The organism is Marinococcus salis (assembly GCF_054971365.1).
The window spans coordinates 112385-169089 of the sequence record NZ_JBQOJB010000006.1 but is presented as its reverse complement, the minus strand read 5'-3'; the positions used below and the strand labels follow the sequence as shown (position 1 = coordinate 169089).

At 46.5% G+C, this 56705-nt stretch carries 58 protein-coding genes, 1 pseudogene and 1 riboswitch (2 of these 60 running past the window's edge); of the genes and pseudogenes, 20 read left to right on the top strand and 39 right to left on the bottom strand.

Annotation, left to right across the window (positions count from 1 at the left end):
* A protein-coding gene (locus ACTTK6_RS08050) for a Gfo/Idh/MocA family protein (RefSeq protein WP_462833125.1) crosses the window boundary here: on the top strand, nt 1-264 show its final stretch. Its footprint begins 690 nt before the window's first position; only the last 264 of its 954 coding nucleotides appear in the window; its start codon lies off the left edge, out of view; its stop codon occupies nt 262-264.
* 45 nt (nt 265-309) lie between these two features.
* Here ACTTK6_RS08050 and alr read toward each other — a convergent pair whose 3' ends face one another.
* Nucleotides 310-1398, bottom strand: coding sequence for an alanine racemase (gene alr / locus ACTTK6_RS08045; RefSeq protein WP_462833124.1), 1089 nt, complete (start codon nt 1396-1398; stop codon nt 310-312).
* Between the two features lie 235 nt (nt 1399-1633).
* On the opposite strand from alr, the gene ACTTK6_RS08040 reads away from it, so the two are divergent.
* The 4 genes and pseudogenes from ACTTK6_RS08040 to ACTTK6_RS08025 all read left to right on the top strand — a co-directional run bounded on the left by ACTTK6_RS08040 (nt 1634) and on the right by ACTTK6_RS08025 (nt 7211).
* On the top strand, nt 1634-2512 hold the full coding sequence (locus ACTTK6_RS08040; RefSeq protein ID WP_462833123.1) for an aldo/keto reductase: 879 nt from the start codon (nt 1634-1636) through the stop codon (nt 2510-2512).
* Between the two features lie 115 nt (nt 2513-2627).
* Nucleotides 2628-3362, top strand: coding sequence for a YqcI/YcgG family protein (locus ACTTK6_RS08035; protein WP_462833122.1), 735 nt, complete (start codon nt 2628-2630; stop codon nt 3360-3362).
* 200 nt (nt 3363-3562) lie between these two features.
* Nucleotides 3563-5038 (top strand): protein adenylyltransferase SelO, encoded by a 1476-nt coding sequence (locus ACTTK6_RS08030; protein ID WP_462833121.1) that lies wholly within the window; start codon nt 3563-3565, stop codon nt 5036-5038.
* A gap of 518 nt (nt 5039-5556) precedes the next feature.
* Nucleotides 5557-7211 (top strand): annotated as a pseudogene (locus ACTTK6_RS08025) (L-lactate permease).
* Nucleotides 7212-7268: 57 nt separating this feature from the next.
* Here ACTTK6_RS08025 and ACTTK6_RS08020 read toward each other — a convergent pair.
* The 3 genes from ACTTK6_RS08020 to ACTTK6_RS08010 form a co-directional block, all read right to left on the bottom strand.
* A complete protein-coding gene (locus ACTTK6_RS08020) occupies nt 7269-7964 on the bottom strand; it encodes a C40 family peptidase (protein WP_462833120.1) in 696 nt (231 codons plus the stop codon).
* 467 nt (nt 7965-8431) lie between these two features.
* Entirely contained in the window at nt 8432-9619 is a 1188-nt protein-coding gene (locus ACTTK6_RS08015; protein ID WP_462833119.1) for an MFS transporter, read from the bottom strand.
* Between the two features lie 120 nt (nt 9620-9739).
* The gene (locus tag ACTTK6_RS08010; protein WP_462833118.1) at nt 9740-10378 is read right to left on the bottom strand and encodes an HD domain-containing protein; all 639 of its coding nucleotides are present in this window, start codon (nt 10376-10378) and stop codon (nt 9740-9742) included.
* Nucleotides 10379-10587: 209 nt separating this feature from the next.
* Between ACTTK6_RS08010 and ACTTK6_RS08005 the strand changes: the two genes are divergently transcribed.
* Nucleotides 10588-11241 carry a TVP38/TMEM64 family protein gene (locus ACTTK6_RS08005; protein WP_462833117.1) on the top strand — a complete coding sequence of 218 codons (654 nt, stop codon included), beginning with the start codon at nt 10588-10590 and terminating at the stop codon, nt 11239-11241.
* A gap of 52 nt (nt 11242-11293) precedes the next feature.
* Here ACTTK6_RS08005 and ACTTK6_RS08000 read toward each other — a convergent pair whose 3' ends face one another.
* Both ACTTK6_RS08000 and mbcS read right to left on the bottom strand, forming a co-directional pair.
* Nucleotides 11294-12916 carry a solute:sodium symporter family transporter gene (locus ACTTK6_RS08000; protein WP_462833130.1) on the bottom strand — a complete coding sequence of 541 codons (1623 nt, stop codon included), beginning with the start codon at nt 12914-12916 and terminating at the stop codon, nt 11294-11296.
* A 213-nt stretch (nt 12917-13129) separates the two neighbouring features.
* Nucleotides 13130-14719: an acyl-CoA synthetase MbcS gene (mbcS, locus tag ACTTK6_RS07995; protein ID WP_462833116.1), complete on the bottom strand. Its 1590-nt coding sequence runs from the start codon at nt 14717-14719 to the stop codon at nt 13130-13132.
* Between the two features lie 214 nt (nt 14720-14933).
* On the opposite strand from mbcS, the gene ACTTK6_RS07990 reads away from it, so the two are divergent.
* The gene (locus tag ACTTK6_RS07990; RefSeq protein WP_143745426.1) at nt 14934-15269 is read left to right on the top strand and encodes a hypothetical protein; all 336 of its coding nucleotides are present in this window, start codon (nt 14934-14936) and stop codon (nt 15267-15269) included.
* 36 nt (nt 15270-15305) lie between these two features.
* On the opposite strand, the gene ACTTK6_RS07985 is transcribed toward ACTTK6_RS07990, so the two are convergent.
* From ACTTK6_RS07985 to ACTTK6_RS07960, 6 genes are all read right to left on the bottom strand, one after another.
* The gene (locus ACTTK6_RS07985; protein WP_079475940.1) at nt 15306-15671 is read right to left on the bottom strand and encodes a Rieske (2Fe-2S) protein; all 366 of its coding nucleotides are present in this window, start codon (nt 15669-15671) and stop codon (nt 15306-15308) included.
* Nucleotides 15671-16774 carry an amidohydrolase family protein gene (locus ACTTK6_RS07980; RefSeq protein ID WP_244897363.1) on the bottom strand — a complete coding sequence of 368 codons (1104 nt, stop codon included), beginning with the start codon at nt 16772-16774 and terminating at the stop codon, nt 15671-15673. Before ACTTK6_RS07980 ends, ACTTK6_RS07985 begins: the two co-directional genes overlap by 1 nt.
* Before the next feature lie 234 nt (nt 16775-17008).
* Complete coding sequence (locus ACTTK6_RS07975) at nt 17009-17284, bottom strand: cupin domain-containing protein (protein ID WP_462833115.1); 276 nt, start codon at nt 17282-17284, stop codon at nt 17009-17011.
* A gap of 143 nt (nt 17285-17427) precedes the next feature.
* On the bottom strand, nt 17428-18642 hold the full coding sequence (gene hmpA / locus ACTTK6_RS07970; RefSeq protein WP_079475938.1) for an NO-inducible flavohemoprotein: 1215 nt from the start codon (nt 18640-18642) through the stop codon (nt 17428-17430).
* 293 nt (nt 18643-18935) lie between these two features.
* On the bottom strand, nt 18936-19310 hold the full coding sequence (locus ACTTK6_RS07965) for a DUF488 domain-containing protein (RefSeq protein WP_022794027.1): 375 nt from the start codon (nt 19308-19310) through the stop codon (nt 18936-18938).
* 11 nt (nt 19311-19321) lie between these two features.
* Nucleotides 19322-20029: an aspartate/glutamate racemase family protein gene (locus ACTTK6_RS07960; protein ID WP_022794028.1), complete on the bottom strand. Its 708-nt coding sequence runs from the start codon at nt 20027-20029 to the stop codon at nt 19322-19324.
* A 165-nt stretch (nt 20030-20194) separates the two neighbouring features.
* Here ACTTK6_RS07960 and ACTTK6_RS07955 point away from each other — a divergent pair, with 165 nt between their 5' ends.
* Nucleotides 20195-20647: a flavodoxin domain-containing protein gene (locus tag ACTTK6_RS07955; protein WP_022794029.1), complete on the top strand. Its 453-nt coding sequence runs from the start codon at nt 20195-20197 to the stop codon at nt 20645-20647.
* 67 nt (nt 20648-20714) lie between these two features.
* On the opposite strand, the gene ACTTK6_RS07950 is transcribed toward ACTTK6_RS07955, so the two are convergent.
* The 4 genes from ACTTK6_RS07950 to tenA are packed head-to-tail and all read right to left on the bottom strand — an operon-like array spanning nt 20715 to nt 24406.
* The gene (locus tag ACTTK6_RS07950; protein ID WP_079475937.1) at nt 20715-21473 is read right to left on the bottom strand and encodes an energy-coupling factor transporter transmembrane component T family protein; all 759 of its coding nucleotides are present in this window, start codon (nt 21471-21473) and stop codon (nt 20715-20717) included.
* Entirely contained in the window at nt 21466-23121 is a 1656-nt protein-coding gene (locus ACTTK6_RS07945; RefSeq protein ID WP_079475936.1) for an ABC transporter ATP-binding protein, read from the bottom strand. Before ACTTK6_RS07945 ends, ACTTK6_RS07950 begins: the two co-directional genes overlap by 8 nt.
* Complete coding sequence (locus ACTTK6_RS07940; protein WP_079475935.1) at nt 23118-23711, bottom strand: ECF transporter S component; 594 nt, start codon at nt 23709-23711, stop codon at nt 23118-23120. The genes ACTTK6_RS07945 and ACTTK6_RS07940 overlap by 4 nt, the downstream gene beginning before the upstream one ends.
* A complete protein-coding gene (gene tenA, locus ACTTK6_RS07935; protein ID WP_079475934.1) occupies nt 23711-24406 on the bottom strand; it encodes a thiaminase II in 696 nt (231 codons plus the stop codon). The genes ACTTK6_RS07940 and tenA overlap by 1 nt, the downstream gene beginning before the upstream one ends.
* A gap of 137 nt (nt 24407-24543) precedes the next feature.
* A riboswitch (TPP riboswitch) is annotated at nt 24544-24647 on the bottom strand.
* A gap of 118 nt (nt 24648-24765) precedes the next feature.
* On the opposite strand from tenA, the gene ACTTK6_RS07930 reads away from it, so the two are divergent.
* Together ACTTK6_RS07930 and ACTTK6_RS07925 are read left to right on the top strand one after the other, a co-directional pair.
* Nucleotides 24766-25194 (top strand): MerR family transcriptional regulator, encoded by a 429-nt coding sequence (locus ACTTK6_RS07930; RefSeq protein ID WP_079475933.1) that lies wholly within the window; start codon nt 24766-24768, stop codon nt 25192-25194.
* A 7-nt stretch (nt 25195-25201) separates the two neighbouring features.
* Entirely contained in the window at nt 25202-26365 is a 1164-nt protein-coding gene (locus ACTTK6_RS07925) for an MFS transporter (protein ID WP_079475932.1), read from the top strand.
* A 34-nt stretch (nt 26366-26399) separates the two neighbouring features.
* Here the strand turns inward: ACTTK6_RS07925 and ACTTK6_RS07920 are convergent, their stop codons facing one another.
* Nucleotides 26400-26960, bottom strand: a complete 561-nt coding sequence (locus ACTTK6_RS07920) for an NADPH-dependent FMN reductase (RefSeq protein ID WP_079475931.1) — start codon at nt 26958-26960, stop codon at nt 26400-26402.
* A 64-nt stretch (nt 26961-27024) separates the two neighbouring features.
* The gene (locus tag ACTTK6_RS07915; RefSeq protein ID WP_022794035.1) at nt 27025-28329 is read right to left on the bottom strand and encodes a DUF2254 domain-containing protein; all 1305 of its coding nucleotides are present in this window, start codon (nt 28327-28329) and stop codon (nt 27025-27027) included.
* Nucleotides 28330-28446: 117 nt separating this feature from the next.
* Between ACTTK6_RS07915 and map the strand changes: the two genes are divergently transcribed.
* Complete coding sequence (gene map, locus ACTTK6_RS07910; RefSeq protein WP_079475930.1) at nt 28447-29202, top strand: type I methionyl aminopeptidase; 756 nt, start codon at nt 28447-28449, stop codon at nt 29200-29202.
* Between the two features lie 43 nt (nt 29203-29245).
* Here map and ACTTK6_RS07905 read toward each other — a convergent pair whose 3' ends face one another.
* Nucleotides 29246-29407, bottom strand: coding sequence for a hypothetical protein (locus tag ACTTK6_RS07905; protein ID WP_158219179.1), 162 nt, complete (start codon nt 29405-29407; stop codon nt 29246-29248).
* A 147-nt stretch (nt 29408-29554) separates the two neighbouring features.
* Entirely contained in the window at nt 29555-29890 is a 336-nt protein-coding gene (locus tag ACTTK6_RS07900) for a metal-sulfur cluster assembly factor (RefSeq protein WP_079475929.1), read from the bottom strand.
* A gap of 217 nt (nt 29891-30107) precedes the next feature.
* Here ACTTK6_RS07900 and ACTTK6_RS07895 point away from each other — a divergent pair, with 217 nt between their 5' ends.
* Nucleotides 30108-30494: a sulfurtransferase gene (locus ACTTK6_RS07895; RefSeq protein ID WP_462833114.1), complete on the top strand. Its 387-nt coding sequence runs from the start codon at nt 30108-30110 to the stop codon at nt 30492-30494.
* Between the two features lie 136 nt (nt 30495-30630).
* Here ACTTK6_RS07895 and ACTTK6_RS07890 read toward each other — a convergent pair whose 3' ends face one another.
* Nucleotides 30631-30933, bottom strand: a complete 303-nt coding sequence (locus ACTTK6_RS07890) for a hypothetical protein (protein WP_079475927.1) — start codon at nt 30931-30933, stop codon at nt 30631-30633.
* Nucleotides 30934-31183: 250 nt separating this feature from the next.
* Between ACTTK6_RS07890 and ACTTK6_RS07885 the strand changes: the two genes are divergently transcribed.
* Nucleotides 31184-32545 (top strand): alanine/glycine:cation symporter family protein, encoded by a 1362-nt coding sequence (locus ACTTK6_RS07885; RefSeq protein WP_462833129.1) that lies wholly within the window; start codon nt 31184-31186, stop codon nt 32543-32545.
* Nucleotides 32546-32598: 53 nt separating this feature from the next.
* Here the strand turns inward: ACTTK6_RS07885 and ACTTK6_RS07880 are convergent, their stop codons facing one another.
* Nucleotides 32599-33567, bottom strand: a complete 969-nt coding sequence (locus ACTTK6_RS07880) for a 2-hydroxyacid dehydrogenase (RefSeq protein WP_462833113.1) — start codon at nt 33565-33567, stop codon at nt 32599-32601.
* Nucleotides 33568-33569: 2 nt separating this feature from the next.
* Nucleotides 33570-34415: a 50S ribosomal protein L11 methyltransferase gene (locus tag ACTTK6_RS07875; protein ID WP_158219180.1), complete on the bottom strand. Its 846-nt coding sequence runs from the start codon at nt 34413-34415 to the stop codon at nt 33570-33572.
* 211 nt (nt 34416-34626) lie between these two features.
* Between ACTTK6_RS07875 and fumC the strand changes: the two genes are divergently transcribed.
* Nucleotides 34627-36015, top strand: coding sequence for a class II fumarate hydratase (gene fumC, locus ACTTK6_RS07870; RefSeq protein ID WP_079475925.1), 1389 nt, complete (start codon nt 34627-34629; stop codon nt 36013-36015).
* Between the two features lie 52 nt (nt 36016-36067).
* Here fumC and ACTTK6_RS07865 read toward each other — a convergent pair whose 3' ends face one another.
* Nucleotides 36068-37300, bottom strand: a complete 1233-nt coding sequence (locus ACTTK6_RS07865; protein WP_462833112.1) for a YeeE/YedE family protein — start codon at nt 37298-37300, stop codon at nt 36068-36070.
* A 133-nt stretch (nt 37301-37433) separates the two neighbouring features.
* Nucleotides 37434-38546 carry an NADH:flavin oxidoreductase gene (locus tag ACTTK6_RS07860; protein WP_079475923.1) on the bottom strand — a complete coding sequence of 371 codons (1113 nt, stop codon included), beginning with the start codon at nt 38544-38546 and terminating at the stop codon, nt 37434-37436.
* Between the two features lie 207 nt (nt 38547-38753).
* Here ACTTK6_RS07860 and ACTTK6_RS07855 point away from each other — a divergent pair, with 207 nt between their 5' ends.
* Complete coding sequence (locus tag ACTTK6_RS07855) at nt 38754-40133, top strand: Glu/Leu/Phe/Val family dehydrogenase (RefSeq protein WP_079475922.1); 1380 nt, start codon at nt 38754-38756, stop codon at nt 40131-40133.
* Nucleotides 40134-40239: 106 nt separating this feature from the next.
* On the opposite strand, the gene ACTTK6_RS07850 is transcribed toward ACTTK6_RS07855, so the two are convergent.
* The 4 genes from ACTTK6_RS07850 to ACTTK6_RS07835 all read right to left on the bottom strand — a co-directional run bounded on the left by ACTTK6_RS07850 (nt 40240) and on the right by ACTTK6_RS07835 (nt 44924).
* Nucleotides 40240-40902: a type 1 glutamine amidotransferase domain-containing protein gene (locus tag ACTTK6_RS07850; protein WP_079475921.1), complete on the bottom strand. Its 663-nt coding sequence runs from the start codon at nt 40900-40902 to the stop codon at nt 40240-40242.
* Nucleotides 40903-41056: 154 nt separating this feature from the next.
* Entirely contained in the window at nt 41057-42499 is a 1443-nt protein-coding gene (locus ACTTK6_RS07845; RefSeq protein WP_218669542.1) for a YfcC family protein, read from the bottom strand.
* A gap of 220 nt (nt 42500-42719) precedes the next feature.
* On the bottom strand, nt 42720-44195 hold the full coding sequence (locus tag ACTTK6_RS07840) for a Na+/H+ antiporter NhaC family protein (RefSeq protein ID WP_079475920.1): 1476 nt from the start codon (nt 44193-44195) through the stop codon (nt 42720-42722).
* Nucleotides 44196-44501: 306 nt separating this feature from the next.
* Nucleotides 44502-44924 (bottom strand): universal stress protein, encoded by a 423-nt coding sequence (locus ACTTK6_RS07835; RefSeq protein WP_079475919.1) that lies wholly within the window; start codon nt 44922-44924, stop codon nt 44502-44504.
* A gap of 240 nt (nt 44925-45164) precedes the next feature.
* Between ACTTK6_RS07835 and ACTTK6_RS07830 the strand changes: the two genes are divergently transcribed.
* Nucleotides 45165-45632 carry an NUDIX hydrolase gene (locus ACTTK6_RS07830; protein ID WP_079475918.1) on the top strand — a complete coding sequence of 156 codons (468 nt, stop codon included), beginning with the start codon at nt 45165-45167 and terminating at the stop codon, nt 45630-45632.
* A gap of 41 nt (nt 45633-45673) precedes the next feature.
* Here the strand turns inward: ACTTK6_RS07830 and hemG are convergent, their stop codons facing one another.
* Nucleotides 45674-47059, bottom strand: coding sequence for a protoporphyrinogen oxidase (gene hemG / locus ACTTK6_RS07825; protein WP_079475917.1), 1386 nt, complete (start codon nt 47057-47059; stop codon nt 45674-45676).
* Nucleotides 47060-47240: 181 nt separating this feature from the next.
* On the opposite strand from hemG, the gene ACTTK6_RS07820 reads away from it, so the two are divergent.
* Nucleotides 47241-48062, top strand: a complete 822-nt coding sequence (locus ACTTK6_RS07820) for an SDR family oxidoreductase (RefSeq protein WP_079475916.1) — start codon at nt 47241-47243, stop codon at nt 48060-48062.
* A gap of 97 nt (nt 48063-48159) precedes the next feature.
* Here the strand turns inward: ACTTK6_RS07820 and ACTTK6_RS07815 are convergent, their stop codons facing one another.
* Together ACTTK6_RS07815 and ACTTK6_RS07810 are read right to left on the bottom strand one after the other, a co-directional pair.
* Nucleotides 48160-48345, bottom strand: a complete 186-nt coding sequence (locus ACTTK6_RS07815) for a hypothetical protein (protein ID WP_022795241.1) — start codon at nt 48343-48345, stop codon at nt 48160-48162.
* A 142-nt stretch (nt 48346-48487) separates the two neighbouring features.
* Nucleotides 48488-49042, bottom strand: coding sequence for a phosphatidylglycerophosphatase A family protein (locus tag ACTTK6_RS07810; RefSeq protein ID WP_079475915.1), 555 nt, complete (start codon nt 49040-49042; stop codon nt 48488-48490).
* A gap of 128 nt (nt 49043-49170) precedes the next feature.
* Between ACTTK6_RS07810 and ACTTK6_RS07805 the strand changes: the two genes are divergently transcribed.
* Nucleotides 49171-49896 (top strand): alpha/beta hydrolase, encoded by a 726-nt coding sequence (locus tag ACTTK6_RS07805; RefSeq protein WP_462833111.1) that lies wholly within the window; start codon nt 49171-49173, stop codon nt 49894-49896.
* Nucleotides 49897-49915: 19 nt separating this feature from the next.
* Nucleotides 49916-50344: a GNAT family N-acetyltransferase gene (locus ACTTK6_RS07800; protein WP_179124148.1), complete on the top strand. Its 429-nt coding sequence runs from the start codon at nt 49916-49918 to the stop codon at nt 50342-50344.
* 10 nt (nt 50345-50354) lie between these two features.
* Here the strand turns inward: ACTTK6_RS07800 and ACTTK6_RS07795 are convergent, their stop codons facing one another.
* The 5 genes from ACTTK6_RS07795 to fabI form a co-directional block, all read right to left on the bottom strand.
* Complete coding sequence (locus tag ACTTK6_RS07795) at nt 50355-50654, bottom strand: HNH endonuclease (RefSeq protein WP_079475912.1); 300 nt, start codon at nt 50652-50654, stop codon at nt 50355-50357.
* A 53-nt stretch (nt 50655-50707) separates the two neighbouring features.
* Entirely contained in the window at nt 50708-50932 is a 225-nt protein-coding gene (locus ACTTK6_RS07790) for a hypothetical protein (RefSeq protein ID WP_079475911.1), read from the bottom strand.
* A 98-nt stretch (nt 50933-51030) separates the two neighbouring features.
* Nucleotides 51031-53067 (bottom strand): glucose-specific PTS transporter subunit IIBC, encoded by a 2037-nt coding sequence (ptsG, locus tag ACTTK6_RS07785; RefSeq protein WP_143745424.1) that lies wholly within the window; start codon nt 53065-53067, stop codon nt 51031-51033.
* A gap of 185 nt (nt 53068-53252) precedes the next feature.
* Nucleotides 53253-54089 (bottom strand): glucose PTS transporter transcription antiterminator GlcT, encoded by an 837-nt coding sequence (gene glcT, locus ACTTK6_RS07780; protein ID WP_079475910.1) that lies wholly within the window; start codon nt 54087-54089, stop codon nt 53253-53255.
* Between the two features lie 30 nt (nt 54090-54119).
* A complete protein-coding gene (gene fabI, locus ACTTK6_RS07775; protein ID WP_079475909.1) occupies nt 54120-54902 on the bottom strand; it encodes an enoyl-ACP reductase FabI in 783 nt (260 codons plus the stop codon).
* A 121-nt stretch (nt 54903-55023) separates the two neighbouring features.
* Here fabI and prpE point away from each other — a divergent pair, with 121 nt between their 5' ends.
* On the top strand, nt 55024-55761 hold the full coding sequence (gene prpE, locus ACTTK6_RS07770; protein WP_079475908.1) for a bis(5'-nucleosyl)-tetraphosphatase PrpE: 738 nt from the start codon (nt 55024-55026) through the stop codon (nt 55759-55761).
* Here prpE and ACTTK6_RS07765 read toward each other — a convergent pair.
* Nucleotides 55737-56633, bottom strand: coding sequence for an RluA family pseudouridine synthase (locus ACTTK6_RS07765; protein WP_079475907.1), 897 nt, complete (start codon nt 56631-56633; stop codon nt 55737-55739). The two genes, prpE and ACTTK6_RS07765, sit on opposite strands and share 25 nt — an antisense overlap.
* A 4-nt stretch (nt 56634-56637) precedes the next feature.
* Nucleotides 56638-56705, bottom strand: partial view of an NAD kinase gene (locus ACTTK6_RS07760; RefSeq protein ID WP_027847484.1) — the 3' portion only. Its footprint extends 727 nt past the window's final position; the window shows 68 of its 795 coding nt (coding positions 728-795); its start codon lies beyond the right edge, outside the window — the gene reads right to left on this strand; the stop codon is at nt 56638-56640.

The window sequence follows — 56705 nt, the reverse complement described above, 5'->3', positions numbered from 1 at the left end:
ATGAATGCAGCCACCCGCAATGAGTATGAAGTAATCGGAACAAAAGGGGTTCTGCGCGCCCACCGGGCATTTGTCCCAACAGAGCAGCCATGCAGGGTTTCCATCGAACTAGAAAGCGGAGAATCCTACAGCGAAACTATTTTAGATAACTATTATGTCACCGGTATGCAGTCGCTTTCACTCGGTCTGCTAGAGGGAAGGGACTGGCCTTCGGACGGTTTTGAAGGAAATGCTTCCGTGCTTGAACAGCTTATAAAATCATGAAAAAGCCCGCAGCCTTCTTTTTTAGAAGCTGCGGGCCCTGTTTTGTTATTCTATATATTTTCGTTCGATGGACTCCTGCACGTTCATGATCGAAACTCGTGCCGTTAAAGCGTCTCCTTCGCTGATGACCTTCCCGGTTACATCAATCAGCGAAAACTGTGAGCTCGGCTTCCCGACAATGGATACCGGCTCTTCTTCCCAGAATATTTTTGCCGGCGGCCGGACGTAGGAACGTACACTCCGAAGAATATTAAAAGCCAGTTTTTTCGGCGTGCTGGACTGGTTCTCCCGGGCAAAGTTAAAGCCGTGCGCTTCTCCAAGTGGAATAAGTCCTACAGTCATCTTTTCGTTCAATGGTTTTGTATCCCCGTATCCCACCGTACTTCCTTTTTTGATTTCCCGGGTTTCCAGAAGCGGTGTTTTCAACTCAAACGTTTCTTCAAATCGCAGGCTGTTTCTGCTAGCTGCCTGGCCGAATATGGCGTTGCCGATACGGATCATATTAAAGCCAAGCTCCGGGTATTTGACAGCTATCGCGCTGTTGGCCATGTGTACATATTCAGGATGAATACCATAAATTTTTGTTATGATTTCTACGCACTGCGTTAAGCGGTCACTCTGAACAGTAATTTTTTCCGCGTGCCTGTTGGCAGCAAAATGAGAATAAACACCCTCCACCTTCACCGAATTCAGCGTTTGGTACGTTTCCAGGAATGGGTTTAAATCTTTTTCATTCAGGCCAAAACGGTTCAACGCAATGTTAATTTTTAAATGAAATGGATACTGGCCTGCGTTTTTCTTTTCCGCAGCCTCATTTAATTTTTTCAGCTTTTCAATTGTGTCCACGGTAGGTGTTAAATTGTAATCGATTACACGTCCCTCATTAAAATACGGCCCTAAAACTAAAATTGGGGTTTTTACTCCGTTTTTCCGCAGTTCAATGCCTTCCTCTTCAACCCCCACCGCTAAGTAATCCACTTCGTTTTCAATATACTTTGCCATCGGAACCAGCCCATGCCCATAGGCATTACTTTTTACAACACCGGCAAAAAACTTATCCGGCATCCGCTGCTTGATCTGGTTAATATTATTGCGTACAGCCTTTACGTTAATTTCGATCCATGAAGAGTTCATCTATTACACGCCCTTTTCTGCTGAATATCATTCTATATTTAAGAACAATTTCATGCGTCTTCTGTTCTATACCTTTCCGAAAGCCGTAAAAAACTACCTTTCCATTTCTTTTTATACAAATAACTCTCCCTTTTAGCCTCTAAGTTCCTAATCAATTGTATCGGATTAAAAAACCAGCAGTGCGGGTATGATTAACAAAGTGTACAAACTTTGTTTTACCGAAGGAGGACCATATATGAATGATGCAAACATTACCGCAGATCAGGCCGGCACGTTCCGGATTGGCGGCGATATAGAAGTGAACCGTTTAGGCTACGGCGCAATGCAGCTGACCGGCGAGGGCGTATGGAAAGAGCCTTCCAATCCTGACGAAGCTGTCCGCGTACTCCGCCGGGCATCAGAACTCGGGGTAAATTTTATTGATACAGCAGACGCCTATGGCCCGTTCACAGCCAACCGCCTTATTAAAGAAGCGCTCCATCCGTATAACGATGACATGACGATCGCGACAAAGGTCGGTCTTACCCGTGCAGGCCCTAATGACTGGCGCCCAGTGGGACGTCCCGAATATCTGCGCCAGCAGGTCGAGCTGAACCTGATGGATTTAGGCCTTGAACGCATTGATCTTATGCAGCTGCACCGGGTTGACCCTGAGGTTCCGGTTGCAGACCAGGTCGGTGAACTGAAAAAAATGCAGGAAGAAGGCAAAATCCGTCATATCGGGCTCAGTGAAGTGAATACCGAACAGTTTAAAGAAGCACAAAAGGTAACTTCTATTGCCTCTGTTCAAAACCGCTATAACTTGGCCAATCGTGAATCAGAAGAAATGCTTGATTATTGTAACGATAACAATATTGCTTTTATTCCATGGTTCCCTCTTGCCACCGGTGAACTCGCCCAAGAAGGCGGCCCGCTGGACCAGCTGGCCGAAGACCATAATGCAAAACCAGCTCAGCTCGCACTGGCATGGCTCCTGAAGCGTTCCGACGTTATTCTTCCAATTCCAGGCACTTCTACAGTAAGCCACCTGGAAGATAATATCGCTGCAGCCGGCATTAAACTGAGCGATGAGGAATTTAATACGCTTACTAATGCTGTGAAAAGCAGCAGTTAAATAATGTTTTATATAAAAGCTTTCAGCCAGCATCCGCTTCTGCACAGGCTGAAGGCTTTTTTCCCAGAGGAGAGAAAGTTCTCCCCTGATTCCCCTGAATGAAAGGAGCAGCAGCATGCTACAAACGTCCAGTCCTTATCTGCTGACGAAAGAAGATATGGAAACGTCCGACCGGCTCCCCTCCTGGCTGCAGGAGGAATACCAGACCTTCAAGCGCGTAGTAACGAACCCCGAGTTCCCCTGCTTTTTCGGCATGAAAGCACAGCGAAAAGGAGAACTGCGCTATTCTTATATCACTCATGACCATTGGGATCACCTTGGTGGTGTGCTCGAAAGCTTTCTCCATTTAATGGCGGAACCGCCTTTTACCAGGCACGGCCTGTTTCTTTTCGTCGAACCCGAAGCACGTGAGCAGTCCGTCGACTATTACCGCTCCTATTTCTGGGAGGTACTGCAGCACCTGCATGAACAGGACAGGTACAGCTGGCCGGGAGACAAGCCAAAAGATCCCGATCATTTTCTTTGGGACTACCATTTTGCCGGCGAACCCGTTTTTGTTTTCGGTAACGCCCCTGCCTATAAGCAGCGGAAAACGAGAGACCTCGGGAACAGTTTGATTCTCGGCTTTCAGCCCCGTGCTATTTTCGAAGGGCTTGAAGGCACAGAAAAAGGAGGCATCATGTCGAGAGAAAAAGTCCGGGCCCGCGTGGAGAAATGGGATAACCTCCCTACTCACCCGGATATCAGCCACTTTGGTGATCCAACACACAACGAGTGGAAGCAGTTTTTCATTGGAGACGACATTAAGCCAATAGAAGGCAAATGCCCATTTCATCATAAAGACGTATAGGTATCTCATCTACAAGGAAATTAATGGCCGCAAGCGCTTTCTGTGTAACGCAGGAAGCGTTTTTAAATGCCTACACTCTGCATCTTTAAATTTGAAGAACTGGGAGGAAGGCTTGTATAATGAAAGATGTATCATAATATAAATAATGATTTTTCAATATACACTGCTTAGCTTCAAAAATATATTTTAAAGGAGTATTTATGGCTGAAAAAAACACAGCAAAAAAAGCGGGCTGGCAGCTTGAACACAGCTATGCCGCCCTCCCGCAAACCTTTTTTTCCAAAATCACTCCAGCTCCTGTCCAGGGACCGGAGCTTGTTATATTGAACGAACAGCTTGCTGCTTCTCTCGGGCTTGATAGTGAAGCACTGCGGGAAGACGAAAACGTACAGGTACTCGCAGGCAGCCAGACGCCGGAGAACGGACTGCCGCTTGCCCAGGCTTACGCCGGGCACCAGTTTGGCCATTTTACGATGCTCGGGGACGGACGCGCCCTCCTTCACGGGGAACAAATAACCCCTGAAGGCCGCAGAGTTGATATTCAGCTGAAAGGGTCCGGCCGGACCCCTTATTCCCGGGGCGGTGACGGGCGTGCTGCGCTTGGGCCAATGCTTCGGGAATATATTATCAGCGAGGCAATGCATGCGCTTGGCATACCAACCACCCGGAGTCTTGCTGTTGTTAAAACCGGTGAACCCGTTTTCCGGGAAAGCGTGCTGACCGGGGCAGTATTGACACGTACTGCCTCCAGCCACCTGCGTGTCGGCACATTCGAATATGCTTTAAACCACGGCTCAATGAACGATCTACGGGCTCTCGCTGACTATACAATTGATCGTCACTATCCAGAAGTCCGGGAAACGGAAAATCCTTACCTGGAGCTGCTCCGCAAAGTCGTTACACGCCAGGCTTCGTTAATTTCCAAGTGGCAGCTTGCCGGCTTTATCCATGGAGTAATGAACAGCGACAATATGGCTCTCAGCGGAGAAACTATTGATTACGGCCCATGCGCTTTTATGAACAGCTATGATCCAAAGACTGTATTTAGTTCGATTGATGCGCGCGGCCGCTACGCTTACGGCAGGCAGCCGATCATGGCAGAATGGAATCTTTCCCGGTTTGCTGAAGCCCTTGTGCCGCTTATTGATGAAAACCAGGAGAAAGCTGTGGAGCTTGCTCAGGCAGAAATCTCTCAGTTCCCTGAGCGATTTAATGAATACTGGCTCCAGGGGATGCGTGCCAAACTCGGACTTTTCACGAAAGAACAGGAAGACGAAGCGCTTATCACCAGCCTGCTCAGCCTTATGCAGACGCATGAAGCCGATTACACGAATACCTTCCGTGCTCTGACCTTTAACCAGTTCGATGACTCCGGGCTCTTTACGGACAGTGACTTTGCTTCCTGGCAGGAACAGTGGCTTGAGCGCCTCGAAAGGCAGGAGGAATCCAAAGACCTCTCCGGACAGCTGATGCGTGACCATAACCCTGCGGTCATTCCACGGAACCATCATGTGGAAGAGGCGATTGAAGCCGCTGAAAAAAACGGGGATTACAGCGTGATGAACCAGCTCCTGAATGTACTTTCAGAGCCTTACGCCCATACTAAAGAGCAGAAAAAATATACAGCACCTCCCGCTCCTTCACTTGTGCCCTACCGTACGTACTGCGGCACGTAAAAAACGATGATTAATTACTGGAAGCCTCCGCTCACTGCTGAACGGAGGCTTCTTATTTTTATCACTGTTGCTTTTTTAATTCTCAGCGCTGCAGCTTTTTCTGCCTCACCCGTACCGCACCCGGGATAAAAAGATAACTATGGAAACGGTAGTGCCGCCAAATATTGTTGAAATAAACACGCTCTGAGCAGCATATTCGGGATAATTATCATATTCGAGCGCCAACAGGGCGCTGTTTCTGGACATGGGGAATGAGCTGGCGATAAATAAAGCCTGCGCCACTGTGCCTTCGAGCTGAAGCAGAGCAATAATTCCTAAAGCAACTCTTCTTTGTCTCCTGTGGCAGAATCTTGTCTGAGTTATGTCAAAAATAAGAAAATCCTCCCTTTCCTTTTACTGCACTGACCTCTCCTATTGCATGCTTTAATGAAAGCGTTTAAGGTGGAAATAAGACATATGATGACTGAACTTTTAAAAATGATTTTGTTTCCTACTCCCCCTGTAAAGGAGATGCCTCTATGCTGATGCTGGTCGCTCTAAGTGCTGTAATTTTTCCTTTTATTTTTCTTGTTCTGCTTCGCATGCCTGCTATTAAAGGAATGACACTAAGTTCTATTATAGTTATCCTGCTTGCTGTTACGGTCTGGGGAATGGGAGGACATATCATTCTTTCTTCTATTCTTCAGGGGGCTCATAAAACATTAACGATTCTGCTTATTTTATTTGGAGCACTTGTGCTGCTGAATACCCTGCGGAAAAATGGTGCTGTAGATCGAATTAATCAGGGGTTCAAAAGCATTTCAGAGGACATGCGGGTACAGCTGATCATCGTAGCTTTTCTGTTTGGCTCCCTGCTTGAAGGAGCTGCCGGCTTCGGGACACCGGCCATGATTACAGCTCCATTGATGCTTGCCTTAGGATTTAAGCCGCTCGCTGCCGTAGCCACCGCCCTTATAGCCGACAGCTCAGCTGTAGCTTTCGGAGCAGTTGGTACACCAGTGATTGTCGGCCTTAGTACATTAGAGCCGACAGCTCAGCTGTAGCTTTCGGAGCAGTTGGTACACCAGTGATTGTCGGCCTTAGTACATTAGAGCCGGCTGGGCCGGCTTTCTTCCAGGAAATTGGTGTTACGGTTACTTTAATTGATTTATTTGGCGGCACCTTTATCCCCTTTATACTGGTTGCCGTACTCACCCTCTTCTTCGGAAAAGGAAAAGGACTGCGGGATGCATGGCCAATGCTCCCGTGGACATTGATGATTGGGGCTGTGTATACGTCATCTGCTCTGTTATACGCATTTCTATTCGGTCCGGAATTCGTCGCTATTTTGGGAGCTCTCACTGGTCTTGCTGTGGCTGCATTTACTGCGAAAAAAGGCCTTCTTCTTCCGAAATCATCCTGGACAGACGCTTTGCAGGATAATTTTAAGATTAACAATGAAAAATCCGATATGAGCCTTCTGACAGCGTGGTCACCGTACCTGATTGTAGTGGTTCTGCTGCTTTTCACAAGAATCGTTCCGTGGCTCCGGGAATTCACTACCAACGTGCTTGATCTTTCATGGACAAATATTCTTGGTATTGAAGGGGTGACTTCCAACTGGGAACTGCTGTATTCTCCAGGCACCATACTCACCGTTACTGCCCTGCTTGCAGTAATCATTCAACGACGTTCGTTTAAAAACTTTACTGCCTCTGCCATGGATGCTCTTTCCACCATTAAAATCACCGGCATTACTTTATTTGCCACCCTTGCGATGGTTCATGTTTTCAGCAATTCGGGTATCAATGCTAACGACATCACCAGTATGCCTGAGTATATCGCAGCCGGCATGGCAGCCGCCTTCGGTCCCATGTGGATCCTTGTCGCCCCCTTTCTTGGAGAACTTGGCTCTTTTATCACCGGAAGTGCCACCGTTTCTACTCTCACGTTTTCCCCAGTGCAGTACAGTATCGCTAATGCTACCAGCGTGGATGCCACAGTCGTACTCGGAGCCCAGCTCGTTGGGGCCGGGGCCGGGAATATGATCTGTATCCATAATGTTGTCGCTGCATGTGCGGTAGTCGGCATGGAGGGAAAAGAAGGAAGCGTAATACGTAAGACGCTCGGCCCGGCTATTCTTTACGGCTTTTTGGCAGGAGCAGGAGGATTCATTATAATGACTCTATTTTAAGATAAAAAAACAGGAGCGGCCTCTTCAATAGAGTCCCTCCTGTTTTTAATATCCGTTTTAAAGCTGGCCGGCTCCCATATAACGTGGACCCCAGTACGAGCTGTCGAGGCTGGAAATGGTAACTCCTGTTGAAGAACCGGAGTGGATAAATTCATTGTTGCCTACGTAAATACCTGCGTGTGAAGCTCCGCCTCTCGTGTTAAAGAATACAACATCTCCCGGGGAAGGATTCGAAACTTTCGAGCTTTCACTGTACATGCCGGAGACAGTCCGAGGTATGTTTTCACCGTGCTTCTCATAAACGTAATTAATAAATCCACTGCAGTCAAAGCCGCCTGGGGATGTGCCGCCCCAAACATAAGGTGACCCGATGTATTGCTTAGCCGTGCTTGTAATGCCAGAGCTGCTGCTTGTAGAAACGCCCGCTACCTGTTCATCCGATCCCATTAAAGAATCCTGTGTTGCTGGACCAGCTACGCCGTAATAATTGCCTGCCGGGGAAGAAATGCCGTGATCGGATTGATATTCTTTAACCGCACTTAACGTCCGTGGACCAAAACGCGAGCCGGTGTAGCCGTGGAAATAGCCTTCATCCTTCAACGTTTCCTGCAGGTCGTTTACCGAGGAATTCGTATCGCCATAGGACAAAGAACCATGATCGTCGATAGACGCGTCTGCTGCCTGCGGGGCACCAAATAGAACTCCTGCTGTAATTGCTGTTCCAAAAAGATATTTTTTCATTATAATGTTCACTAGTCGTAGCATCCATCACCGAAACTTGATTGAATAAGTATTGTTAAGTTTTCTTATATGTTTACTTGCCTTTTATGTCACACGACTGGAGTAACAACGGCTGGACACGACAGAGTGAAACTGCACCTCCATTAAGTAGTTTAAAAATTTTATATGTGCTGAATCAGCGACTCAACATGACCGAGTATATCCGACCCTGCTTTCTTAAACAACGGAATTAGGTCATTTGTAATCTCATTTTAATAAAAGTAATATTTTATACATTAATTAGGTAAATAAAATATAATATCTTTTTAAATACATAAATATTGACGACATACTGGCAAAGCAATGATTAAAGTACTCTATCGCCATGAGATCCCTATTTTAAAGTCTTCTTTATTTTCATGCCCAGACGTATCTTCCTTCTTACAAAAAACTGCTCCTGGTTGATACCGGAAGCAGCCTGTTGTTTCATTTTAAAATGCTTAAGCTGTATTTGAAGCCACAGCGGCATCTTTGTGTTCCATGCTGTGAAGGATGACCGTTAACAAAATACCGATGACAGAGAGCGCCGCTCCGCAGAGTGTGAGCACAAAAAATGTGGCTCCCGCATTCAGTACGATAGTTCCAAGAGTAGCTCCGAGCGCATTGGCCAGGTTAAAAGCAGCTGCCGCTATCGTTCCGGCAAGAGAAGGCGCATGCTGACCGCTGATCAACAGCTTGGCATTCAGCAGCGGCACCGTGCCAAATGCAAACATTCCAAGTAAAAAGCTTGCGACAAATAAAGTGCCGATAACGCTGATCATTGGTATAAAGAAAACTAAAATAAGTGTCAAAAGCAGAAATGCAATTCGCAGCCAGCTCGTTAAATGGTGAAGCGGGATACGGCTGGAAAGGAGATTTCCGGCCACAGCCCCTGTACCGAAGGCAAATAACGCAAACGTTACCCCCACTACGTCCACTCCGCCTATTTCGCGTAAAATTGGTTCCTTGAACACATAGGTTGTAAAAACACCAGAATAACCGAGAATCACGATCATAAGCGTTATAAGAAATGTTTTCTCCTTAAAAACGCCCAGTTCATTTTTCACTTTTGGTATTTCGGAAGGTTTTTCGTTTGGCAGCGTCAGCACAAGTCCAATTAGCGTAATGAGCCCTAGCACAGCAATCATCCAAAATACGATTCTCCATTCAAGCACACCGCCCAGATATGAACCAAACGGCACCCCAAGCATAATAGATATCGTCAAACCTCCCTGCACGGCAGCAATTGCCTGCCCTCTTTTTGAAGGGGCTACAATGTGATGGGCCATGGCCAGGCTGAGACCAAAAAAAGGAGCATGGATCGCTGCTGAAATCAGGCGTGCGATCACAAGTACAGTAAAAGACGTGGCCATTGCTGCTAAAACGTTACTTAACACAAAAACCGCCATACAGGAAATCAGTACCGGCTTGACTGGAAACTTCATCGTCGTTATACGAAATATCGGTCCGAACACTGCCACACTGATTGCATACACACTTAGCAGAAGACCAGTAAGAGAAACAGGTACGTTTAGGTCATTTGATAATTGAGTGACAAGACCAGTAATTACGTATTCCGTCATCCCGATAGAAAAAGTTCCTATCATAAAAGCGATAATAATGGCCCGGTTCGTACGAAAAATACTCATCTCTGCCACCTCTCTTTAATAAACTGTGAAAGACCATAGTAAAGCGTTTAACCTCGCTTGTCCAGCCTCCTAAAAAAATGCTGCCGTCGAAACGGCAGCATTTCTGTTTATTATTAATTTCTATTCCTTCCACGGTGAATGCAGAACGCATTCACAAAAGTCCGGGCTTTTATAATCCGGCATAAACCGCTCACAGACGTCCGCTTTAATATTTCCGAATGTGGTTTCGGGCTTGTGCTTGAACCCTTCATAAAAAGCGGGAAGGATTTTTTCTTTAAAATTATTCCGGGGGTATGCGCTCACCACCTCTTCCCGTAACTTTTCCGGGAACTGGTGATAGCCATCTCCCATGACGTCGAGCCCTACTCCTGAATAAAGAAGCGAAACCTCCGACTCTTTATATTCGGCAACGCCAATCGTGGTATGAAGGGCAATAGCATCCCACACAAGACGGATAGATTCATCCTCCATATTATGCTGCTGAAGGAAACTGCGGGCTGCATTCGCCCCGTCCACCTCAAAACGTTTATCCGGGCTGCTGTATTGACTGGTCAACCCGAGATCATGAAATAATGCACTCACATATAACAGCTCCGAATCATACTTCAATCCAGCTTCCCTTCCCTGAATTTCTCCAAAAAGATACGCCCGGTTCGAGTGATTCCAGAGTAGTTCCGAGCCATACTCCCGCAATAGATCTGCTGCTTCTTTTGCTATTTTACTGTCAGGGATTTTTACCCCTGCTACACTGTTTGTCATTTATAATTCTCCTCCTTTTTCTATATGTTTGCCCATGCTATTAGAAGATTCCCCTCAACGTCTTTATGTATGCGTGTTTTTAACAAGGAGACTCCTGCGGCTTATTATTGTCGTTCGTCAACAGCTTCCGTGTTAAGCTTAAAATAGTTTAAATACAAAGCAATGCTTTTTGTATACTGCCAGATTTCTGCCTTTGAAGGAGGGGAAATATGCGCTCATGCTTGAATGTTCTCAAAGGCTGCCTGTTCGTGGCTGCTTTAATTGGATTGTATTATCTCTTCAACGTCAGACTGAGCATCCATCCAAAAGAAATCCAGGAATTTATCACTTCGTTTGGCTGGATCTCACCGGTCATTTTTTTGTTTGCTTACACACTCGCTCCCTTTATTTATTTCCCTTCCTCCCTGTTGTCTATTACTGCAAGTATTACTTATGGCCTTTGGCCTGGAGTGCTCTATATATGGACGGGTGCTCTTGGCGGCGCAACAAGCGGATATTTTATTGGGCGTTTAATGGGGAGAACCATATTCAGTAAGCGCCAAATTCCGTGGAATGACCGTATGAGGTACCTAATGGAAAACCGCGGGTTCCTGGTTGTACTGGCGCTGCGGCTTATCCCGCTGATGGGGTTCAGCATGCTCAGCTATTTGTCTGGTTTTTCGAAAATTAAGTACTCGCATTTTATCTCAGCGACCATGATTGGTATTATTCCCGGTATGCTGATGTACGGAACGTTTGGGCAAAGCATCGTCTCTGGCAGCCGCCTTCTGCTTTGGGTGGCAATTGCAGTTCTTTTTATTTTAAGCGCTGGCGGCTTTTTTCTTCGAAAGAAAATCAAGAAATGGCTCGGTCTGCAGCTATAAAAAAACTGGAGCGCTTTTTCAGCACTCCAGCTCTTTCGATATTCATTTTTTGTTACCCGGCAAGTCCAATAGGAGAGAACAGCAGGTACGTAGCTACCACCGTAATAATAATGACTGCGCTCACCCATTTTCTATGCTTCCACGGAGTCATATCCACCTTGTTGATATTTTCCTGAAATTCAAACGGTTTGTCGATCGGCTTCAACCGGCTTACCAGCCATAAAACGAGAATGTCGACAAAGAACAACACGCTGAAAGCGTACAGATAATGGTAGTCCATAAACAGCCAGAAAATACCGTAAAGCACAACGTGAGTAATAAACGTTACTTTTGCAGCAAAGGCAGTACCATACTTGAAGTAGAATCCGAGTATAATAATGACAAGCAGCGGCATGCTGTATAATCCATTAAATGATTGAACGACGTTGTAAAGCCCTGAAGGAGCAAAAGAAATCAGCGGAGCAATTAAAATAGCAATTAAAGCTACAATGACCGTAATTAGTTTACCAGCCCGTGCCACCTGTCTGTCACTTGCATCCTTTTTAATGAGCGGCTTATAAAAGTCCAGTGTAAACAGCGTAGCGGTGGCATTCAACGCACCAACAAATGAACTTAAAATAGCCCCAAAAATGACTGCTGCAAAGATGCCTTCCACTGACGGCGGCAGTACTTCTGTAACTAAACGCGGATACGCATTATCTGCAGTTCTAAGCTCCCCGCCAAACAAATTAAATGCGATAATTCCCGGGAATACGAGAAACAAAGCTCCGAATATTTTAAAGAAGCCTACATATAAAGCACCCTTCTGGCTTTCCTTTAAGTTTCTCCCTGCCAGCGCTTTTTGTACGATCATCTGGTTTGTGCACCAGAAAAACAAGTTATTAAAAAACATTCCTAAAAAGAGCGTCGGCCATGGCACATAAGAAGAATCAATAGCGCCAATGGAGTTTAATTTTTCAGGAGTATTGGCCTGAATCGTTTCCATACCTCGGAAGAAGTTTCCATCACCTAAGGCCATCAGACCAAGCACCGGGATAGTAAGTCCGCCAAGCAAAAGAGCAATTCCATAAACAGTGTCACTGAAAGCGCTTAACCTCAAACCGCCCATTAAAAGATAAAGGAGGCCGATAAGTCCTGTTAATCCAGCGATAAAAGCTACGGCTGTTAAGGGCTCTACGCCGAGAAGCTGATCAACTGCAAAAATTTGATTGAATACAAGTGAACCAGAGTACAATACAACAGGTAAAAATGAAGTCATATAAGTAAAAATAAACAGAAAAGAAGCAATTCTTTTCGTTGTTTTATCGTACCTGGTTTCAATAAAATCAGTAACAGTATCTACACCGTATTTTAAGTATTTCGGAAGAAACACAAGTGCCAGTAATACAATTGCTATAGCAGAGGTTACTTCCCACGCCATTACTTCCATCCCGGAAGCATAACTTTGGCCATTCTGTCCCACAATCTGCTCTGTGGACAAGTTCGTCATAATAATTGTTCCGGCAATTGTAATACCTGTTAAACTTCTGCCGGCAAGAAAATATCCTTCAGCGCTGTCCGTTTTAACTGACCGGCTGCGGTTGAAAGCAAAAAGCCAAATAGCTCCCACGATAACAATAAATGTAATAAGAGATATAATAATGAGCCCCCCTTTAGTCGTATGTCTGTTACACATTTTTAAATTGAAACAATTGCTTCCATTTTGTTTCAATTCTGCCCCTCCAGCGAGGTTGTTCTTATTCTAACTGAAATCACCAGTAAGGTAAACGCTTTCCTAAAAATATTTTTAATTTTTGATCATCTTTTCGTTTTTACGAAACCAGTTTCGTGAAGATATAAAACTGCCCTGAAGCATACGCTTCAGGGCAGTACATTCAGGCTTTTTCATCTATTGATTTTTGTTCGCCTTCGCAAGTTCCTGTTCGCGCAGTTCTACGCGGCGTATTTTCGCAGAGCTTGTTTTTGGAAGTGATTCAACAAACTCAATGCGGCGCGGATATTTATACGGAGCAGTCATTTCCTTTACATGCTTCTGCAGTTCTTTTGTCAAATCCTCTTCATTTTCCACCTGGCCGTTAGGTACAACAAAAGCCTTCACCACATTACCCCGGATATCATCCGGGCTCGCCACAGCGGCGCATTCTTTAACAGAAGGATGTTTTGTAAGTGCATCCTCTACTTCAAACGGCCCAATTGTATATCCTGAACTGATAATAATATCATCACTGCGCCCCTGGAACCAGTAGTAATTATCTTCGTCCTTCATCGCCCTGTCACCGGTTAAAAAGTAATCGCCCTGGTAGGAAGCACTCGTACGTTCCGGCTCTTTGTAATAGCCCTGAAACAGCGATGGAAGATTACGATGCACAGCGATATTGCCAATTTCATTGGCCTTCGCCGGATTACCGTCTTCATTCACTATTTCAATAAATTGTTCGATCATTGGTTTGCCCATCGAACCTATTTTTTCAGGCACGCCCTTCAACGTTCCGATAAGGAGCGTGCTTTCTGTCTGCCCGTAACCATCACGCACAGGAAGATTAAACTTCTCCCGGAACACTTGGATAACTTCCTCATTCAGGGGCTCTCCCGCTGATACCGCGCTGTGCATCGCTGAAAGATCATACTTTTCGAGACCTTCAATTTTAGCCATCAACCGGCACTCTGTCGGCGTGCAGCAAAGCACATTTACTTTTTCGTCCTGAAGGAGCTGCAGGTAAGTCTCCGGATCAAAGCGGCCGTTGTAGGCAAATCCGGTGGCGCCCTGGCCGAGTACAGATAAAAACGGGCTCCAGACCCACTTCTGCCAGCCTGGCCCGGCGGTAGCCCAGACCACATCGTTTTCGTGAATATCGAGCCACTCATCTGCCGCTACCCGCAGGTGGGCGTAAGCCCAGCCGTGACTGTGCACGACAGCTTTTGGTTTACCCGTCGTCCCCGAAGTGTATGGAAGAAAAGCAGTGTCATCACGGTGAGTCTGAACAATGTTAAAGCTTCGGGACTCCTCTGCTGCCATTGTTTCAATCTCTTTCCAGCCTTCTTTACTTCCCCCAATCATCAGCTTATGCTCAAGTGTTTCCGGCACAGGCTCCATCTGGTCGATTTCCTCTGCGTACGGAGCATAAGAGATAATCGCGCGGGAACCGGAATGTTCCGCCCGGTACTTAATGTCGTCTGCCCGGAGCATCTCTGAAGAAGGAATAATCACAAGGCCTGCTTTCAGGCAAGCGTAATATGTAACATAGGCTTCTACAAGACGGGGTACCATGACAAGTACTTTGTCACCTTTGGATAGTCCAAGGCCGGTAAGGACGTTGGCATACTGATTGGCCTGCTGGATCAGTTCATGATATGTAACCTCCCGGCGGCTGCCTTTATCATCCTGCCATTTCAACGCCAGACGCTCTGAATCATAGCGCTCCATTTCTTCGATTAAATTATAGGTTTCATTTGGTGTCAGCTGACTTGCATTAATCATAATTACATATCTCCCTTACCACTATTTTATCTTTTTCCATCATATGCGCCGCAGCAGTGTATGTCCACTTATACGCCTAAAGAATCTGATTATTCCCATTATGATTTTATCTTTTTTTCATGTTTGTGGGAAGAAGGAAACGGTTATAGCAGGAGAGGAACGTTTTTGTACGGTAACTACTATTGATTTGGAAGCAGAAAGGATGAATGTCACGATGAATATTATTATCAGTAAACCTAATGAGGAAATTGAAGTCCGCGAAGTAGAGGGACAAAATGATATCTACAGTATCATGGGCAACGATGCCATCATGCTCGAAATGATTCCGGAGCTTGATATTTACGCTCTTGCGAACGAAGATCAGTACGAAGAAGCAGATTATAAAGTAGAATCCAAGCAGTTCGGGGATCTTACGAATAAATACTCCCTGACCGGAACGTCCGTTATATTGACGTTGGATGCTGCCGGCAATTACGCTGAATTAAACGACGAGCAGATTGAAGCCGTCCGCCAGCTGCAGGAAGTCCGCGGCGGTAATTTAAACAGCTAATTATTTCCCAGCTAAATATTAATAAAAAAGAGAGGCTTACGAGCCTCTCTTTAGTTCTACATATACATAGCTGTCTTTTATATAAGCAGAAAACTCTTTTAGTTTACCTCTTACCGGCGCAAGCGGTCTACCGCTTTCCCGGAGATTATATTCCCTGCCATGCCATGGGCACCGGACAATGTCACCTTCGTGTTCAAAGGAATATTCGCCGGGTGCAGTGCTCATAGGCGCCCCGTCAATTTTTCCCTTCGACATGCAGGCACCCTGATGGGGGCACCGGTCGATAAATGCCCTGATTTCCCCTTCCGACGTCCGGCAGACAAAAACCGGGATATTATCCACGCTCCCCGGAATCATCTCCTGCTTTTCCAATTCCTCTTCTCTGCAGATAACGGCTGCCATCAGATGTCACCCCGTGCTGGCAGTTTTGGATAGAATGTTCTGGCGTTTTCACCGTAGATCCGCTCAAGCACATCGTCTTCAAGTCCTTTGGGCACGGCTTCGTCCGGAGAGTCATAATCCCAGTGCGGATAGTCCGTACTAAAACAGATGATTTCATCAGTTCCCATCTGCTCTACTAAGAGATTCCATTCCTTTCTGCTCATTTCTTCAAGCGGCTGGGTCGTAAACGCCATCCGGCTTTTAATAGTATCACTCGGCATCTTAGTTACCCACGGCACTTCATGGCGAAGATCCTTAAACTGCTGATCAAGTTTCTTCATTAGAAATGGTACGTATGTGAATCCGCCCTCAATCATCATCAGCTTGAGCTTTGGATATTTTTCAAATACCCCGTTGAAGATCATGCTTGTAATCTGGGCCATATGGGAGGTGGCGATCAGGGAATGCCATTCAATAAAGTATCTCGGCCATTTCCCGAGCGGAGCCGGCGGTTCATTGTGATGCATGCCGATCATCAGGTCATGGCGTTCAGCAGCTTCAAATATCGGATGATAGTACGGATCTCCCCATGCAATATCATCAATAGGCAAAAGCACCTGAATCATTTTCGGGTGAGAGCCGACACGTTCAATTTCTTTCACCGCGTTCGCTACTTCCTGGGCGGCAATGTGAACGGAGCCGTACAGGCGGCTGTCTTTATCCAGCCATTCGTGAATCTGCCAGTCATTATAGGCGCTGGCAAGAGCTGTGGCCATCTCGTACCATCCGTGCATGGAGGAAGGGGAGGGATCGAGCGCTCCAGTTAGAATACCAAATTCGTGATTGTTAGCGTCAAGCAGCTGCTCCTGCATAAATGGAAGGCTTGTGCCCGCCGGTTTTCCGTCCGGCGTTTTTGCGTCGGCCCGGTCCACACCGGCTACGGCTGGCTGGGTAAACGGCATATGTTTTTCCTGCTGCCAGTTGCAATCTTCAATATACCTTCTCCACGGCTGCTCTAAGTAGGGAAATAAATCTTCATACATTACCCGTTCATGGATATCAGTATCGATCAGTCTGTACATTTTCGTTTGGTTAGTTTTGGCTTCGTTGTTTAAAGTCTGCATAAATCAGCATCCTTCCTTTCATCTACTCCCTAACCGTATCAACTCGGCCCTGGAATAAACAAAGCGCTCTAGAAGGCGTCCAGCTCTATAAGCTGTGCCAGTGTATGCCAGTGAGCATCAGTGAACCTCAGTAGCAGTTTTTCAGTATCCCGCTATTTACTTACTAACCTATTACCTATCACTGACAGGGAGGCTGCTGATATTTATTGCAGACATTATTTTATTTAGCAGATGCTAATTTTCTTCGATATACACCAGTGTCACATACACACTCAAATTAGAGGAACTATTATTTTCAAAGCCTATTTTTTCTGCAGGGCCGCATTGAATAAGGTCTCCTTCTTTGATGGGAAAGTTTTCATCCTCTGTATAGCAGAGTCCTTCGCCGCTTGCGACTAATGCAAACGTTTGAGTGAATGGATGGTCATGCAGAGGGAGGCTCTGGCCGGGCGAGAAATTAAACACCACAGCTTTGCAGTTATTCTTTTTAAACACAATTTCTTTTGCCATTCGATCCCCGCTGAAAGGAGCTAATTGTGTAAGACTCTGGATTTTCATTTTTTTCATCCTTTCATTAATTGAACTTAAAACAGCTGCGGCAGAATCCAAATAGATATGCCGCAGCTGAATCAGTTTTATCTCTGAGGTATTAATTATTCAATCGTGCTTTCCGGACCGAAAACTTCATAATGACGGCGCTCAGCCGGCACTCCTCTGTCCTTTAAAATTTCATTAACTACCTTCATAAAAGGTATTGGGCCGCAGAAATAAAAATCTGCCTGTTCTTCAGGAAGGACAGTTTCCAGCCAATCTGCGTCTATAAATCCTTCTTTATCAAACATTCTATGCGTGCGGTCGTTCTCCGTTGGTGCGGAGTAACAGGTGTAGGCTTCAATATTTGAATACGTATCTGCGAGCTGCTCCACACGTGCTTTCATGGCATGCACCTTGCTGCTGTCAGCAGCGTGAATAAACGTCACGTTTCGTTTCGTATCTTCCTGTACAAGTGTATTCAGCATACTCATCATCGGAGTAATACCAACGCCCCCGCTGATTAACACAATTGGCATTTCCTCTGTTTCTATCACGAATTCTCCTGCCGGCGCTGCGAACAGCAGTACATCTCCCTCGTTTACATCCCGGTGCAGATAATTCGACACAATGCCGGCCGGATTTCCATTCTCAGGATCCTCCCGCTTCACGCTGATCCGGTAATAGTTTTCATTTGGAGCATCCGACAGACTGTAGTGGCGCATATGTGTATAGGGCTCACCCTCAATATCTGCCTGCAGCGTTAAATACTGTCCTGGCTGCTGCGGTATAATAGCCTCCCCGTCCTGCGGCTTTAAGTAAAACGAAGTAATGACATCGCTCTCCGGCACTTTTTCCGCTACATAAAACGGACGGTAGCCCGTCCACCCGCCCCGGGCGGCTTCCACTTCTTCGTACTTTACTGCTTCTTTTTGAATAAAAATATCAGCAAGCGCATGATACGCTTCTCCCCACGCGTCCAGAATTTCCGGGGTGGCTGCGTCTCCAAGCACTTCCTCCACCGCTTCGAGCAGTGTTTCCCCTACTAATCCATAATGTTCCGGCCTGACATCCAGGGCCCGGTGTTTTTCCGCTATGCGTTCAATAGTAGGACGAAGCTCTTTCAGACGGTCAATATTCGCTCCGGCCTGGTAGACAGAATAAGCAAGAGCTTCCGGCTGGACACCTGTTTCCTGGTTCGTCTGGTTAAACATGTTTCGCAGCTCAGGTGCTTTTTCAAAGAGCATTTCATAAAAACGGTTGCCAATAGCTGCGGCGTTAGCCTGAATAGCTGGGGCTGTTGCTTTTACTGTTTCAATCGTTTGTGGTGCAAGCATCGAATTCCTCCAGTGAAAACGTTTTTAACTTCTATAAAAAGTGTATTATAAATACATATTTTAATCTATACTTTTAGAAATACTTCATTAAACGTTCACAATCAGCTTTTATATACAAAATAACTCCGTACCCACCTGGACACGGAGTATTGAACATTTATTCAGCACATTCAAAGCAGTATAGCCGGCCATTCTCATGAACCCCTTCTAAAAACCCGTCCCTGCAGTAAATTTCTTTGCCGCAATCACTGCATTGGCCCAGATACTCCTCCATCGTTTTCACCTCTTCTTCTTTAAGAGTCCTTCGGCTGACGATCAAGTATTTCTTTTAAGACACGGGCATGATTATATGTTTCTTCCTTTGCAGCAAATACGAGCGTCACCTGTTTGTTCTGTTCACGTACGGTCTGCTTTAACTGATCGAGAGCTTCAGCCTGTTCGGTATTTTGCTCGAGCTCCTGCTTATACTTCTCTTTAAATTCGTCAAACTTCTCCGGGTCGTGGGAAAACCATTGCCGCAGCTGCTTGGAAGGAGCAACGTCCCTGGCCCATTCATCCACTTTGGCTTTATCCTTTGCTATTCCCCGCGGCCATACGCCGTCGACTAATACCCGGCGCCCTTCTTTTTCCTCTGTTTCTTCATAAATTCTTTTCAGTTGAATCACCATTACCGCCCTCCCTATGCTTTACTTTCTTCAAACATAAAGTCTACAATCCTGTCTACGTGAACCTGCATCGTATCTAAAAAAGGAATCGAAAAATCTTTTTCAGAAAGAATCATCGGCAGTTCCGTGCAGCCAAGGATCACGGTATCGAGTTTATGTTGTTCAATCATCTCCCTGGTGATCCGTTCAAATTCCTTTTTCGTTTCAGGGTTTACGATGCCATTTTCAAGCTCGCTGACGATTTTTTCGTGTAAATACTGCTGCGTGCTTTCATCTGGCACATAGATGTTTTTCCCTTTTTCTATGAACGGTTTCTTGAAAAAATTCTGCTCCATCGTAAATTTTGTACCAAGCAGCCCAATATTTTCGGCGCCTTGATTTTCTGCTGCTTCCACTGCGGCATCCACAATGCTTAGCATCGGCACCTCGACCTGCTTTTGCACCTCTTCAAATACAAGGTGCGGCGTGTTTGCTGCAATAATGATGCCGTCGACATCCAGCAGTTCAAGCTTCCGGGCTGCATTGCCCAAATACTCAATCAGATCATCCATTCGTTCTTCCGAAATATACTTAAAAATGTTGTACATATTAATACTGTTGATGTACAATTCCGGAAGCACCTGAAGACTGTTCTCCTTTTTCTGATATTTTTTAATAATGGATTGATAATATTCTACCGTTGATTCCGGCCCAAGGCCGCCGATAATACCTATTTGTTTCACTTTTTCTCCCCCTTCACAAAAATACTAATATATATTTTCGATATATATTTTAACATATTTTGCGTACGTTTACCGGGGTGATTGCACAAGCCGGCAGCAGCATATATAATAAGTATACTAAATATGTATTTTAAGCACGAACCTATATAAGAAAGGAATGGACATATGCGAATACTTTTGTTCTATTCCACAATGACTGGAAACACTGAAGATATGGCGATCGACACAGAAGAAGAACTTATCAGCCGCGGGCACGAAGTAGAGCTGATGGACATGATCGCCGATGGGCTTCCAAACGAAGATCCCCTTCCGCATGATCTGCTCATTATGGGCACATATACGTGGGGCGAAGGCGATATTCCTGAAGAAACAGAAGACTTTCTGGAAGACCTTTTCGCCTATGATATTTCCGGCCTTTCGATTTCCATCTTTGGCTCCGGGGATCATGCGTATGAAAACTTCGCCGGAGCTGTGGATGAAATGATCGGGCAATTCCGTGAACGCGGACATAAAGGTGATATTCCCACCATGAAAGTCGATGTGGATGAAATGGATAACATTGCTGAAGATATTAAAAGCTATGTGGACCGCATCGAAGAAAAGTTTTTAGTAAAATAACCGGCAACCCGACTAACCCCGGAGGCCCACGGCCCCTGGGGTTATTTTAATCAATTCCGCTGCCCTGCTACGACAGGGGCAGCAGAAAAACGACAGTAATAAACAGTATAAAGCCGGCAGTAAACCAGACGTCCGTTTTTTTATAATTCATTTGCACATACCTCGTTCTTTTTCTCGAGCCGTCAAACCCTTTGGATTCCATCGCCAGGGCTGTTCTTTCTGCTTTTCGTACAGCCCCTGCCATCAATGGCACCCCTGCCTCTTTCCACTCCCGCATTCTGGGCTTTGAACCCATTCCTCTAATCTGCCGGGCTCTGCGGATTACCACCAGTTCTTTTCGAAGCTGGGGAAGAAAACGGTAGGCTGCCATCATTCCATATCCAATACTCGGAGGCATATGCCATTTTTGTATCAAACTCATCACTAAACTCACTGGAGAGGTGGTGAGGACAAAAAGAAGCGACCAGGAAGCAAACACCATCGCTCTTAAGCCTAGCGAGACACCTGTTTGGATATTTTCAAGAGCCACCGGCATGTGAAATACATAAAAAAGAACCGTAGCACCCCTTTCTTCAGGAAAAACCACCTGAAGCCATACAAAGCTGAAACCAAAAAGTGCAAACGGGAGCAGGAGTATGAGCAGCAGCTTTAACGGCACTTTTCCCAGAAAGAAGATGGCAGCAATAGTTAGCACCAGCACAGCAAGTGGATGCCATATATCATAAATGAAAATCATAAAGAAAAATACAGTGAAAAGGCTGAGCAGCTTCAGCGTTGGATGTACCCGCTGTAAAAAAGCGTCCCGGGTCTGGAGCTCTTCAAGCATGGCTGCCCCCTCCTAGGCGCATAAGCTGTACCGAAGGCAGCCGGACACCGATTTTTCCTAAGTCTATGCTGCCATCAAAAAATGCTTCTACACTCCCGTCGTAGACAAGCGTTCGTTCTGCCAGCGCAAGGACCCGTGCCGCTTTTGTATAAACCAGATCCATATCATGCGTCAGCCAGAGAACCGCTTTTCCGCGTTGCCGGCACTGCTCCAGCACTTCAAACAAAGCATCAGCATTTCGCTTATCAAGCCCAAACGTCGGCTCATCCAAAATTAAAATGGACTGGTTGTTTGTCACCATTACTGCCACTGAGAGACGCCGTTTTTCCCCCTGACTGAGCCGAAACGGATGGTTTTTCCGAATATGGCCGAGCTGAAACTGAATCAACAGTTCATTTGTCTGCTGAACAATATCTTCCTCGCACCATCCTGCTATCTCCATTCCGTAGCGTATTTCTTCTTCTACGGTCGGCGTTAGAAACTGGTGCTCGGGCTGTTGAAAAACAATCCCGAAGGTTTTGGCAATTTCGTACGGCTTCAGACCGGCTATATCTTGTCCGTTAACATACACGGTACCGCTTTTAATAGGCTCCCATCCGGTAAGAACTCGTGCGAGTGTGCTTTTCCCAGCTCCATTTGCCCCTACGACGGCAGTCATTTCTCCAGGGTAAAGGGAAAAAGACACGTTTTCGAAAACCGTCTGCATACTATAGGCAGAGGCCGCCCGTTCCACCTTCAGGACAGGCGGCTTCTGAGAAGGCTCACCCCCCTGTTTCGACTGCGGCAGAGATGCATGAACCTCGGCAACAGGGTAATCCGCTGCAAACACCTCCCATTCCCGCAAAGTGACGGGAAGAGCAGCTTTGGTTGTCTCCGTCTTTCTGAGCAACTTTTTTCCCGCTTCTGCAGGTGCAGGCAGCCACACTCCTTCTGCTTCGAGTACAGCAGCGTGGGAGTAAAATATACGGCCGGGGCTTCCATCCGCTGTCACCTGACCATTGCGGTTCAATACGACCGCCCTGCTCACCCACTCCATCACTTCATTTAGCTGATGCTCAATCAAAATTAATGTTTTATCAGGGGCTTCTGCAATACGGCCAAGAAGTGCGGCCACTGCTTCACGGCTTACCGGATCGAGCTGGGAGAGCGGTTCATCCAAAATCCAGATCTCCGGATTCACAGCAGCTATGCAGGACACAGCTATTTTTTGCTTCATCCCTCCGGAAAGCATGTCAATACGGGCGTCAATACAAGAAAGCATGCCTGTGAACTGCAAGGCTTCAAGCATCCGGCCTTCGATATCCTCCGCAGGTACGCGCAGGTTCTCAAGCGTAAATACAAGCTCTTCCCGCACTGTCGGCATGCAGAATTGGGTATCGGGATCCTGGAACAACAGAGCCGCCTCTCTGGCAGCCTCTGTAATGCATTTCACCGCTGGATTTTCTCCGAATACGTTCAATTCACCAGACACTTCTGCCTCTACTGAGCGCGGAAGAATTCCCTGAAGGGCCAGTGCCAACGTACTTTTACCCGAGCCGCTCGGGCCGAGCAGCAGCACGTTTTCCCCAGTACGTATTTCAGCCGAAAAACCCTCTACCGAAGGCTCAGCGTAAGGATATGCAATGGTTACATTCTCTGCATAAATCATACAGCGTTCCTCTGCTGCCCTTCCCGACGCTGGCGGCCAAGAGCAAAGCGGTCGAGAACGCCTGTTTTTACCAGGGCGTCTGTAAAGCTTTTCCCTGCCCACCCGGCTAAAAGAGCACCGCTTATAAGCATGGTTACCAGCATAAATACAACAACAGAACCTGCGTACTGACTGAATCCATAAAGAATATACTGGGTTAAAAATGCAGCAGACGTCCCTGCCATTCCGGCAAGCATTAATACCGGCAGACGAAAGATTCGGTAGAAAAACATGGCAAAAATAATTTCTGCGGCAATCCCCTGCGTGAAGCCGAGAACGAGCACTGCTCCCGCGCTCACAGACCCGGCCATAACTTCAGTGCCAGCCGCAATAAGCTCTGCCAGCAGCGCCGCTCCTGGTTTTTGAATGATATAGGCGCATATTACCGGAGCGAGGATCCAGAAGCCTGCCATCAGTCCGCCCCCAACTGGCCCGAGGACGCCCGTAACAATTTGTCCGAGCAGTACCCAAAGAAGATAAAGGACACCAAGAACAGCTGAAATAAATGAGATAACGACGATATCCCTGAGGTTTAAGCGTTTGTTTATCATTAAGCTTTTTTTCCGTCTGTTAATGTTCTGGCAAAGGGCCAGTCTTTTGCATGATACGCGTCCTCAAAAAACATATACTCGAGCTGGCACCCTTCCATAAATAACGTCCGCCAACGCTGCTTTTCTTCTTCTGTAGCTGTTTCTGCCAGTTCATCAAGGCGGTCAATATATTTGTACATTTCCCGCTCTTCACGGTCTCCGTAGAAACGAATCCAGTCGTTAAACGGATGGTCCTCGTTCGGATTCACTTCTTTCATCAGCCTTTCACCCACATACAAATACACCCACGGGCAGGCGAGCGTTACCGCAATCACATCGCCAAGTGTGCCCTTTTCAGCATGGTGCAGCATATGAAGCACATAATGCTGGGAAGCCGGGGCAAGCGCGTAGCCCTGCAATTCTTCATAAGCCACTCCCGCCTGCGCACATAAATTATGGTGCGGGTGCGTTTCACTGTTTAACACAAAATCAATGGTATCTTTAAACATGATCATGTCTTCTCTGGACGTGCATTTTGTTATCCCAATTGCTTTTGTCTTGATCATGGCATTTAAGTATTCAAAATCCTGCTTCACGTAATGGATAAGAGCTTCTTTTGGGACATCACCTTTCCCGATGCCCTGCACAAATGGATTTTCCCAGCAGGCTTCAAAAATGTGCTCTGTGTCCTGCCATAAAAGCTCTGAAAATTTCATTGTTACTTCCTCCTTTAAATTAGGAGGGAACCACTACGGGCAGTAAAGACCAATGGAGCAAAAAAAGCCACTCCATTGGTGGAGTGGCTTCGAATAAACGTCCGCTATTATAAAGCTGCTGCTTCTGATATAGACGTATTCTACCGTCTCCACTTTCCTACGCTGGCCTTAACCAGATCAGGTTCAAAGGGATTAAGGATAGTCCTTATCTCAGCCGTTACCGGCACCCCTAGCGGATTCCCTATTAAGTTGTCTACACTGTATCACATTATTTCAGAAAGTCAAAGCCCCATTTTGCCTTTACAAAATATGACGTTAACGTTAAGGTTATATCATGAAACTTAACAGGAGGGTGATGCATGCTGTACAAAATTGAAGAAGCCGCTCAAACCACAGGCTTAACGAAACGTGCAATACGTTATTATGAACAAATTGGTCTTATATCAGCACCAGAGCGTACAGAAAAAGGAACCAGAGTGTACGATGACCAGGATATTGAACGTCTGCAGAATGTAGTAACCGCAAAGGAGGTTCTTGGGTTTTCTCTTCAGGAGCTGCAGCAGTATCTCGATTTGAAAGAGCAGGTAAAAACAGTCTATAGCCACTACCAGTCGGTACAGGAAACGACGATGCAGCACGAGGATTTGAAACAAATTTCTGATAGCCTTCAGGCCCAGATTGATATGCTCGACCAAAAAATCAACCAGATGACAACGTTTAAAACGGAAATGGAAAATCTGAAAAACCAAGCTGACAACGTATTATCTTCATTCAATAAGGAGAAGTGACTGCTTTATGAATATTCAAACCAGGGCACGGTGGATTACGATCTTCGCCACATTTTTAGCTTTTATGGGTATCGGCGTCGTGGACCCCGTCCTTCCTTCCATCGCGGCTTCTATCGGTGCTTCTCACTGGCAGGTGGAGCTGCTTTTTACGTCCTATATTTTAGTGATGGCCTGCATGATGATTCCTGCCGGGATCCTTTCGAGCCGGTTTGGTGATAAACGGCTGATGAGCGCCGGGCTTTTGATCGTTACAGCCTTCGCCCTGCTTTGCAGTGTGGCGGGAGGCATTACTGAACTGGCCCTTTTTCGCGGCGGCTGGGGGCTTGGCAACGCTATGTTTTTCGCCACTGCTATGACCCTGTTAATCGCTCTCTCGAGGAGCGTGGAAACAGCGGTAGGTATGTATGAGGCGGCAATTGGCCTGGGCCTCGCCGGCGGTCCGCTTGTAGGCGGCCTTCTCGGGGATCTATCCTGGCGTGCTCCTTTTTTTGGTACAAGTCTTTTAATGCTTATCGCTTTTATTTTAGTTATCTTTTTCGTCCATCCGCCCGCTCCTAAAAAAGCTAAAGCTACGGCTGGATGGCAGGAGCTTCGTCATCTTTTTACACACGGGCCGTTCATTAAGGGTGCGCTTGCCGGCATGTTTTATTATTATGGTTTTTTTGTCGTGCTTGCTTACTCCCCTTTAATTTTATCTTTAACTTCTATTCAAATCGGTCTCGTCTTTTTTGGATGGGGATTATGCCTGGCCTTCGGCTCGGCTGTTTTATCGAGAAGGCTTGAGAGGCGGTTTACTCCTGTGAAATTACTGCCGTTCACCCTCTCTGCTTTTATTTTAACGCTTTTAGGATTGTTTTTTGCGTCCTCCTCAGTATTAATGATTATGTTCATCGTACTTTCAGGATTATTTTCCGGCCTGAATAATTCTTTATTTACCAGCCATGTAATGGAGCATTCGCCTTACGAGCGCAGTATTTCTTCTGGAGCATATAATTTCCTTCGCTGGCTTGGCGCTGCTTTTGCACCGGTCATGTCGGGATTAATCGGTAATTCATTATCAGCCCATCTTCCATACCTGGTCGCCGGTGTTCTTGGCGCAGCAGCTTTATTGTTTATTGGATGGAGCAGAACAGATCTGCAAACCGAACAGACCGAAGCTCCAAAAGCGTAAAAAAATCCCTGCAGATATTTCTGCAGGGATTTTTTTATGCCCGGTTGGCTACAGTCGTTGTTTCCTGATAAAAGCGTTCAAATTCGGCTACGACATTATCGAGAAAATCAATTGTGCCCTGGTCCGTTAAGTTTCCGTTTTCGTCCATTTTTTCATGCACAGCTCCAATAAGCACTTCATTTCCGGGAAGTACTTTTGCACTCATGCCCGGAGCGCTCAAAATCTGGCGCAGATGCATCTGCGCTTTCACGGTGCCCAGGCCGCCAAGAGAAGCTCCCACCAGCATGGTTGGTTTGCCGGCAAAGTCGTAATCGACCCGGGAATTCCAATCCAGAGCATTTTTAAGCACGCCGGAAATTGAACCATTGTATTCCGGAGTTGCAATAAGTACGGCGTCCGCTTCACGTACAGAACGCTTGTACTCCTGCACATAGTCCGGAGCATTGCTTTCCTCGTCCTGATCATAGTGCGGAAGATCGCGGATATCTAAAATATCAATATCCATGATGTCGCCGTAACGGTCCTGCATGTACTCCACTAATTTTCCGTTAAAGGATTCCTGACGGATACTTCCTACAATAGCTGCTACTTTCATTTGATCTTTCATCCTTTCGTGTTGAACTTCATTTATATATCATACACACACGTTACCGGCTGTTTCAAGTTATCTGCTTACTTTTTGTAAGTGCCTGATGCAGAGCTGTATCCTTTTCCTGTACACGCGTGTGCCAGTATTCTCTGTCCCAGTCGGCAAGCTGTTCATCTTCGACAGCCCGCTCCATATAAAAGGAAAATGATTCCACTTCTTTTAACACAGACGAATCTCCCGTTTTCACGAGCATCGTCAGTGCTTCCATGCAGGCTGCCATCACCGAGATATCTTCCCGGCCGTACAGTCTGATCTGGTAAAAGCTTTTGTATAAATACTCTCTAAAGGGCTTTACAGGCATAAACAACCTCAGTTCATCCTGCTTGTCGACAAAGTACTGATCATTTCTGTGTTCATGACTGAGTTCGGAGAGCAGTGCCCCAATACGGTTTATACAATTGGCTGCTGTATGTGGATCATTAATCGCCGGAGAAATGGCCCGCAGCGCTATCTCTACAATTTTCTGCATGGAGAATTCAATATCCTGAACATTGCTTCTCTCTTCTCCTACTAATACAAAACCTCTTAATATTTTTGGGGATAAACTTTGCTTTGACCAGTAGCGAAATAATGGCTCGCCCTGATGAACATAAGCTCCTACCTGAAACAAGCATTCGACGACGGCTTCCTCCTGCCTGGCCCAGGCAATCAGTTCAGGCATCTTCACCATATTGGTGTATCCCGACCGTTCAGCATGAACGATTGTTTCTTCATCGTTCCGGAAATTGCCGTTCCATTCGCTGAAGCTGTTTACTCCAGAATATGTATATGCATCCTGGATCACCCTCGAGGCATCGGACCGTATGTGGCTGATCAGATGATTGACCTGCAGCCACTGGGTGGAGTGATAAATAAAGATTATAAAAAAGGCCAGACAGCCAAGCGCCACAAAAACTGTCAGCATAGGCATCAAAATTTGGTTATTACCTTCGCTTGAAAAAAGCAGCATGTTTACCAGGGTGAACAATACCCCAAATGTAAACACCCCGAGCGTATGCTGTGTCGTCGGGCTTTTCATAAAATCCTGCAGGGCTCTTGGCGTGAACTGTGTAGCGTACGTTGTCAAAACAACCATAATCGAAGAAAAACTGATAGTGGTCAGCGTCAATAATGCAGTAACCAACGCGCTGTACAGGGAAGTAGCGGTGTTATTTTCTACGAGCAGCATAGAAGGCACATTGTTGTACACAGGCCGCAGCAGCTGCTGGTCCATAATAGAAGTACCTATTACTATAATTAAACTAAGAATGCCGTAGCAGCCTGGAACGAACCAAAACTTGTCCCTGACCTTTACATACCATTTCTGCTGCTTCATGATTTTCCTCCATTTCTATCGTGCAATTCCGCAATTATAAAGGAAATCACCAAACAATGCATTTCTTGTATGAATGTTTTACAATGGTATTTGATACTGAATAAAAGGAGACAGACGATGGTAACGTTGAAGACAGAACGAGAAATTGAGCTTATGCACGAAGCTGGGAAGATTCTTGCCGCCTGCCATAAAGAAATCGCCAAAATGGTCAAACCAGGCGTCACCACAAAACAAATTGACGATTTTGTCGAAAAATTTCTGGCAGAGCGCGGTGCCACTCCTGAACAAAAAGGCTTTCAAGGATACAAATACGCAACCTGTGCCTCCATAAATGATGAAATCTGTCACGGCTTTCCAAGAGCCCGTCCTCTTGAAAATGGTGATCTCGTTACAATTGATATGGTAGTGAATTTAAACGGGGCTCTGGCGGATTCTGCCTGGACCTATGCCGTTGGTGACGTAAGCAGTGAACTCGAACGGCTGATGGAGGTTACAGAATCATCTTTATATAAAGGTATTGAACAGGCCAAAGCGGGCAACCGCATCGGTGACATTGGCCACGCCATTCAAACATACGTGGAAAACGAAGGTTTTTCGGTGGTACGCGACTTCACCGGACACGGCATTGGGCCTACCCTTCACGAGGATCCACAGATTCCTCATTTCGGTGCTCCAGGCAAAGGCGGACGCTTAAAGCCCGGCCACGTTATTACGATCGAGCCGATGGTCAACACCGGAGACTGGCAAAGCAAAATGACATCCAATGGATGGACCGCCACCACCCGGGACGGAGGTCATTCTGCCCAGTACGAGCACACAATTGCGATCACAAAAGAAGGCCCGGTTATTTTAACGAGCCAGGAGAGCCTGTAAGCGTCAAAAAGCGCGGACCCAATGGGGCCGCGCTTTTCACTACTTATAAATTTTCAATCTTATTGTCTTCGTAGTCCTTCTGGCGTGCTGCTTCGACCTGCATGATGTTTTCAATCGTGCGAACCGATTCTTCTACGCTCATGCTGTGGGCTTGCTGCATCCCTTTGTCGATCATTTCATTTGTGTTCAGTTGACTGTTTGTCAAAACAATAATGCCTCCTTTGAGTATGTTTACATAATAATACATTCTTCGATATATTTCAACCGAAAATTTTATTTTTTCTGATAAATGAAAATAATAAATAAACAAGAGAGAGCCGGCTGGACTATTCCAACCGGCTCTCTCTTGTTATCAATCCGGAATACCTAAAGCGATTTTGGCGTAACGGGACATTTTATCTTTACTCCAAGGTGGATTCCAAACAATGTCCACGTCTACTTCGCTGATTTCTCCGTATTCCTTTAAATCATTCAAGGCGAAATTAATATCATTAACAATCGTTCCTGCAAGCGGGCAACCCATTGCGGTTAAAGTCATTTCAATATTCGCCTGTCTGTTATCATCAATTGTTACTGTATACACAAGCCCCAAATTTACGATATCAACACCGAGCTCTGGATCAATAACATTTTCCAGTTCAGCCCAAACTCGTTCTTCCAGTTCTTTTTTTTCTTCTGTCTCTGCCATGGAAGCTTCACCTCCTACTTTCTGTATTCACCTTATCAAAAATTAACGTCCCCCGAAACCAATATGCTTGAATTTCATGAGAAGAATTAATAGCATGAAGTGGTTATACATAATTCCTGAAGGGGTAAGTATAAAAAGCGCAAGCAAAGTTCTTGAATCTGCCTGCCGAAAAATATACAATATGAATCGCTATAAGAAAGGAATGAGGAGGGCGTAGATGCTTTTTTGGCTTAGTATTACCATAGTTGTTATTGTTCTCGTTATGATACCGGCATTTAAACGCTGGATGCCTGTTTTCCGCGTTCCTTGTTCATCCCTTCCTCAAAGTCAGGATACCGGGGCCCATATTTTGGATGTACGCGAATACCAGGAATCAGACCGCAATCCGGTGGACGGGGCGTTCGCTCTTCCGTATCCGCATTTAAAAAGGCATTTGCAGACCGTTCCGAAAAAAGAAGTGTTTCTCATTGCTCCAGATAAAGTTTCACGCAATCTAAGCACCCGGCTGCTGTTAAAAAATGGTTTCACCGTTACCGGCTACGCCGTAGTGCGCAGAGGCGAGCAGGGCTATCCCCCTGTAAAACTTCCATGCAGTGGTTCGTAATATTTACATAAAGCAGGCAGCCGTTCATCCGGCTGCCTGCTTTATTTTTTTGGAGCCTTTTCTCTCCTTGCATTAATAACAACGGCCCGGGCTTAATTGCCCGGGCCGTTGTTATTTCTTTAATTGTTATATTTTCTTAGGAAAAACCGTTTAATGGACCTGTTCCAACAAGCGTTACTACATCTTCATTGGCCACTCCGGCATTATCCAGAGCTTCCACTGATACAAGGCCGTACATACTGCCTTTATCGGTTTCAAACGTTAAATGCTTTTTTTCATTATTTTTTAAAGCATCTGTAAAGAAACGCTGATTATCTACTCCGTACAGCTTCACTTCCCAGTCCTCTCCGTTATCATCACGGACTTCCAACTCACCGTCTGTATAACGGAGCTGTTCCTTATCTTCTGTAAAAACTTCATCTACTTTTATTGTTTTCATTGCCTAGTCCTCCTTCATCCGATTACGTCTACCTATACGAATGCCCGAATCTTTTCTCCATAAAACCTCTTATTTCAAATTTCTTGGGGAAATTATTTTTCCTCTTTTTCTGAAATTTTCACAATTTTTACAAAACATGTACCAAATTTATTATTTTTATAGTAAACTTTTCTCACAAACTGTTCACATCTTTATAACATCTTATGTACAGTTGCACTATGGAAGGGAGTTGTTACATATGTCAGGATTTATGAACAGCGTTGAGGAATTACTTACCACTATCAGTGGCATTGTGTGGGGGCCTCCATTTTTAATTCTTATTTTGGGAACAGGTATCTTTTTAACGATTCGTTTAGGATTTTTGCAATTTTCTACTCTTCCTTACGCATTAAAGCTCGCCTTTTCAAAACAGGACAAAAAATCAGATGGGGATATTTCCCACTTTCAGTCGCTGATGACCGCACTAGCCGCTACGGTCGGAACGGGTAATATTGCCGGGGTCGCTACAGCCGTAGTAATTGGCGGTCCCGGGGCGGTTTTCTGGATGTGGATCAGTGCCCTATTCGGAATGGCCACAAAATACGGTGAAGCCATTCTCGCTGTTAAATACCGTGTCCAGGATGAACGGGGGCGCATGGCCGGCGGGCCCATGTACTACATAGAAAAAGGACTTGGATGGAAATGGCTGGCGGTTTTGTTTGCCGTGTTTGCTGCGATTGCCGCCTTTGGGATCGGAAATACTGTCCAGTCCAACTCTGTGGCAGACGTTCTGGACTCCAACTGGAACGTGCCTACCTGGATTACCGGTATTATACTCAGTATTTTAACCGGAGTGGTTATTCTTGGCGGCATTAAGTCCATCGGCCGGGTCGTTTCATTTATTGTGCCGGTTATGGCTGTCTTTTATGTTGTCGGCGGGCTGATTGTCATTTTAGGTAACATAGATCTTGTGCCTGCCGCAGTCGGTTCCATTGTTTCCGACGCATTCACCGGACAGGCTGCTGCCGGCGGGGCTGTCGGGGTTGTTATCCAGTACGGAGTGGCCCGCGGGGTTTTCTCCAATGAGGCAGGCCTTGGGTCCGCACCAATTGCAGCAGCTGCAGCCCGTACTGACTATCCCGGGCGGCAGGCGCTTGTCTCTATGACTCAGGTTTTCATTGATACAATTATTATCTGTTCCATTACCGGTATTTCTCTTGTGATGGGCCAGAACTTTGTAAGCAGTGAGTTAGACGGCGCTCCACTGACTGCCGCCACGTTCGAGTACTTTTTAGGACCGGCCGGCAGCATTATCGTTTCTGTAGGACTCATTTTCTTCGCCTATTCTACTATTCTGGGCTGGTCCTATTACGGAGAACGGTGTATTTATTACCTTTTCAAAACGTACAAGGCTGTGTTTGCCTATCGTGTCATTTTTGTTGTCGCTGTGTTTTTTGGCGCTGTGGTCCAGTTCGGAATTGTCTGGTCGCTTGCAGACACAATGAACGGCCTGATGGCCGCGCCAAACCTGATCGCCCTCTTAGGGCTCTCTGGCGTTATCACTGCGGAAACGGTTCGCTTCCGTAAACGAATGAAGGAAGAAAAGAACGGTACAGCTACCTGGAACAAGTAATAGCAAAACGAAAGCACCTCACTGAGCCTGTAATGGGCCCGTGAGGTGCTTTTTCACGTTTCGGGCACTTCATGGGTGAGCGGCTCCCCTTTGAGTCCCTGCAAAATATGGTCTGCGGTTATATCTGCCATTTGCCGGCGCGTTTTTTCGCTGGCACTGCCGATATGCGGGAGCACCACAACATTGGAAAGGCTGACAAGTGGATGGTCTGCCCCAATAGGCTCGTTCTCAAATACGTCCAGGCCGGCGCCAAAAATTTCTCCTTCCCGGAGCGCATCTATCAGTGCCGGCTCATCCACCGTTGCTCCTCTCGAGGAATTGATAAAAACCGCCGTTTTTTTCATTTTGCGAAAGGCCTCCGCATCTATCAGTTTTTCTGTCTCTGGCGTCGCCGGAGCAAGCACGCAGACAAAATCGGCCTGCCCAAGGAGCTCGTCAAGCTCTGTATACACTGCACCAACCCGATCTTCTGCCTCACGCTTTCTCGAACGGTTATGATAAAGAATATTCATATCAAATCCAGCAGCCCGTTTCGCCACCGCTTCTCCGATACGACCCATGCCGATAATTCCAAGCGTTGCCCCGTAAATATCCTGTCCTGTAAATGCAAAGGGTGCCCAGGAACCCCATTCGTTATTCCGGATCGTATCCATTGCTTCCGGCAGCCTGCGTGCTGCGGCCATCAGTAAAGCAAAGGTTAAATCCGCTGTCGTTTCTGTCAGCACGCCGGGAGTATGGCCCACTTTAATTTTATTCTCTCTTGCAGCCTCAAGATCAATGTTATTATATCCCACTGCCATCGTTGCTATTACTTTTAACCGCGGCGCCTGTTCAATTACATTTCTCGTAACTGCTTCCGAGACGGTACAAAACAACCCGTCTGCTTCTTCCGTCCTCCGGATTAATTCTTCTTCTGGCACTGCTTCGTTTTTATTCCATACATCTACCGTGGCTTCCTGTTCCAGCTTTTCAATTAGCCAGTGCGGCATCGGTCTTGCAATAAAGATATGTGGTTTGTCCACTGTTATCCTCTCCTTTGAAACATTATAGTATGCCACTCATTTGTCTGCTTACGCCATTCAATTTCATAATTTTTATTCTGGAAGGCTTTTTCGACTCGTTCAACGGACCAGTCAACCAATCCTGATACGACAATCGTTAAAGGAAGGTCTTGTATAGATTCAGCTCGTTCGAGCCAGTGTACTGTAGTGTCAGCCCCGATATTAATGACGGCTAAGTCATACGCCTCGTACGGAAAGACTGTGCCAACTACATCCTGTTCATACACTGCAATTCGGTTTTCTACATCGTTTAATGCTGCCTGCTGTTCAATCTCCCGCGTTACCGGTTCTGTGTCATAAGCTGCTACCTGCACCCCTTTTTTTGCCAGGGCAACTGACAATATTCCGCTTCCAGCACCGATATCTGCCGCTCTTCTTCCCTCTGCCTGAGTGACAATCCATTCGAGAGCATCTCTCGTGGTTTCGTGAATTCCTGTACCGAATGCTCCCTGGGGATCAAGCCGAAGCTCTTTTTTCAGCTGTGTTTCCTGGAACGGAGGGTACACAACCTCCCATCCTTCCGCGAGTGCAATGTTTTCATAGGACGCCTCTTTCCATTCCGGCGGCTGCCACACATGTATATCACATGCGTTGACTCCAAGCATCCGGCCCAGCTCTTCTTTCGGGACATTTTCCGTGTAAACATACAACCTGCTTTTTTCCCCGCTGCTGAATTCGTATGTATACCCGTCTTCATCCTTCATTGTCTGTATTGCTTCATCAATATAAAATGTATAAATATCATACTCATAGAGCCGCAGGCTCCATGCTTCATTATCCCCAGCCGGGACTTTGATTGAGTACCACATGCCAGCTGCCTCCTTTTCGTAAAATTTATAGCAAAACGATCGTCCATGCAACATTCATTTTTTCGTGATCAGGTTCTCTTTGCCGGCATAGACGAGGAAATTAGTATTTCTCCTTTGAAAAGCCTTTCTTTTTTTAAAAATGTTCTTTAATCTAGAGGAAGAGTGCTTACTCTATTTACCTTATTGATACTAGTAGGAGGTCGACCTATCGATGGACTATCGCGTAGAAAAAGATACACTTGGAGACATGCATGTACCGAAGGACAAGCATTGGGGCGCCCAGACCCAGCGCAGCCTTGAAAACTTTAAAATCGGCCAGGAAACTATGCCGATCGATGTAGTATACGCATTCGCTATTTTAAAGCGCTCCGCGGCTCTCGCAAACAAACGCCTGGATAAGCTTGAAGCAGAAAAGGCCGACGCGATCGTTGAAGCCTGCGACGAAGTACTTTCCGGAAAACTCGACGACCACTTTCCACTCGTTGTCTGGCAAACCGGAAGTGGCACTCAATCTAATATGAATATGAACGAAGTGGTGGCCCGCCGCGCTTCCCAGCTGCTCGAAGAAAAAGGATCTTCTGAGAGCGTGCATCCAAACGACGATGTCAACCGTTCCCAGAGCTCAAATGACACTTTTCCAACAGCGATGCACGTAGCCGCTGTGCAAAAAGTGGAGGATCAGCTTCTTCCTGCCGTGGAAACGCTTCGTGCGACCCTTGAGAACAAAATGAACGCGTTTGAGGATGTCATTAAAATCGGCCGCACGCATCTCCAGGATGCCACTCCGCTTACTCTCGGCCAGGAGGTCAGTGGCTGGCACCGGATGCTTGAGCGTTCTGCTGAAATGATTACAGAAAGCATTGATCACGTAAAGGACCTGGCAATCGGCGGCACTGCTGTCGGTACAGGGATCAACGCCCATCCGAGATTCGGGGAATACGTAGCTGAAGAAATCAGTTCCTATACCGGGAAGGAGTTCCGTTCCGCCCCAAACAAATTTCACGCCCTCACCAGCCATGACGAAATTTCTTACGCACACGGGGCATTAAAAGCGCTGGCTGCTGATGCCATGAAGATTGCAAACGATGTGCGCTGGCTTGCAAGCGGCCCCCGCTGCGGAATCGGAGAAATTTCCATCCCCGCAAACGAGCCAGGAAGCTCTATCATGCCAGGGAAGGTAAATCCAACCCAGAGCGAAGCATTGACTATGGTTGCAGCACAGGTAATGGGCAACGATGCTACAATCGGCTTTGCAGCCAGTCAGGGCAATTTTGAACTAAACGTGTTTAAACCGGTTATTGTTTACAATTTCCTGCAGTCCAGCTACCTGCTCGCTGATGCGCTCGTTTCCTTTAACGACAAATGTGCGGTCGGCATTGAAGAAAACCAGGAACGTATCGATGCGCATCTGCGAAATTCCCTGATGCTTGTCACAGCGCTGAATCCGCACATCGGGTACGAAAACGCAGCTAAAATTGCTAAATCAGCCCACGCTAATGGGCAAACACTGAAGGAAGCCGTGCTTGAAAGCGGTATGCTAAATGAGGAAGAGTTTGAATTAATTGTAGATCCGGCCAAAATGGTTTCCCCGAGTGAATAAACAATGATAAAACAATAACCTCCCAGGCTTTGATTGGCCTGGGAGGTTATTCTTATTCATCCGTACGTTTTCCTTCTTCGTAATGATACAACGGCAGCCGGTGACTAAAATAATAGGCAGTGTAAACACCAAGCACGGCCATAACAAGCCATATCCACGCATGCAGACTGAACGAGGCAATACCGCTGAAATATGCCCCAATGTTGGCGCCAAATGAAATACTGGCGCCATATCCCATCAGTGCCCCGCCAACCAGAGCAATCAAAGCCACACGCGGAGCAATTCTGGAGAAACGAATCTGGCGGTTCATTGCCAGGGTTACTACGGTACCGAGGACCACACCAAAATTAATGATGCTCATGGAATCCATCATTACTGGCTGATGAAGAGCGACAAACTGATCCTGTTCAAACCAGTATTTCCAGTCGCTAACATCCATTCCAAGAACCGTCGCTATCTTTGAGCCCCATAGAGTAAAGGAGGCTGTCAGCTTCCACGGTTCCCCCTGAACGAGAAAGATGAGCGCGTTTAATACTGCCAGAATAACAGCACCCACCCACAGCGGCCAGGATCCAAAGATTATCCGGCTCCAGCTTGCAGCTGAAGGAAGTGGTGGAAGAGCCGGGGGTCTCGTTCGTTTTTTATGCACATATGAGCCAAAAGCAATTAAGCTGAGAAAAACAATCTGAATCACCCAGGCCCAAATGTAACCAATTCCCGTATCCACTGCCAGAGAGACTGGTTCAAATGAAGGTAGTGACGTGTTCCAAAAGCCAAAATGGGAGGCCCCTGCCACTGCCCCCACTGTAAAACCGGCCAATGTGCAAATTAAGGCGGTTCTGCCGCCCTCTGCTTCGTAAAATGAGGAGGGGGCAAGACCACTGCCTATTTCCATACCAAAACCGAAAATGAAAGCTCCAACTACCAACCCCACGCTCACAGCGGAAAGAGCCGGTATTGGCACGGTGCCGAAGAAAGCCGGGCTGAGAATAAAAATGGCAGCTGAAAAACTGGAAACCAGGATAAGCATCAGCATATGGGCCCGGAGCATCTCCGTATTGCCTTTTTCAATAATCTGCCGGTAAACGGCCGAAAAGCCGAAGCGGGCGTGGAAAAGGGAAAATCCGAGAAAAAAACCAATCCAGAGCAGCATTACATACGACCAGCCTGATATGTGATAAGACACGAATGAAAGCGCAAGGATGACTAATAAGCATACTAGCGAAACAATATTTTGTGGATTGTTTAAAATAGATATTTCTGGCTCGGAACTTGCTTTTTTCATTTATTAATTCTCCTGACTGTAGCTGTTCTAGAGCTTTGTTCTTCTTTTCCCTCCCAGATATCATTCACACATTGACTATTAAAATAACTCCCCGGCACCAGCCGGAGAGTTATTCATTTACGTTCTATGGCATTTAATACAACTCACTTAATGCATCTTTAGTAAAAGGCACGAGGTCTTCCGTTCTGCCTTCCTGCATCTTTTTCGCCCACGCCGGATCCGTTAACAGCGGACGGCCGACAGCGACCAGGTCAAATTCACCGTTTTCCAGCCGCTCGACTAATTGTTGGATGTCGTCGTTTTCTGCTTTTTCAAAGCTTGTAAAAACGCCGTTCAGCCCTACAGAGCCTACTGTCACGGACGGCTTGCCGGTTAAGTACTTTGTCCAGCCGGCAAGGTTAAGGGAAGAACCATCAAATTCCGGTTCCCAGAAGCGTCGGGTAGAGCAGTGAAAGACATCCACGCCTGCTTCAGACAACGGCTGCAGGAATTGGGAAAGTTCATCAGCCGTAGCAGCAAGCTTGGCTTCAAAATCAGACATCTTCCATTGCGAAAACCGGAAGAAAATAGGGAAATCCTCTCCTACCGCACGGCGGCACGCTTCGATTACCTCCACGGCAAACCGGGTCCGTTCCACGAAATCGCCTCCGTATTGATCCGTGCGTTTATTAGTTTTTTCCCAGAAAAACTGATCAATTAAATAACCATGAGCCCCGTGGATTTCAATGCCGTCAAAGCCAATACGCTTCGCTGCTGCTGCCGCATCCGCATAGGCCTGTATTAGCTCTTGAATTTCTGTTTCCGTTAATGGCTTTGACACTGCTTCCCCGCTTAACGCTAAACCGGAAGGCCCAATAGGCATCGCCTCAGGATTCGGTTCTGCCCCGACCGGCCGGGTCATACCTACATGCCAGAGCTGGGGGATGATTTTGCCCCCCGCTTCATGCACTGCGTCTACAACCTTTTCCCATCCTGCCAATGCACTTTCTCCGTAAAAAGCCGGAACTCCAGGGTCTTCTACGCTCGCCGGGTGATTGATGCCGGTGCCCTCTGTTACGATCAGTCCCACGTTGTTTTCAGCACGCCGCCGATAATAGGCTATCACATCTTCATTTGGTACGCCCCCCGGAGAGAATCCTCTTGTCATCGGAGCCATTACCGTTCTGTTTTCAAGATGCAGATCTTTTATCTGAAAGGGTTCAAATAACGGAGCCGCTGCCTGCTGATTAGATGCTTCCTTTGTCATTATTACAACTTCCTTTCTGCTGTCACCATATATTAAGTAGTATGCAAAAATCAGTATGCACGCATCGTTTTTCCAAATGCAACTTATCCGCTCAACCTCTGTATTTTTTTGATGCTAATTTACCGGAACCCGTTTGCATTCTACTGAAAAGTGGTATTCCTTACTAGACTACTTACATAGGTACAAATACCTTAAGGAGGACATAATATGTCAGATAAAGCGACAAAAATCATTCAGGAATCGCTCGATGCCCTGATGCAGGATGATACTTTTCTTCCCGACTATGAGGGTCAGGAGCGTGAAACGGCTTTTTCCTCTCTCATCTCCATCCTTTCCACTCCCAACCACGTACACAAATCATTTCTCCGTGTGCCCCTTCAAAACGGTGAAGTAGTACGGGTTCCTGCCTACCGGGTGCAGCATAACGACACGATGGGGCCTTATAAAGGCGGTGTGCGTTTTCATGAAAGCGTGAATGAAGATGAGGTCTCCTCTCTTGCTTCTCTGATGACCATTAAAAACGCCCTGCACGACGTGCCGTTCGGCGGCGGTAAAGGCGGTATCAGCATCAATCCGAAGGATTTTTCTAAAAAAGAATTAAACCTTATATGTAAAAAGTACGTACAGTACTTTAACGACGTGATCGGGCCGGATAAGGACATTCCCGCTCCGGACGCCGGCACAAGCGCCAGGGAAATGGACTGGATGATGGCAGAATATAAAAACATTAATCCCGGAATTCCGTACCGGGGCAGCTTCACCGGTAAAAGCGTAAAAAACAGCGGCTCCCTCGGTAGAAGAGAAGCCACAGGCAAAGGTGTTTATTTCAGTCTTCGCTACCTGCTGCATGATTTTTTAAAGAATCGGCGCGATGAATTTCAAACATCGGAAAACAAGTTTTTTAAAACAGCTCTTGAATTTTACGACCGTCCATTATCTATAGCCGTCCAAGGGTTTGGCAATGTTGGCTCAGTAACCGCGATGCAGGCATACAATTGCGATTACCTCGACACGAAGGTCATTTCCGTCAGCGACCACAATGTGACTCTTTATAATGAAGACGGACTCGACATCCCGGCTCTTCTCGACTTTGCCAATGACCATCATGGAGACCTTCCTACTACGGAGGAAGAAATTCATGACCTTGGCATTAGTGCAGAGCTCCGTGACCGTGACGATATTCTTTCTCTTGAAGTAGATGCTCTGTTTTTCGCCGCTCTTGGCGGAGTTATTAATAAAGATAATGTTCAGGACGTTAGAGCTTCCATTCTTATTGAGGGCGCCAACTCCCCTATCACTACTGAAGCAGACGCTATTTTAGCCGAACAGGGGGTTGTAATTATTCCTGATATCCTCGCCAACGCCGGCGGTGTGATCGTCTCTTACTCCGAATGGCTGCAGGGCCGGGAAACGTTGTATTATTCCGAGGAGCAGGTGACGAAAATTTTGTTTGATAAAATGAAAGAAACGATGGACCGCGTGCTCCCTGAATTTTTTGGAGACCCTTATGCCCTCCGTCAAAACTGTTACATTCATTCCATTATGTCGCTTTGTACAATGCTCCATATTCGCGGAAAATTATATTAATTTAACAAATGAAGACCGTGCAGATGCGCACGGTCTTTTCTGTAAAAAATGCCCCAGACTTTCCAAGCTGGTTGGAAAGTCCGGGGCTCACTGTTTTAAGACAGCTTTAGCTGCCCAGTTTTTGAACAAACTCTTTTGCCACTGCTTCTGTCGACTGCGGGTTTTGTCCAGTGATCAAAAAGCCGTCGGATTCCACGTGCTCAGTCCAATTCGGTGCTGTGACGAATTCAGCTCCAAGCTCACGAAGACGACTCTCAAGTAGAAAAGGCATGTGTGCCGTAAGTCCGGTATCTTCTTCCTCGGCATCTGTAAAGGCGTTCACCCGTTTACCCGAAACAAGTGGTTCCCCGTTAGAGAGTGTAACGTTAACCAATGCTGCCGGGCCGTGGCATACGGAAGCCACATATTTATCCGCTTCATAAAAATCCCGGACAAGTTCCTGGACTTTTTGGCTTTCCGGCAGGTCAAACATCGCTCCGTGGCCTCCAGGAATAAAGATGGCATCAAAATCCGAAGCAGAGACGGTATCCACCTTCACGGTCTCTTCGAGATATTTTTCTGCATCCAGAATTTCCTGGCGCGTTTCCTGCTGCACACTGCCTTCATCGATAGGCGGCTTCCCGCCGTCTACGCTTGCGATCGTTACATTATAACCTTTATTTTGAAATTCAATATATGCTTCCGCAAATTCAGAAAGCCAAATACCGGTTTTTGCTTCATTGTTCACTTTGGAATGGCTTGTTACAACCATTAATACATTTTTTGCCATGACGTTTGTCACCCTTTCCAAAATTATCTTCTGAGTAAGCCCGAAAGAATGTCTGAGGCTTTTTCTTTCCTTGCACCTTTTTAAACATTCTTTTCGCTAATGCAGATCCCATTGTAATCGTATCTGGGATCCATGCAAAGCAATCTGCTCACATTCAGCCGTTCCACTGCAGCAGCTGGGCGCCTGTTAAAAAGATAATTGCGATACCCATCCAAATGAGAAGCAGGGGGAAATAAAATTTTACCCATTTGTGCCAGGGGACGCCCGCAAGCGCAAGAGTGGCCATGAAATAACCGGATGTAGGAAAAATAATATTCCCTAAACCGTCTCCCAGCTGGTAAGCGAGCACTGAGGTCTGCCGGGTTACTCCGAGAAGATCCGAAAGCGGAGCCATAATTGGCATCGTTACGAGCGCCTGGCCGCTTCCTGATGGCACTAGGAAATTGAACAGAAACTGAATGACAAACATTCCCCCAGCGCTCAGTACAACCGGCATGCCGCTTACCGCTGTCCCCAGTCCGTGAACAATGGTATCCATGATTTGCCCTTCCTCCATGACTACGGCTACCGCTCTTGCCACACCTACAATCATCGCCCCGGCCAGTACGTCCCGAAAGCCTTCGTTGAAACCATCACATACCTGAGACGGTGTCAATCCTGCAATCATACCCACTACAATACCCATGATGATGAACAATCCAGCCATTTCAAGCATAAACCATCCCTGGGCAAGCACACCATAAATAAGTATTCCAAAAAATATGAAAATAAACATGGAAGCAACTTTCTGACGCTTATGAAAAATATAAGCCTTTGTGTCATCCGTATGCAGATACAGTGATCGTTTTTCTTCGTCTTCCTTATAGGTCAGACTCAATTCCGGCCGCTGTTTCACTTTTTTCGCATACTTAAGCACCCACAGGATTCCAATAACAGCCAGTGTAAGAAACAAAGCAATACGAACCCCAAGCCCTGAATACAGCGGAACGTCAGCTACCTGCTGCCCAAGCCCCGTATTAATGGGATTTAAAAAACCAGCTGTAAAACCTGCAGTGGTCGCTATTAACGCAATAGCCGCGGCAGTTACCGAATCGTACTTTAAGGCAACCATTAGAGGCAAAATAACAGGTACGTACACTAGACTAAGCTCCTGCGTACCTATCAGACTGCATATAAAAGCAAATACAAACATTAGTACCGGCACTATCGCAAGACTCTTGTTTGAAAATTTCCGCGTTAGCCGGTCCACGGCAATTTCAATTATACCGGTGCGGCGCAGCACCATAAACATACCGCCAATCACAAAAGTAAAGAATACCACTTCTGCTGCTGCAACCAGTCCATTTGGCACTGCAAGCATAAAATCAACAATACCTATTGGATCCGAAGCAATCTGTTGGTATGATTCCGGATCTATTGTCGTTCTCCCTTCGGGTCCTGGGATCTCTTCAAATGTACCGGCAGGGATTATGTAAGTAGCGACTGCTGCCAAAGCAGTAAACATAAATAAAATCACATAGACATGAGGCATATGAAACCTGCTGCTTTTTTCAGGGTGGGGCTGCGGCTTCTCCGTCTCTTCTGCGTGTTCTTTCATTTTTTCACCTTCTTTGAATTTCTTACGTTTTATACTAGAGAATTCAAAGACAAAGTTCATTGGTCATTCTGATACAAATCCGAAACTTTTTTCAGGCATTTTCACTAATTTTTATCGCTCTGCTATTGTTCTTTCGCAGATAATATAACAACCACTGTAGATGTTTCAAAAAACTCCCATAAATAAAAAAAGCATGCCGCCAAAGCAGCATACTTTTCGTTTATTTCGAAGGACGTTCCCGAAGTTCTTCCCCGTTCTTTCCTTCATAACGACGTCCCCACCCGGTAATCGCTGCAAACAGCATGATTAAAACGAGAAACCAGCCCTGAAAGACGAAGGGAAATACTGCGGTCGGCTCTACTACCGGCAGCCAGCTGTACTGCTCCTGCATGGTCTGAATTGTCGACCAGCCTAGTAGCACCGGCGCTCCCCATGGAAAAATATAACCAAGTGCCGACGTTACTGCGTCCAGCAGATTGGCCCGGCGATAACGGTGGATACCATATTTTTCGCCTATGTCCCGCACGAACGGGGCTGCTGCAATTTCTGCAGCTGTGTTAATGGTAATAGAACTGTTCAACAGAGCCACAATCCCCCACATTGACAGCTCTGCCCGGCGCACCGAATGTTTGATCCAGCGCACCAGTCCGTTCGTAATAGCCTGCATCGTGCCGCCAAGTCTCATCAAATAGGCTGCTGCTACAATTAATAAAATCAGGATAGCCATATTTACATAGCCGGTAATTCCATCGACCAACGCTCCTTCGACCACAGCATCTGCTTCAGGATTAAAGCGAATAATATCTGAAAATGAGCCAAGGCCGGAAATAACCACTAATGGAATGGCTGATACAATTCCCCACGTTAACGAGGTGATTAAATGCTGGCCGGATAAAGCCAGTAAAAGAACGAGCAGAAACGGCAAAAGCATAATCAACCCGCCCGGCGAAACGTCTTCCACTGCATTTGCCGTTGAAACGCCAGGAACAGCACTGCCGCCCCCACCGCCAAAAACTGCAAATAACACTGCACTTGGGATAGCTGCTGCAATGGCGTATTTGAACCTGCTGCGCACTACCCCCGGCACATCCGCATTCTGCGTCGTCGCTGAAACGATCGTAGTATCTGAAACAGGGGCAAGATTGTCACCAAAAACTGCTCCAGCAAGTATCGCAGCAAACAGCAGTACCGGATCTGCTCCGGTAGCAACACCAGCAGGGAACATCAACGTACAAAACGCCACAGTCGTACCGTAGCCGGTGCCTACTGCTGTAGAAAAGACTGCAGCAAGCAGAAAGGTCACGGCGGTGAACAGGCCGCCGGTTACTCCAGTGGCTATCCCTGTCCAGACAAGCCCTTCCACTAAACCTCCCACCTGCAGCACCTGGGCGAACATACCTGCATAAAACCAGGCAACCATAGCGATTACGCCAATAGGCTGAGCCAGTCCGTCAAACAGGCCCTGGGCATAGTCTGCCCACCGGCTTTTACAAAACAGCATTCCCAGGGTCAAACCAATGACCGCTCCAAGGACCAGTCCAATTTCAGAGGACAACTGAAGGACGCTGGTAGTGATTGCCCAGACAACAAAAAACAATAACGGCACTGCAGCACCGAAAGCCCCGATCCTGAAGTCCAACGTTTCGATAGATTTGGCCCCTACGGCTCTTTCTAACTTTTCTTCTTGTTCTGCCATGTATAAAACTCCTATGTAAAAAATTATTCAGCACGGAAACCATTTTACCACTCCAGTGCCTGTTTGTAATGGACAAACGTACACCTTGAAAAGAATTTTCCCTATCCAAAAATAGCTGCTGATTTCAATAGCAGCTATCGAGTCCTGCACCTGCGGATTTTTCGCAAGCAGTGCAGCATATTATTCATATTGTTTAAGGCATAAGTACCTTTAAGAACAATGAAGCATAACCTTGCAAACAATCAAGACCCGCATTAAATGCTTGTAGCTTTATGCAGAAGTCACCTTACATCTAATATTTCGCCATTATTTTACAACAAGCACTGGGTGTCGTATTTGTTCCACGATTTTTCTGCTGACGCTGCCTATTACCATTTTTTGCAGCGGATTTAGTCCCCTGCTTCCAACAACAACACAATCAAATTCATATTCATTGGCATATTCACTGATGGCTGCCGCCGGCTCCCCGTGCAGCACTATTTTTTCTGTTCTTATTCCTTCTGCATTCAGCCGTTCGACCGCAGGCTGCAGGATTTCCTCTTCATTCTGCTGATGAATATATAATTCATGCTCACTCAGCTTGCCTGGTTTTGGCTGCGCGGAGCTGGTGGCATATACCACCTCTACATAAACTTCTGCGAGCTCCGGCGCGATGCTCTCAATTGCTTTTTCCACCGCACGGGCGGAATGATCAGAACCATCTACTGCAATTAATAATCGTTTAAACATAGAAACGCCCCCTCTGTTACTTCACTTTCGTTTTTTCTGTTCTAACATATTGTTCCCGGTTTTCTGCCAGTTTATACAGCTTTTGTTTTGCTTTGACGGCAGAAGTCGGACACAGCATAAATACTATTGATTGTTTTACTTTAACATACCATATTTTTACGTATTAATATTCAGGTCGCTTTTCTCCTGCGCTTGCTTTCATGATATGGTAGAGAAAATATTACAGAGAGGGAGTTTCACGTGGGATATGTAGAAAACTTAAGGCACCTCGTCGGCAAAGAAACAGTTATTCTTGTAGGTGCTCTCATCATTGCAGAAGACGACGATGGACGTATTCTATTACAGGAAAGAACCAGTCCCCCGGGAAGTTGGAGCTTTCCTGGAGGCTTAATGGAGCTTGGGGAAACAGCCGAAGAAACAGCAGTACGGGAAACCTTGGAAGAAACCGGGCTCCGCGCCCAGGGCCTCCGTCTCTTTAACGTGTATTCCGGGGAGGATACATTCGTGGTGGCACCAAACGGTGATCCTTTTTACTGTGTTATTATCGTCTACACTGTGGAAGAGCTGGAAGGGGCTATCCAGCCTGACCCTGAGGAATCAGCCTCGGTCGCTTTTTTGAATCCTTCGGATCTTCCCGAAACAATTGTTAGCGGCCAGCAGACGGTGATGGAGGATTACCTGCGCACCAGGTATCCGGGCGATACATAATATAAAAAAGCAAGCCTTCTCCCACTGGAAAAGGCTTACTCTTAAATATTATTATAGAGGGTTTCTGCGGTGTTTATTCCGTTTTGAATACAGGCACCAATGCCTACCCCGTAATACGAAGCTCCAGCCAAGTAAACCCCAGGATATTTTTCTTCCAGCATCCTTTCGAGCTGGTCGACCGCTGATTTATGCCCGATATGATAATTTGGCATCAACTGTTCCCAATTTGTTACTTCAAGGCTTGTTGGCTGCTGGTCAATGTGAAGGCTTTTCTTTAGATCCTTCAACGCTGTCTGTTTGATCTGCTCTTCTCCTCCTGTCTGCATTCGTTCATAGGCAGGCTTCGAGCTTTTGTAGAATAATCGTACAAGCACATTTTCCCCTTTCGAAGTATGGGCCCATTTCCGGTTGCTCCATGTGCACGCATTGCATTCAAGATCACTGTCTTCAGAAACGATAAACCCTGTCCCGTCTTTTGGCAGACTGTCCGGAGGCAGGGAAAAACCAGCGTACACGCTTAAAAGAGAAGAGCTTTGGAACTGATTAAACATTTCCGTCAGTTCTTCGTCCTGCAGTATACGCGAGGCAGTCTGATGAGGAGCCGCTATGACTACGGCATCTGCCTGCAGACGTTCTCCGTTATCTAGCTGCAGCTGGTACGCTTCCTCTTCCTGCTTAATATAATTTACACATCGCCCCAGCAGCACCTCTGTTCCGGTTAATTTTGAAAGAAGCGCTTCTGGAAGTGAAGACAAACCATTTCGAAATGAAATAAATTTTTTGCTGCCTCCCGAACCAAACGTTTCTTTATTCTTGGCGATCCCCCGCATAATACTTCCAAATTCATTTTTATAGTCCACCAGGTATGGCAGCGTCGATGCCATGGTAAGCGAATAAATATCTCCGGAATACACCCCGGATAATACTGGCGCGATTTGGTTTTTTACTAGTTCACGACCGAGAAAGGCTTCAAGAAACTCTCCTACCGAACTTTCTTTCGTGAATTCTTTATTCTTTTTCACATAGTCTCCAAGCGCCTGCCATTTTCCTCTCCAGGAAAGAAGCGGACTTTTCAGGAGTGATTTCGGGCCCGGCGGGATACCGAAAACCGCATCCCTTGGCAGCGGATAAAGCTGGTCTTTTACATACAGGTACGACACTCCGGTACTGTTATAAACCATTTCTTCTTCGAGACCTGCTTCTTCAATCAACGGAAGCACCGCCCCGTGCCTGGCTACGACAGAGTCAGCCCCTGTCTCCATAATGAAGTCTTCATGATGCACAGTTCGTATTTTTCCGCCTGCTTTATTTTCTTTTTCTACAAGGGTCAATTCAATATTGCTGCTGCTTGCCAGTTTCCATTTCTGCAGGTAATACAGAATAGTAAGCCCTGTAATCCCCCCGCCAACTACGGTAATACGTTTCATCAGTCTTCCTCTTTTCTGCTTTCTAACGATTTTATATTCTTCCTAAAATTATGCCGCCGTTCTTCATTTGATGCAAATATATAAAATATTTGCATGCATACGTTTACAAATGTTTACAAAGAGATAGGAACAGGTATTGGTATCAGGCTGACATCTGCTATGGTTGAAAGGAGAAATAACTATGGGAAAACTAAACGGAAAAACAGCTATTATAACTGGTGCTGCGAACGGAATTGGAAAGGCTACAGCTGCGGTGTTTGCCGAAGAAGGAGCAGAAGTTGTTTGCGCTGATGTGAATGAAAACGATTTGCTTGATACTGTCTCCTCCATCAATAATAATAATGGCCAAGCTGCTTCTGTTAAGCTTGACGTTTCAAGCGAGTCAAGTGTGCAAGAGTTTGCAGAGCACATGAAAAGCAATTACGGCACTATCGATATTTTATTTAACAACGCTGGTGTTGATCAGGAGGGCGGCAAGCTTCATGAATACCCGGTTGAATTATTCGACCAGATTATGAGTGTCGATTTGCGGGGAACCTTTTTAGTGAGCAAATATATAATACCGTTAATGCTTGAAGAGGGCGGTGCTATTATCAACGTCTCTTCTATGTCCGGTCTCGCTGCTGACCTGGACCGTTCAGGCTATAACGCGGCTAAAGGCGGTATCACAAATATGACAAAGGCGATGGCAATTGATTACGGCCGGAATAAAATCAGGGCGAACGCCCTCGCCCCAGGGACTATTGAAACTCCGTTGATTGATGATCTTGCCGGGAGCCAGGAGCAAGAAAGCGGCCGGCAGTTCCGCGAGGCACAAAAATGGGTGACACCGATGGGGCGGCTTGGAGATCCCCGGGAAATGGCTACAGTAGCCCTTTTTCTTGCCTCGGATGACAGCTCTTTTGTTACCGGTGAAACTATTTTAGCTGATGGCGGCTTGATGGCCTACACCTGGCCGGGAAAAATGCTGTTTGAACAAGGATGGAAAGAGAGTACCGAATAGCTCATCATAACTAAGAGCCGCTGTATGCCTATGGACATAGAACGGCTCTTACATTTTTCTATTCAATTTGTTTGTTACAAAGCTGTATGTGTAAATGTCAAGCTTCATCGTACGTATATCGCACTACATATTTATTGGAGCGCAGCTTTCTTATTTCGACGAGCGGACCCAGTTCATATCCATTGTGCCAGTTTTCTTCCAGCTTTGCTTTGAGACAGCCGGCCTGAAACTTTGAGTGAAACGTTTTTTTCCAGTATATCCAACGTGGTTTGGTTTCCTGCACTAGAATTTCTACTCCTTTATCATATATTTAAATTTGTTTTTTCTCTACATATTGTACTCTCAATTGCTTTATTTGTTAAGTATAACAATCATTCGCACAAAAACCCCACAGCCAAATAACTGCGGGGTTAATCATTTTATTTTCAGCCGATCAGTTCTTCATCTTCCCGGTGCTTGATCTGCCTGCTTGTTCGTTCTTCTTCCTTATCACGCATCCGGTGGGCAAGACGCGCAGAAGCACTCGAAGCAATGCTTGCCACCAGATCATCCAAAAAGGTATGCACTTTGTCTTCGCTTGTGTCCAGTTCGTTAATAATACCGTCTTTTGCTTTGTCCAAATATCCAAATGTGGTGACGGCTATACTGCCAAAGCCAAATACTGAACCAAGTGCTACTGTTTCATCAATGCCAAAAAGTCCTTCGTCCGTATCAACCAGGGATTGCAATGGCTCAGACAGCTGATTATTTTCAGCCAGTTTATCGATTTCTACGCCCACTAATATAGCATGCTGAATTTCCCTTTTATACAATACAGCATCCACGCTTTCCAAACAGTCATCCATCGTCAGGTTGGGCGCATATTTTGCTTGCATATTATATACGATGTCGGCAATGTCTTGCAGGGTGACGCCGCGCTCCTCGAGCATGTCTCTTGCTGCTTTTTCTACTTTTTCGCTTGATACTCTTTCTTTAGTCATATTGCTGCCTCCTTTATCGAGTGCAATCCGGAATACATAAAAAGCCCTTAAAATTATGTTACAATAGCTATTGCAACAATAAGAAACTCCACTAATATTATTTCCCTATGAAAGGATTGTGAAACGTCATGGACGGTACCCAGCAGGATATCACATTTCACAGCGAAATATTGGATCACTCATTTGATTTACGCATATACACCCCGGATGGATTCACTCCTATGTCTACATATCATTTAATCATCGCCCAGGACGGCAAGGATTACTTCCGGCTTGGCCATCTAGTACGCTACGCCGAACGGGCTATGGAGGAAGGAGCTCCCGACATAGTAATCGCAGGTGTCCCCTATCCCTCTGTACGCCAGCGCAGAAACTGGTACCACCCTGATGAAGACGGCCATAATAATTATCTTCAATTTATGGCATCAGAACTCCTTCCATTTATGGAAAAAGAATATCACACAGAGCCTTCGCCCGAAGCACGGACGCTGCTTGGTGATTCCCTCGGAGGGACGGTATCCTTAATGGCTGCTTTGCGTTATCCTAACATTTTTCAGCGGATTGTAATGCATTCCCCGCTTGTAAACGAAACGGTGTTCAGCGCCCTGAAAAATTCAGAAAAGTGGCCTACGTTTACAATGTACCATACTATTGGCACTGAGGAGCAGGAAGTAGACACGACTGCCGGTACGGTCGAAGATTTTCTGAAGCCAAATCGGGAGTTGTATGATTATCTTTCCTCCAAAGCCTCCAACTATTATTATAAAGAGCTCGAGGGCGGCCATTTGTGGAAAGTATGGGAACAGGACGTACTTCATTCGCTTGCTTACATGTTTGACATCGAATTAGATTGAGAAAGGACTGCTTTGAATGATTGAAGTTTATGAAGTCAGTAACAGACAGCAGCTTGAGGACGCATTCCGGGTACGTTTTGACGTTTTCGTCGAGGAACAGAATGTGCCCGAGGAAGAAGAAATTGATGAATTTGAAGAAGAAGCCGTCCACTTTGTTGTATATGACGGCGAGAAAGCAATCGGAGCATCGCGGCTTCGGTTTGAAGAGGACTACGCTAAAGCGGAACGTGTATGTATTTATTCCTCCTTCCGTGGGACCGGAAGCGGCCGTCTCCTTATGCAGGCCATGGAATATAAAGCAATGGAAATGGAAAAGCCCGTTATGAAGCTCAACGCACAAAAATATGCTTCCGGTTTTTATCAATCCCTCGGATACGAAGTGACGTCCGGAGAATTTATGGATGCCGGCATCCCCCATGTCGAAATGAAAAAGTCAATTAGCTGGTGAGCAGAGATGCTCACCTTTTTTTCGTCTTCGACCTTCGTACCTTTACCCTTTTTTCTCCCCGCTGCTTTCGTATCCACTTAATAAAACGCCAAATCTTTTCATCCCCCCTCAGCTGTTCGATCGTGTTCAGTCTTACGGCCAGCTCTTTATTACTATATAAAGCATGTACCTGGCGGTGACAGGCTTTGCACAGCCAGGCAGTTGTACCATGCGTTCCTCCTTCGTCTTTTGGGACCAGATGGTGCACTGTGCGTTCGACATCTTCTCTTCCGCACAGCTCGCACGTGCCCACTGATTTCGCCTGTTTCAATTACTTTCCCTCCTTTTTCGTAATAAAAAGAGAACTGCCGGACGGCAGCTCTCTCAGGCAAGCGTATGAATGCGCCGCCCTTTTTTATTTTCTTCTTTTAAAATACGCTCATGCCTTTTTTCAAGCGAACGATACGCTTCCTGCTGCTCACTCGAATACCGTTTCGGTTCTACCGGCTGTACCCGCTGAACGCGGTGCATTCCCGGTTTTGCCGGCGGTTGCTGACGGTTGGCATAATGAACGGCTGAGGCATTAATATATGGGACTACAAGTGTCATGTTCAGAGCCTCCTCCACTGTTTATAAGCATGGATTGCTGAAAAAATGATCACTAGTATTCTTTACCCTATTTTCCATATATTAAGCATTTCAGGCCATTATTTAATCGTAATAATACCGTCTTCCTCCGCCCGGACCGTTTTTCCGCTTTCTACGCTGACAGTATATTCTTTATCCAGATTGGTGAACACTACCGGTGTCGTTATAGAAGCTGCTTCCTGGCGGATTTTCTCAAGGTCAGCTTTCACAAGTATATCTCCCTGCTTTACTTTATCATTTTCTGCGACATAGACCTCGAAGCCTTCCCCTTTCATATTAACTGTGTCCAGACCGATATGAATGAGAATCTCTGTGCCTTCATCCGTCTGCATGCCTACAGCGTGTTTTGTGGGGAATACAGTAGTAATAGTGCCGTTGGCAGGAGCATGGAAGGTACCTTCTTCCGGCACAATGGCAAATCCATCCCCCATCATTTTTCCGGAAAACACTTCATCCTCCACTTCATCGATACGGATCAGCTGTCCGGCGGCTGGGCTTGCAATGGACATGGTCTGGATATCTTCAGCAGAAGCAGTAGCCATTGCTGTAGCCGCTGTTTCTTTTTCTGCTATCGGTTCAGGCGTTTTCCCTGCAATAACGTCCTGCATCTGGGACTTAATTGCATCTGATGTTGGACCAAAAATGGCCTGGATGTTGTTGCCGACTTCCATCACGCCGGAAGCGCCGAGGGCTTTGAGCTGGTCTTTATTCACTTTATCTTTTTCATTGACGGTAATCCGGAGCCTTGTGATGCAGGCATCCAAATGTTTTAAGTTCTCCTGGCCCCCAAATGCGGCGATGATTTCTCTTGGCAGTTCATCGTCAGAAGCTGAACCAGACATTCCAGCGGCACCTTCTGTGGCAGCTTCGCGTCCTGGAGTCATCAGGTTGAATTTTAGAATCGCAAATCGGAAGCCGAAGTAATAAATTAATGCAAAGCATAGTCCAACCGGAATAACGAGCCACCATTCTGTGCGGTTTGGTACAATCCCAAAGAGCAGAAAGTCAATAACCCCTCCGGAGAAGGTCATCCCAATCTTGACATCAAGCAGCTGCATGATCATAAAGGAAAATCCGGCAAAAATCGCGTGAATCGCAAACAAAAGTGGCGCTACAAACAAGAAGCTGAATTCAAGCGGCTCAGTAATACCTGTCAGAAATGACGTTAATGCCGCTGAACCCATAATACCTGCAACCATCTTTTTATTTTCCGGACGGGCACAGTGGTAAATTGCAAGCGCCGCAGCTGGAAGACCAAACATCATGAACGGGAATTTCCCAGTCATGAAAGTTCCGGCAGTAAACGGCACCCCGTCTTTCATTTGTTCAAAGAAAATCCGCTGGTCGCCTTGGACCGTTTCTCCCGCATCGTTCACATAGCTCCCAAATTCGAACCAGAACGGTGAATAGAAAATGTGGTGCAAGCCAAATGGTACGAGAGAACGCTCCAGCACACCGAAAATAAATGCGGAAAGTGTTTGATTTGATTCTGTCACATATAGAGACAGGGAATTCAATCCGCTTTGGATCGGCGGCCAGACGAGTGTCAAAGCAGCACCGATAACCAGACCGCCGACAGCCGTAGCAATAGGCACAAACCTTTTTCCTGCGAAAAATCCTAAGTAGGTTGGCAGATTAATATTATAAAAGCGCTGGTACATCATTGCTCCTAATATACCGGCGATAATCCCTCCAAACACCCCTGTCTGAAGTGTAGGGATACCTAATACTGACGCGTAACCCGGCTCTTCGAGCATATCTGTATTTACACTTAATAATACGCTCATCGTAACGTTTATAATCATAAAGCCGATCAGAGCAGCAAGAGCTGCAACTCCGTCTCCTGCCAGGCCGAGTGCTACACCGACCGCAAATAACACCGCTAAATTATCAAATACTACCCCGCCGGCTTCCGACATCAGCTCGGCGATTAATTCTGCCGGTGCAGAAGTCAGAAATGGCAGCAGTTCGATCATCTGATCTTCCTGCATGGCAGTACCGATAGCAAGAAGCAGGCCGGCTGCTGGAAGAAGGGCCACCGGAAGCATCAGGGCGCGCCCGATACGTTGAAGTACACCAAATGATTGTTTCCACATATGTATCTCTCCTAACTGTTTTTTTGGAAGGCTCGTAATTGACCCCAGACCCCAGCGCATAAAAAAAGGCATGAGAGATACACTAATCGCGCGGTCCCAAAGAGACAAGAAGCTGCTTCTCCCTTTGGTTTAAACGCGATCAGCATTCTCTCATGCCTGCTTTACCAGTAACACGGAACACTAGATCAATATTTTCGTTTCGATGAAAGCCTTTGCAGATGAATGGTTAAATAAACGGCTTCGCCTTCTGGTATCGTCGTCTGCAAAGCACGCTGCATCGTTCGTATGAGCTTCCAGGACAAATTATAGCAGAAGGGGTACTCGGCCTGCAACATTTTTTTTAATGGTTCAGACACCTCTTCAAACTCACCATTCCTTACCCTTGCGACAGCCTGCTGCAGATGCCGGAAAAGCCGGCGGTGATCTAAATCCTCCGGAGACAGCTGAATGTCAAGAGCCCGCTCTACCATTACCGTCATATCCTTAACCAGGCGCGTATAAGCGCTCACCTGGTCAAGCGGTGTTCTCGTCACTGCCCCGTGCAGGTGCAGAGCAATAAACCCTTTTTCTTCTTCCGGAAGCCGCACTCCTGTCCACTGTTCAATTTCGTCAATGATCCATCCAGCCGCACGATATTCTTTTTCATAAGCAAGCTGCGTTTCTTTTAAAAATGGATTGCTGATTGTGAGACCTTTTCTTGTTCTCTCAAGTGCAAAGCTGAGATGGTCCGTTAACGCTACATGAATGTGTTCTTCGAACGTTTCCGCCCACTCGGCTTCAAGCACCTGCAGAATTTCTGTCATACATGCGATAAAGGTCTCGTCGACATGTTCGATTAACTGTCGGTACTGTGTCTGTTCGTTTTCATTTCTCAGTATGAAAAACTTTTCCGGCGCATTAGCATCAATGAGGTCCCCCGGGCGTTTAGAAAAACCGATCCCCCGCCCGGTTAGAATAACTTCTCCGTAGTCCTCATGTTCTGCAATAACAACGTTATTGTTTAACCCTTTGATTACTTTCATCTTTTACCACCATGTTCCTGCAGCTCTGATTTACATACCGTATGCGTGATAGCCCCCGTCAACGTGGATAACTTCACCTGTGATCCCACTCGACATTCCACTCATCAGAAAGGCCGTGGTGTCCCCGACTTCTTTTTGAGTAACCGTACGCCGCAGCGGAGCGTGCTCCTCCATAGCCTTGATAGTATCGTTAAAGCCAGAGACGCCTTTAGCTGCCAGCGTACGAATCGGACCGGCTGAGATGGCATTGACTCTAATGTCATCTGCGCCCAGATCATTTGCCAAATAACGGGTGCTCGCCTCCAAAGACGCCTTCGCTACGCCCATAACGTTATAATTTTTTACGATCCGCTCTGCCCCAAGGTAGCTCATCGTTACAAAAGAACCGCCCTCTGTCATCAAATCGAACTCCTTTACAGCCTTCGCTACAGCCGTAAAGGAGTACGCGCTGATTTCCTGGGCGAGCAGAAAACCTTCGCGTGTAGCATTTAAATATTCCCCTTCGAGCTCTTCTCTTTTCGCATAGGCAAGGGAATGAACGACACCATGAATGGTTCCCGCTTCTTCTTTAATTTTCGCAAAGCATTCCCGGATCTGCTCGTCATTGGTGACATCACACTGCACAACGAGCGGTTCTTTCTGTTCCAGCGAATCCGCCAATTTTCTGACGCTTTTTTCGGTACGCTGCTGCCCGTATGTAAATACTAAATCAGCCCCTGCTTCTGCCAAGCTTTCAGCTGCTCCCCACGCTATGCTTCTTTTATTGGCAACGCCCATTACGACAAACGTCTTTCCTTCAAGTGATAATTGCATCTTTGTCTCTCCTTTAGATATGATTATACCAGCATCAAATAATTTCTTTACCTTTATATCATTGAACAGCCGGGCTGTCCAACAGCCTTTATATTTCTTCGGGAAGGAGGGCTTTGACTGTATGTCCAGGCATCTTGACTTTATCAGCGACATCCATGGCTGTGCACAAGAGATGAAAGTGATGCTTTCTGCGCTCGGCTATGAGCATCGTCAAAATTATACGCATCCCAATGGACGCCAGCTCGTAATCGTTGGCGATATTACTGATCGCGGGCCGAATTCTATAGAGGTTATCCGCGTGACGGACCTCATGGTAAAAAACGGAAATGCCCTGTATCTGCCCGGAAACCACTGTGACAAACTGTACCGCTGGTTTTTAGGCCGCCCAGTTCAGGTTGGTCATGGCCTCGAGCAAACCATCCAGGAATGGAAAGCACTCCCCCCGGACGAGCAGCAAAAGGTTAAGCAGAAGTTTATGGACTTATTTGAACAAGCACCGCTGTATCAGCTGTTCGACGATAGAAACGTTCTTGCTTCCCATGGAGGCATGCAAAAGGAGCTGATCGGCCGGACAGATCGAAGAACCCGGAATGTCGTTTTGTATGGACCGACGAAACTAAATGGCCGGCGCGAGCCAGAGCGTATAGATTGGGCTCCTTCTTACAGCGGCAGGCCATTCATCATTTATGGGCATACTCCCGTATGGGAAGCAAGACTCGTTGGCCGGACGTTAAACATTGATACCGGCTGTTCATTTGGTAACAAGCTTACCGCCTACCGGTATCCGGAGCATGAATTCGTAGAAGTGCCCTCCACCCTGCCACTCCAGCCGGATCACTTAAACACCTTTAACCGCTGATAGGCCAGAAAATCACTCATATCTTCAGGCAGAGGAGCTGTAATGGTAATCATTCTTTCCTGGACCGGATGAAAAAATTCCAAACGGCAGGCGTGCAGCGCCTGTCTTTTCATGTACCCGTCTTTATTTCCGTACAGTGTATCTCCCGCAAGCGGGAATCCCGACGCAGAAGTATGCACCCGGATTTGATGTGTCCGGCCGGTTTGCAGCCCAAGCTTTAAAACAGTATGCTCAGGCAGTAATTCGAGAACCGCTGCGGAGGTTACGGCTCTTTTTCCATCGGGAGCTGCCACTTGTTCAATCAGGCTCATCGTGCTCGGGCGGAGTGGAAGATTTATACTTGTAAGCTCCTCCGGCCATTCTCCCTCGACCACCCCAATATATTCTTTAGACCCCGTATCCATATGCTTTTCCATGCGGGAGTGGGCATATGCATGCAGGGCGAACGGTACAATGCCACTTGTACCGCGGTCCAGCCTGGACACCGGATGAACAGCAGACTGCATGCCTTTATTTCGCAGATAACCGGCAAGTCTTCCAGCCAGTGATTCCTCCCCCTCTGCTCTTCCTGGAAGTGTCGGCAGCCCCGGCGGTTTATTGACTACTATCACGTCTTCGTCCTCATACAGCACATCCATGGGCTCCAGGGACTCTTTAAAATGCGGCGGTATATTCCCGGGTGGAATCTTTATCTGCAGTAGGTCCCCGGCACTCAAATAGTCGTTTCCACGTCCTGCTTCTCCATTGAGCTGCAGATAGGGATTATCTATTTTTTTCCACACACGCCTCGAGACATCTTTGTATTGGCTCAAAAACTTTTTCACTGTACAGCCTTCCGCATCGGCAGGAACACTCCATGTAATCGTCCGCATCCTTTTACTCCCCGATAAACGATTCCTTCACGCGCTTCCAGAAAGGAAACGGGCGGAAACGGGCGAATCGGA

Bases quoted from the DNA above. Each gene is read 5' to 3' on its own strand.
- alr (WP_462833124.1), bottom strand. From the start codon at position 1,398: ATGAACTCTTCATGGATCGAAATTAACGTAAAGGCTGTACGCAATAAT.
- ACTTK6_RS08040 (WP_462833123.1), top strand. From the start codon at position 1,634: ATGAATGATGCAAACATTACCGCAGATCAGGCCGGCACGTTCCGGATT.
- ACTTK6_RS08035 (WP_462833122.1), top strand. From the start codon at position 2,628: ATGCTACAAACGTCCAGTCCTTATCTGCTGACGAAAGAAGATATGGAA.
- ACTTK6_RS08030 (WP_462833121.1), top strand. From the start codon at position 3,563: ATGGCTGAAAAAAACACAGCAAAAAAAGCGGGCTGGCAGCTTGAACAC.
- ACTTK6_RS08015 (WP_462833119.1), bottom strand. From the start codon at position 9,619: ATGAGTATTTTTCGTACGAACCGGGCCATTATTATCGCTTTTATGATA.
- ACTTK6_RS08010 (WP_462833118.1), bottom strand. From the start codon at position 10,378: ATGACAAACAGTGTAGCAGGGGTAAAAATCCCTGACAGTAAAATAGCA.
- ACTTK6_RS08005 (WP_462833117.1), top strand. From the start codon at position 10,588: ATGCGCTCATGCTTGAATGTTCTCAAAGGCTGCCTGTTCGTGGCTGCT.
- ACTTK6_RS08000 (WP_462833130.1), bottom strand. From the start codon at position 12,916: ATGTGTAACAGACATACGACTAAAGGGGGGCTCATTATTATATCTCTT.
- mbcS (WP_462833116.1), bottom strand. From the start codon at position 14,719: ATGATTAATGCAAGTCAGCTGACACCAAATGAAACCTATAATTTAATC.
- ACTTK6_RS07990 (WP_143745426.1), top strand. From the start codon at position 14,934: ATGAATATTATTATCAGTAAACCTAATGAGGAAATTGAAGTCCGCGAA.
- ACTTK6_RS07985 (WP_079475940.1), bottom strand. From the start codon at position 15,671: ATGGCAGCCGTTATCTGCAGAGAAGAGGAATTGGAAAAGCAGGAGATG.
- ACTTK6_RS07980 (WP_244897363.1), bottom strand. From the start codon at position 16,774: ATGCAGACTTTAAACAACGAAGCCAAAACTAACCAAACGAAAATGTAC.
- ACTTK6_RS07975 (WP_462833115.1), bottom strand. From the start codon at position 17,284: ATGGCAAAAGAAATTGTGTTTAAAAAGAATAACTGCAAAGCTGTGGTG.
- hmpA (WP_079475938.1), bottom strand. From the start codon at position 18,642: ATGCTTGCACCACAAACGATTGAAACAGTAAAAGCAACAGCCCCAGCT.
- ACTTK6_RS07965 (WP_022794027.1), bottom strand. From the start codon at position 19,310: ATGGTGATTCAACTGAAAAGAATTTATGAAGAAACAGAGGAAAAAGAA.
- ACTTK6_RS07955 (WP_022794029.1), top strand. From the start codon at position 20,195: ATGCGAATACTTTTGTTCTATTCCACAATGACTGGAAACACTGAAGAT.
- ACTTK6_RS07950 (WP_079475937.1), bottom strand. From the start codon at position 21,473: ATGCTTGAAGAGCTCCAGACCCGGGACGCTTTTTTACAGCGGGTACAT.
- ACTTK6_RS07945 (WP_079475936.1), bottom strand. From the start codon at position 23,121: ATGATTTATGCAGAGAATGTAACCATTGCATATCCTTACGCTGAGCCT.
- ACTTK6_RS07940 (WP_079475935.1), bottom strand. From the start codon at position 23,711: ATGATAAACAAACGCTTAAACCTCAGGGATATCGTCGTTATCTCATTT.
- tenA (WP_079475934.1), bottom strand. From the start codon at position 24,406: ATGAAATTTTCAGAGCTTTTATGGCAGGACACAGAGCACATTTTTGAA.
- ACTTK6_RS07930 (WP_079475933.1), top strand. From the start codon at position 24,766: ATGCTGTACAAAATTGAAGAAGCCGCTCAAACCACAGGCTTAACGAAA.
- ACTTK6_RS07925 (WP_079475932.1), top strand. From the start codon at position 25,202: ATGAATATTCAAACCAGGGCACGGTGGATTACGATCTTCGCCACATTT.
- ACTTK6_RS07920 (WP_079475931.1), bottom strand. From the start codon at position 26,960: ATGAAAGTAGCAGCTATTGTAGGAAGTATCCGTCAGGAATCCTTTAAC.
- ACTTK6_RS07915 (WP_022794035.1), bottom strand. From the start codon at position 28,329: ATGAAGCAGCAGAAATGGTATGTAAAGGTCAGGGACAAGTTTTGGTTC.
- map (WP_079475930.1), top strand. From the start codon at position 28,447: ATGGTAACGTTGAAGACAGAACGAGAAATTGAGCTTATGCACGAAGCT.
- ACTTK6_RS07900 (WP_079475929.1), bottom strand. From the start codon at position 29,890: ATGGCAGAGACAGAAGAAAAAAAAGAACTGGAAGAACGAGTTTGGGCT.
- ACTTK6_RS07895 (WP_462833114.1), top strand. From the start codon at position 30,108: ATGCTTTTTTGGCTTAGTATTACCATAGTTGTTATTGTTCTCGTTATG.
- ACTTK6_RS07890 (WP_079475927.1), bottom strand. From the start codon at position 30,933: ATGAAAACAATAAAAGTAGATGAAGTTTTTACAGAAGATAAGGAACAG.
- ACTTK6_RS07885 (WP_462833129.1), top strand. From the start codon at position 31,184: ATGAACAGCGTTGAGGAATTACTTACCACTATCAGTGGCATTGTGTGG.
- ACTTK6_RS07875 (WP_158219180.1), bottom strand. From the start codon at position 34,415: ATGTGGTACTCAATCAAAGTCCCGGCTGGGGATAATGAAGCATGGAGC.
- fumC (WP_079475925.1), top strand. From the start codon at position 34,627: ATGGACTATCGCGTAGAAAAAGATACACTTGGAGACATGCATGTACCG.
- ACTTK6_RS07865 (WP_462833112.1), bottom strand. From the start codon at position 37,300: ATGAAAAAAGCAAGTTCCGAGCCAGAAATATCTATTTTAAACAATCCA.
- ACTTK6_RS07860 (WP_079475923.1), bottom strand. From the start codon at position 38,546: ATGACAAAGGAAGCATCTAATCAGCAGGCAGCGGCTCCGTTATTTGAA.
- ACTTK6_RS07855 (WP_079475922.1), top strand. From the start codon at position 38,754: ATGTCAGATAAAGCGACAAAAATCATTCAGGAATCGCTCGATGCCCTG.
- ACTTK6_RS07850 (WP_079475921.1), bottom strand. From the start codon at position 40,902: ATGGCAAAAAATGTATTAATGGTTGTAACAAGCCATTCCAAAGTGAAC.
- ACTTK6_RS07845 (WP_218669542.1), bottom strand. From the start codon at position 42,499: ATGAAAGAACACGCAGAAGAGACGGAGAAGCCGCAGCCCCACCCTGAA.
- ACTTK6_RS07840 (WP_079475920.1), bottom strand. From the start codon at position 44,195: ATGGCAGAACAAGAAGAAAAGTTAGAAAGAGCCGTAGGGGCCAAATCT.
- ACTTK6_RS07835 (WP_079475919.1), bottom strand. From the start codon at position 44,924: ATGTTTAAACGATTATTAATTGCAGTAGATGGTTCTGATCATTCCGCC.
- hemG (WP_079475917.1), bottom strand. From the start codon at position 47,059: ATGAAACGTATTACCGTAGTTGGCGGGGGGATTACAGGGCTTACTATT.
- ACTTK6_RS07820 (WP_079475916.1), top strand. From the start codon at position 47,241: ATGGGAAAACTAAACGGAAAAACAGCTATTATAACTGGTGCTGCGAAC.
- ACTTK6_RS07810 (WP_079475915.1), bottom strand. From the start codon at position 49,042: ATGACTAAAGAAAGAGTATCAAGCGAAAAAGTAGAAAAAGCAGCAAGA.
- ACTTK6_RS07805 (WP_462833111.1), top strand. From the start codon at position 49,171: ATGGACGGTACCCAGCAGGATATCACATTTCACAGCGAAATATTGGAT.
- ACTTK6_RS07790 (WP_079475911.1), bottom strand. From the start codon at position 50,932: ATGACACTTGTAGTCCCATATATTAATGCCTCAGCCGTTCATTATGCC.
- ptsG (WP_143745424.1), bottom strand. From the start codon at position 53,067: ATGTGGAAACAATCATTTGGTGTACTTCAACGTATCGGGCGCGCCCTG.
- glcT (WP_079475910.1), bottom strand. From the start codon at position 54,089: ATGAAAGTAATCAAAGGGTTAAACAATAACGTTGTTATTGCAGAACAT.
- fabI (WP_079475909.1), bottom strand. From the start codon at position 54,902: ATGCAATTATCACTTGAAGGAAAGACGTTTGTCGTAATGGGCGTTGCC.
- prpE (WP_079475908.1), top strand. From the start codon at position 55,024: ATGTCCAGGCATCTTGACTTTATCAGCGACATCCATGGCTGTGCACAA.
- ACTTK6_RS07765 (WP_079475907.1), bottom strand. From the start codon at position 56,633: ATGCGGACGATTACATGGAGTGTTCCTGCCGATGCGGAAGGCTGTACA.